This is a genomic window from Sphingomonas sp. GW821-FHT09B04, from assembly GCF_059418285.1.
Window position 1 is genome coordinate 113,297 of sequence record NZ_JBWKPO010000007.1, and the last position, 40,484, is coordinate 153,780.

Consider the following 40,484-nt stretch of genomic DNA (forward strand, 5'->3'; position numbering starts at 1 on the left):
CCTGACGTTCAGGCTGCTTTCCGTATAGGCATAGTTCACGATCACGCCCAAGCCGTCGAACGGCGCCGGAAGCGATCGGAAGCTGCGGCTGAACTGAACCTCGACGCCGCGCATATTGCCGCCCTTGCCGTTGATCGGCGCGAACAGCGGACCGGTATCGAGCACGGTCGATCCCGGCGGCGCGTTCGACGGCAAAGGCGGGAAGATCAGGCCGGCGGCGCGATAGTCGAACTCGTCGACGGTGCCGCCAAGGATGAAGCTCTCGAGGTCCTTGTAGAACACGCCCACGGAGAAGATGCCGCTCGTGCCGAAATAATGTTCGTACCCGAAGTCGAACTGCTTCGCGAGGAACGGCTTGAGCCGTGGGTTTCCGCCGCTTCCGCTCGGCTTGTACACGCCGTTGCCGATCGGGTTGACGTTGACGGAGATGGAATTGCGAAGTTCGAAGAAGCGCGGGCGCGACATCTGTCTCGAGAAGCTGAGGCGAAGCCTGTCGCTCTCGCTGAGGTCGAGGATGAAGTTCGCCGAAGGCAGGAACTCGGTAAATTCGCCGCCGATCGTGGATTCATAGCGGGCGCCGGTCGGGCTCGTCGGGTTGGTCAGCGACGATGTCGATTTCTGATTGGTGTGGACGACCCGCAGGCCGATATTGCCCTTGAAATTGAGTCCGCCGGCAACCGTATTGAAGTTGACCTGCCCGAAGCCCGCCCAAACCTCTTCACGGATCTGGAAGCTCTGGTCGTAGGTGAAGCTGAGGAACGGGTAATCTTGGCGCGCCTCGCGGTTGGGTCCGACATATTTGTCGAGGATCGCGTCGATATCCACGGCCAGGAAATTGGGGAATCCGGCGGCGGCATAGTCACCCTTGAAGCCGCCGACCTTGTACATGTCGGGTGTAAGCGCCACCGGGCTCGCAATGCCGAAGGAGTTGAACGTCGTGACCGTGCGTTGCGCCGTGCGCGTCGAGTAGCGGGCGCCGATCTGAATGGATTCAAGGAATGAGCCGTTGATCTTGTAGGTCAGGTCGCCTGCATAGGCGGTGAGTTCGTCATTGTCCTCCTGCGGAACGATATAGAATCCCTGGAAGCGGTTCGTGTTCGGGTTGGTGAAGTCGTGGTTGAACTTCACCGTGGGAAGATTGAGCCCGTTGAGCCGATAATCGAGCTGAAGCGCGCCCGGAACCGCATTCGCCCGGGTGAATGCCGCGCCGGTCTGAACATAACTGTTCACGTTGATGCCCGAGTTCACGAAATAGCTGTTCGCGCTGGAATAGCTGGCATCGAGATTGAGCGTCAGGCGGTCGCCGAAGTCCTGCTGGAAGTTGCCGGCGATCGTATACAGCTTGTCGCGGTCGCTTTCGTCCTGGTTGATCGATTCGAAATCGATGCCGTTGCCGCTGGTGAAGTGCCCGCCGATGATTGCGTCGCCGTCGCTGATCGGGTTGGTCAGCGTGCCCCTGGCCGTATTGCCGTTCTGCTCGCCGCCGAACCGCACGCCCCGGCGGCGGACATCCGACTTGAAGCGCGAGTAATAGCCGTCGATCTGGAACCGGGTGGTCGGTGACGGTTCGAACTGGATGACTGCCAGCGCGCCGTCGCGGGTCTCGGTGCCGCCGAACTGGGTGGCTTCGAAGCCGTAGCCGATGGTATCGCGAATACCGTTGTTGTTGAGATCGAGCGCATTGCCCCCGCCGTTGGTGCCGGTGCGGGTATAGTCGAAGCCGACGAAACGCGTCGCGACATTGGGCTGGACCAGCCGCGCATAGCCGAGCGCGATGCCCAGCGTGTCGTTCAGCAGCTTGGCCTGGATTCCCGCCGACACGCGATAGCCGAACTTGTCGGCATCGGGATTCTGGTTCGCGCGGTCGTTATAGCTGCCGCGCAGGTTCAGCGAGGCCGAGAAGCTCTTCTTGTTGTCGAGCGGGCGCGCGGTTCTCAGCTCGACCTTGCCCGCGACACCGCCTTCGATCTGCGAAGCCATCGGCGACTTGAAGACCGCGGCCTGGGACAGCAGCTCGGAAGGATATTGGTCGAATTCGATTGTACGCAGGCCGCTGGTCGACACCTGCTCGCGGCCGTTCAGGGTCGCGGAGACGAGGTCCTGGCTGAGGCCGCGGATGTTGATCGCGCTCGCCTGGCCGCCGGTGCGTTGCGCGGCGACGCCGGGCAAGCGCGCAATAGCCTCGGCGATCGAGACGTCGGGCAGGCCGGCAATATCCTCGGCGGAAACGACGTCGACAATGATCGGGGCGTCACGTTTGGCGAGGATCGAGTTCTGCACGCTGGCCCTGAAGCCGGTGACAAGCACCTCCGATGCTTCGCTCGACTCGGTTTGTGCCACTTCCGCGGTCTGCGCCGCCGCTCCTGTCGAGAGGGAGAGCATCAAAGCTGCACTGGCGGAGCTCAGCATGAACCCGCTGCGACGCTGACGTGCAAATTCCTTCATCTCGATCCTCCCCTGGGCACTGGGAGAGTGTTCCCCGCGCGCCGCACGGCAATCGTGTCGTTGCCGCATGTCGTGAAAATGCAAGAAAATGACGTGAATGCAAGTCGAATTGCGTTTTTTGCCGATGGCTTGGAATCTGCCCCTGTCAGTTTGTAGATAAATATCATTATAAAACAATATATTATGTGGACTATTGTTGGGAGGCTGTGCCTCTGCACAGCTGGCTCGATGAATGTAAATACTTGCAAGATTGCGATTTGCGGATACGACTCGCCGGCGTTCGGAGAGGTTAGGAGCGAGAATGAATATCCTGGGTCGACTTCCCACGGGCGCGGATGCGTGCGCCGGCGCAGAATGGTGGCGCGGTGCGGTGATCTACCAAATCTATCCGCGCAGCTTCGCCGATTCGAACGGCGACGGGGTCGGCGATCTGGCGGGTATCATCGCGAATCTCGACCACGTCGCCAGCCTCGGCGTCGACGGGATCTGGCTGTCGCCGTTCTTCCAGTCGCCGATGAAGGATTTCGGATACGACGTGTCCGATTACCGTGCCGTTGACCCGATCTTCGGCTCTCTCGATGATTTCGATGCACTCGTCGCCCGCGCTCACGCGCTCGGGCTGAAGGTGGTGATCGACCAGGTCTATTCGCATACGTCGGACGAGCACGCCTGGTTCACCGACAGCCGTTCCGCACGCGATGCTGAAAAGAGCGACTGGTATATATGGGCCGAGGCTCGCCCGGACGGCACGCCGCCCAACAACTGGCAGTCGGTGTTCGGTGGCCCCGCCTGGACATGGGACGCGCGACGTTGCCAATATTATCTGCACAATTTCCTGCCGGGCCAGCCACAGCTGAACGGTCACAATCCGGCGGTGCAGGCGGCGTTGCTGGATGTCGCGCGCTTCTGGCTGGATCGCGGTGTCGATGGGTTCCGCCTCGATGCGATCAACTTCGCGATGCACGATCCGGCGCTGACCGACAATCCGGTCGCGCCGGTCACCGGCCAGCCGCATACCCGGCCGTTCGATTTCCAGCAGCACATCCACAACCAGTCGCATCCGGATATCCTGAGCTTCCTTGGGCGCCTGCGCGCACTGCTTGATTCCTATGGAATGCGGTTCACGGTCGCCGAAATCGGCGCGGGTGATGCCGAACGCGAGATGAAGGCGTTCACCGCCGGCGACGCGCTGCTCAATTCCGCCTACGGCTTTACGTTCCTGAATGCGCTCACGCTCGACCCTGCGTTGCTGCGCGAGGCGCTTGGTGCATGGCAGGGCGGCGAGGGAGAGGGCTGGCCGAGTTGGGCCTTCTCCAATCATGATGCGCCGCGGCATATCAGTCGCTGGTATCAGGGCGCGGAGCGCGACGCGTTCGCGCGCATGACGCTGCTGCTGCTGATGTGTCTGCGCGGCAATGTCTTTCTGTATCAGGGCGAAGAGCTGGGGCTTCCCCAGGCGCATGTGCCGTTCGATCGGCTGCAGGATCCCGATGCGATTGCCAACTGGCCGCAGACGCTGGGCCGCGATGGCGCGCGCACCCCGATGCCGTGGGTGGGCGGTGCGCCCCATGCGGGCTTCTCGACGGCCGAACCCTGGCTTCCGGTCGATCCGGTGCACGATGTGCTCGCCGTCGATGTGCAGCACGCCGACGCGGAATCGACGCTGGCATTTGCGCGTCATGCGGTGGCGCTGCGCGCTGCCTGTCCGGCTCTGCGCAGCGGGGAGCTCAGCTTTGTCGATTCACCTGAGCCGGTCGTCGCGTTCGAGCGCGCGGCCGGGGGCGAGCGGTTGCTATGCGTCTTCAACCTCGGCGCAGGCGAAACGGCGTGGCAGCCGGCCGAGCCGAACTGGCGGATCGTGGCGATGAGTGATGCGGGCATGTCGTCAGGCGGCGCGCCGCCCGCGATCCTGCCGACGATGACCGGCTATGTCGCCGTCATGCCGGCGTGAGCTCAGCCGCCACAGGTCTCGCGAACGATCAGGTCGGTCGGCACACGCTCCGACCTGATCGGCTCGTCGCCGCCCGAACTGAGCAGCTTGGAGACCAGCAGCCGTCCCGCCTTCGCGGTGTCCTGGGAAATCGTCGTCAGCGCCGGGTTGCTGAATCGCGCCATCTTCACGTCGTCGTAGCCGACGACCGAGACGTCCTCGGGCACGCGGCGGCCGGCATGGAGCAAGGCGCGGATGGCCCCGAGTGCGATCATGTCCGAGGCCGCCACCAGCCCGTCGAACCGGACGCCTCGCGCGATCATCGCGTCGACGGCGGCTTCGGCTGATTCGATCTCGAAATGCGCAGGAACGACCAGATCGGGATCGAAGGGGAGGCCAGCCTCCTCGAGCGCTTCGATATAGCCCTGGTGGCGTTGCACGACTTCGGGGGCTTCGAGATCGCCGAGAAAGGAAATCCGCTTTCTGCCGAGCCGCGCGAGATGGGCGGTCGCCCGGCGGCCGCCGCGAACATTGTCGCTGCCGATCGAGCAATAGCGCTGATCCGGGAATTGCGCGCCCCACACGACGAAGCGGGTTTCCTGCTCCGCCAGGCGGTTGAAGTCGGCGAACAGCGAACTCTGTCCGAGGAAGATCACGCCGTCCGCGCGATTGGTGGTCATCAGGGCCGAGAGGTCCTCATGATTCGACGGCGCGACATGGCTAACCAGGAAGTCGCAGCCGCGCTCGAGTGCGGCATTGCCGACGCCGGCGATCAGTTCGAGAATGAAGGGATCGGAGAGCCGCTCGATGCGCCCCTGGGGGCGCGGGATCACGATCGCGATCGTCGCTTCGGCGCCGATCGGTCCGGCGGGCATGTGCCGCCGGAAAGGGTAGTTATGTTCGCGCGCCAGCTTCCAGATATGCCGCTTGGTATGCGTGTTGACCACCGCGCTGTCGTTGAGCGCCCGGCTCGCAGTCGCAAGCGATACGCCGGCGATCCGCGCGAGATCTTCCAGCCGCGTGACACGCCGGCTCATCGCGCAGGGGCCATTGCAAAAATTTTCATATGCGGTCGTTTAGCCGGTTTTCGAGCGGAGTCACTGATATGCTGAAGGCAATTCTCGCTTTCATCTTGCTGCTCGCGTCCGTCGCGGTCCCGGCCGCGGCACAAGTTGGCAAGCACGGACGCCTCGAGCAGTTCCGCGACTTTCCTTCGCGCTATGTCGACCCGCGCAACATCAGCGTCTGGCTTCCGGCAGACTATGACCCGAACGGGAAGCCCTATGCGGTGATCTACATGCAGGACGGACAAAACCTGTTCGATCCGGGGAAATCCTATGGCGGAACGCCGTGGGGCGTCGATGAAGTGCTGACGCAACTGATCGGGGCGGGGCGTGTCCGCCGCACGATCGTCGTCGGCATCTGGAACACGCCCAAGCGTCTGCGGGAATATATGCCTGCCAGCGTCTTCGAGCGCCTGCCCGCTGATTACCGCACGCGCGTTGCCGCGCTCTATTCGGGGCCGCCCGTCTCCGACGCCTATCTCAACTTCATGGTGCGCGAATTGAAGCCGTTCATCGACCGGCGCTACCGGACCTCACACAAGCCGCGCGACACGCTGGCGATGGGATCGAGCATGGGCGGGCTGATCTCGCTCTATGCGATGACCCAATATCCGCAGGTGTTCGGCGGCGCAGCCTGTCTGTCGTCGCATTGGCCGCTTTTCCTGCCAAGCGGCGATGCGCCGATGCCGAGCGCCGACATCGACGCGATCGCGGGCGCTTTCGAAGGGTATCTTCGCGCGCGGCTGCCGCGGCGCGGAACGCATCGCCTGTGGTTCGATCATGGCGACCGTACGCTCGACCGGTTCTACGCCCCGTTCCAGCAGCGGGTTGACCGGGTCGTCGAGGGACGGGGTTGGGTGCGCGGGCGCGATTTTGAGAGCCGGTTCTTTCCGGGTGCGGCGCACGACGAACGGTCGTGGCACGATCGGCTCGATCAGCCGCTGCTCTTCATGCTTGCCCGATCGAGTGACGATCGCGCCGGCTCGACGCGCGCGCGCAGGCAGCCGAAAGCAAACCGGGGCAGTTTCGCACCGGACGCGAAGGACATGGGGCGGGGCGAATGAACATGAAGAAGCCAACGCTGAGTTTCTGGCAACTCTGGAACATCTCCTTCGGCTTTTTCGGTATTCAAGTCGGGTTCGCCCTTCAGGGAGCCAATGTCAGCCGGATCTTCCAGACGCTCGGCGCTTCGATCGACGATCTTCCGATCCTGTGGATCGCAGGGCCGGTCACCGGGCTGCTCGTCCAGCCGATCATCGGCTATTTCAGCGACCGGACATGGGGGCGTCTGGGGCGCCGCCGTCCCTATTTCCTGATCGGCGCGATATCGTGCACCCTCGCGCTGATCGCGATGCCCAACGCGCCCATATTGTGGATGGCCGCGGGGCTGTTGTGGATATTGGATGCCTCGATCAACGTCTCGATGGAGCCGTTTCGTGCATTCGTCGGCGACATGCTCGATGAGCGGCAACGGACGCGCGGCTACGCCTTCCAGACCGTCTTCATCGGTGCCGGCGCGGTCGTAGCGTCGTTTGCGCCTGCGATCCTCACCAACGTCTTCGGCCTGTCGAACACGGCCGGGCCAGGCGAAATTCCCGCGACCGTGCGCTACGCGTTCTACGGTGGCGCCGCCGTGCTGCTCTTCACGGTGATGTGGACGGTGGTCACGAGCCGCGAATATTCTCCCGCCGAGCTTCAGGCATTCGGAGAGCAGACCATCCCGGATGCGCCCCATGCCGAAGATGCGCCGACCATGCGCCAGGGTGCCGGCTGGATCGCAGCAGGGGCGGCGATCATCGCGCTGGTAGCGAGCGCGGGGCTGGACAAGCCACTCTATATCCTCGGTTTCGGTCTTGCCGCCTTCGGGCTTGCGCAGGTCTTCAACCGGATGCGCCTGCGTGCCAGTGTCGACCGGCCGCTCAACCATATCCTCAGCGACCTGAAGACGATGCCGCGAACGATGCGGCGGCTTGCGCTGATTCAGTTCCTGTCGTGGTTCGCGCTGTTCATCATGTGGATCTACGCGACGCCGATCGTGACCCAATATCAGTTCGGCGCGACCGATGTGACGTCGCGCGCGTACAACGACGGTGCGGATTGGGTGGGCGTGCTGTTCGGTGTCTATAATGGCGTCGCCGCGCTCTATGCCTTCGTCATCCCTGCCATCGCGCAGAGAATCGGCGCGCCGCGTCTTCATGCCGTCAATCTGGTTGCAGGCGGTCTGGCGCTTGCCTCGTTCGCGGTGATTACGGAGCCGAACTGGCTGCTGGTATCGATGGTCGGCGTCGGCATGGCCTGGGCCTCCATCCTGACCATCCCCTATTCGGTGCTCTGCGGCAGCCTGCCCCAGAGCAAGCTCGGCGTTTACATGGGGCTGTTCAATATCTTCATCGTCCTGCCCCAACTCGTCGTTTCGACGTTGATGGGTTCGCTCGCCCGTCATCTCTATCCGCAGGCGCAAGTCACCTCGTTCGTGATCGCAGGGATCTTTCTGCTCGCTGCCGCGCTCGCGTCCCTGCGATTGCAGGAGAAAAGATAGGATGGTGACGATGGACAAAATGCTGGACAACGGACCGTTCTTTCACGGCACCATCGCGGATTTGCGGGTGGGTGATTACCTCACAGCAGGATACCGGTCGAACTATCGCCCCGAAGTGGTGATGAACCATGTCTACTTCACTGCGATTGTCGACGGGGCCGGGCTTGCCGCTGAAATCGCGTCGGAGCTTACCAAAGGCGAGGGCGTCCCGCGTGTGTATGTCGTAGAGCCGACCGGGAAATTCGAGAACGACCCGAACGTGACCGACAAGAAATTTCCCGGCAACCCCACTCGATCCTATCGCAGCAGTGCGCCGCTAAAGGTCGTCGGCGAAATCACGCATTGGGCCAGATTGACGCCTGAAGCCCTGCAGCTGTGGAGAGAACGGCTCACCCTGTTGCTCTCGGACGAACGCGGCGAAATCATAAACTGATGCGGAGTGCCACCCATCTGGACTCATCTGGCTTTGGGCGTGTTATGCAATTGAGGGTCGGCATCCGGCCGGCATTTCATGGCCGAGGACTGCATTCTGACTATCTCAGTCGATCATTCGTTTACACGGCTGACGAGCGGCGGCGACGCGTCAGGCGTCGAACGGGCATTGGCAGCCGAGGTGCCGGTAGCACTCGAGTTCAACGGGATCGGTTACGCGGTGCTGATGGCAACGCCCGCCGACCTGATCGACCTGGTCTATGGTTTCGCGCTGGGCGAGCGCCTGATCGATGAAGGCTCCGACATCCTGGATTCGGATGTACAGGCGATACCGGCGGGATGGATCGTCCGCGTGACGCTGGCGCCGCGCGTCGCGGATCGCATCTACAACCGCGTGCGGCATCGAACCTCCGATAGTGCCTGTGGCCTGTGCGGCGTCGAGAATCTGGAGCAGGCCCTGCGGCCACTGCCGCGCGTGCCCCCCTGGACCGGCGAACCGGCAGTGATCTTCGCCGCGGCAGCTTCATTGGCCAGTCGACAGCCGCTTGGCCGTGCCACGCGCGCGGTCCACGGCGCGGCCCGGTGTGCGCCCGACGGTACGATCCTGGAGGTTCGAGAGGACGTTGGCCGTCACAACGCCTTCGACAAGCTGATCGGTGCGATGTTGCGGGCCGGAGAGCGCTGGCAGGGCGGCTTTGCGCTGCTGACGTCGCGTTGCTCGTATGAACTGGTGGAAAAGGCCGCGCTGTCCGGTTGCCCGATGCTGGCGACGATTTCTGCGCCGACCGACCTTGCCGTGCAGCGCGCCCGGGAAGCCGGGGTAATGCTTCACGTGGTCGTGCGCGCCGATGCGCTGCTATCGGCGCAATGACCGGCAAACTACTTGGCGCGGTGATAGCCGGAGGTCGGTCGAGCCGGTTCGGTTCCGACAAGGCGATCGCGCCGATCGACGGGCGGGCGATGATCGAACATGTTATGGCGGCGCTGCGGCCATGGGTCGATGAACTGGCGATCTGCGGACGGAAATATGGCGAAAATCGATTCTTGCCGGACTGTCCGAAGGAAGGCCTGGGGCCGCTCGCCGGGTTCAATGCGGCGCTGCGCTACGCCGCAGCCAACGGATTTGGGGCGGTTATCACAATGCCTTGCGACACACCGCGGGTAGACCCGGAAGTCTTTGCCGCGCTTCGCCGCCAGACCGGGCCTGCCTGCCTGTCCGGCTGTCCCGTTATCGGCGTCTGGCCCGTCACCCTCGCAGCAGGCTTGAACAGCTTCGTCGTGACTGACCCGCGCCGCTCGGTGCGCGGTTGGGCACGTCTGGTCGGCGCTGTCGAACTGCCGATCCCCGCGCCGGTCAACATCAATTATGTAACCGACCGCGCATTGCTGGATGACTGATCTGGTTAAGCCAAGTGCGACCGAGGCCATCAGCAGGATTAGCGCCGTCATGCCGCTGCTGGGCAGCGAAACCGTGCCGATCGAGAAAGCAGGCGGGCGTATCCTGTTCGAGGATGTGCGGGCAGCGCACAACGTTCCACCGTTCCGCGCATCCGCGATGGATGGCTTCGCCTGCCGACAATCAGACATCGCCAGTGGGCGCGCCCTCGAGGTTGCAGGGGGCGGCGGGGCCGGGTCATGGCCGCTGCCGCTGCGGGCGGGAGAAGCACGCGCGATCAGCACGGGCGCGCCGGTGCCCGAGGGTGCCGATCGGATCGTCGCACGTGAACGGGCGAGCATCGCCGCGGGTCGTCTGACGCTGCGCGATACATTGGGCGGAGACAATATTCGGCTGGCCGGTGAGGATATGATGATCGGCTCGGTCGTGGCGCGGGCCGGCACCTGGCTCGGCCCCGATGTTGTTGCCGCGTTGGCGGCAAGCGGTAGCAATGCCGCTACCGTCAGACGCTGGCCCGCCGTGGCGGTACTGACGACGGGAACTGAGCTCACCGCAGGCGGGGACGCCGGCGTGCCGGACAGCAACGGGCCAATGATCGCCGCCCAGCTCTCCAACCTCGGATTGCCGGATTGCCGGCTCGCCACCGTCAAGGACCAGGACGACGCTCTGGACCATGCGCTCGGCGCTTTGGGCGACGCCGACCTGATCATTTCGACAGGGGGCGTGTCGGCTGGCGACTTCGACCTTGTGCGCGGCGCGCTCGAACGCGTTGGCGCACGGATCGTATTTCACGGCATAGCGATGCGGCCGGGTAAACCGCTTCTGTTCGCGATCCTGCCGGACGGGCGCCCGTTCTTCGGGCTGCCCGGAAACCCGGTCGCGGCGCTGGTGGGATTTCGCTTCTTTGTCTTTGCTGCCATGCGAGTCATGCTGGGCATGTCCGAAGAAGCAGGCATGGCGATGGCCCCGGTTGCGCCTGCCCGGCCCGGCACGACGCTCTATTTGCGGGCGCGCCGCCGATTTGACGACGCCGGCAGGCTTGCCGTCGATACCGAGATCGACCAGCGCTCTCATATCCTGTCGTCCGTTGTCGCGGCCGATTGCTGGATCCGGATTACCGACGAAATGACCACATTGTTCGAGAAAGACCCCAGTTTCAGAATCCGTTGAACATTCGGGCGTGTGACCATATCCCCGCCGGCGCCGGAGTTGTCGAACGTCTCCGTCGATGCGACAATCGCCTGATCGCCACGAGGTAGCACATGTCGTCCAAGGCACCTGAGTATCGCGCCTATACGCATCCCGCCGGCGGCTGGGGCGCGGCGGGGGCGACCGCGAAGGTTCTGATGGAGCAGAGCGTCGTGACCAAAGGGTCGCGGGCGCTGCTATCGATGAACCAGCCCGGCGGCTTCAAATGCCCCAGCTGTGCATTCCCCGATGCCGATTGTCGCAAGACGCTGGAATTCTGTGAGAACGGCGCCAAAGCGCTGGCGCATGAGGCGACCAAGTTTCGCGTGAGCCGCGACTTTTTCGCGCAGCACACCGTCACATGGCTGGGCGAACAGTCGGATTACTGGCTGGAGATGCAGGGCCGGTTGACCGAGCCGATGCGCTACGATGCGGGAAGCGACAGATATGTGCCGGTCAGTTGGGACGACGCCTTCGCGCTGATCGGGCGCCACCTGCGCGCGCTCGACAGCCCGCACCAGGCCGAATTCTACACGTCGGGCCGGACACCGAACGAGGCGGCGTTCCTCTATTCGATCTTTGTGCGCGAGTTTGGGACGAACAATTTCCCCGACTGTTCGAACATGTGCCACGAGGCGACCAGCCGTGGGCTGCCGCCGTCGATCGGTGTCGGCAAGGGCACGGTGGTGATGGCCGATTTCGAGCATACCGAAGCCTTGTTCATCATCGGCCAGAACACCGGCACCAATTCGCCGCGGATGATGACCAACCTGGTCGAAGCGCGGAAGCGAGGCGTGCCGATCGTCGTCGTCAATCCGATGCCGGAACGCGCGCTCATCAAGTTTACCGAGCCGCAGGACGTGGTGCAGATGGCGACGTTCGGATCGACACCGATTGCGAGCGAGTTCGTCCACATCAGGATCGGCGGCGACATCGCGCTGTTCAAGGGCATGATGAAGGTGATCTTCGAACGCGAAGCCGCGGGCGAAGCGATTATCGACCGCGCGTTCGTCGATGCGCATACCGCCGGCATCGAGGCGGTGCGTGAGGACATCCTCCAGACGGAATGGAGTGAGCTCGAGCGGGTGTCGGGCATATCCGAGGCACAGATCCGACGCTGCGCCGAGATCTACATCCGATCGAACGCGACGATGATCTGCTTTGGCATGGGACTGACCCAGCATCAGCAGGGGTCGAAGCTGCTTCAGCAACTGTGCAACCTCCTGCTTCTGAAAGGCAATTTCGGCAAACCTGGAGCCGGCATCGCGCCGATCCGCGGCCATTCGAACGTCCAGGGTGACCGCACGGTCGGGATCGATGAAAAGCCGAAGGCGGACTATCTCGATCGCGTCCGCGAGGTGTTCGGTTTCGATCCGCCGCGCGAGCATGGGCATCACACCGTCGAATCGGTTGCGGCGATGATGGACGGCTCCGCGAAGGTGTTCATCGGCATGGGCGGCAATTTCGTGCGCGCGGTGCCCGACACCGAGCGTTCCTATGAGGCGATGCGCAAGCTCAGCCTGACCGTCGGCATCGCGACCAAGCTCAACCGCGGCCATATCGTCCATGGTAAGGACGCGCTGATTCTGCCCGTCGTCGCCCGCTCGGAACGGGTGGAGACCGCGCTCGGCGAGCAGTTCGTGACGATCGAGGATGCGATGTCCAACGTCACCGCATCGCGCGGCGTGCTGACGCCGGCCAGCCCGGATTGCCGCCCCGAAGTTGAAATCGTCTGCCGTATGGCGATGGCGACGCTGCCCGACAGCAAGGTCGACTGGGCACGCTATATCGACGACTATGATGCGATCCGCGACAAGATCGCTGCAGTCTATCCCGATATCTACGAGGGCTTCTCGGAGCGCATCAGGGATCCGCGCGGCTTCCACCTCGATATCGCGCCGCGGCGGCTGGTCTGGAAGACGCCGAACGGCAAGGCCAATTTCATCGTTTTCGAGGGGCTGGACATCAATGCGCCGGTGGCGGACCCGGCGATGCTGCGGCTGGCGACGGTGCGTTCCCACGACCAGTTCAATACGACGATCTACAGTTATTCCGATCGCTATCGCGGGGTCTATAACGACCGCATGGTCGTCTTCATGAATGCCGAGGATCGGGTCGCTCGCGGGATCGCAGCGGGCGCAAAGGTCACGCTGGAGACGATCAGCGACGATGGCGTGGAGCGCCGCGTGGAAGGTTTGACCGTGCTCGACTATGCGATGTCGCGCGGCGCGGTGGCGGGCTATTATCCCGAGCTCAATTCGCTGCTGCCGCTCGACTATTACGACCGAATTAGCGGGACGCCGGCGGCCAAATCGATCCCGGTCAGGATGACCGCCGTATGATACGTCCTCGCAACTGAGACATAGGGCGCGCCCGTTCGAACAGAGTTCGAACTATCTTTTAGACTCAAGGGGGCCAATTGCTTTGAAACTGGCGCGCCCGACAGGAATATAACATCTGGATCGCCAGGTACCAGCTCAAACCAGTCCCTGTCGCCTAGTTCGCCGGCGTTGCCGGGGCGGAGGCACCCCGATAGCGATCGAACCAGGCAAGGATTGCGCTGGCCTTGGCCGCCGACTGTGACGGACGACTGGTGAAGCCGCCGTGACTCGCACCGGGCACCTTGACCAATGCTGTTGGCACGCCGGCGATCTGGAGCGCGGCATAATATTGCTCACTCTCGCTCACCGGTGTGCGATAGTCCTCGCTGCCGACCACCACCAAAGTGGGGGTCTTGACGTTGCCGACGAGGCTCAGTGGCGATCGGTTCCAATAGCTCATGGGATCTTCCCATGGCAGCTTCGTGAACCAATAGCGCGACGTGAACAGCGTGTTGTCCATGGTCAGCGCCTCGCTGATCCAGTTGATCACCGGCTTCTGCGTCGCCGCGGCCTTGAAACGGTTCGTCTTGCCGACAATCCATGCTGTCAGCACGCCGCCACCCGACCCGCCCGTGACGAACAGGTTGCCCGGATCGGCGACGCCCTCCGCAATCGTCGCGTCGACTGCGGCCATCAGGTCGTCATAGTCCTGGCTGGGATAATTCTTGTCGATCAGGTTGGCGAATTCGGCACCATAGGAGGTCGAGCCGCGCGGGTTGGTCCACAGCACGGCATAACCGCCAGCGGCGTATAGCTGCACGTCGGTAGCGAAAGTCGGGCCATAGGCCGAGTGCGGGCCGCCATGGATTTCGAGGATCAGCGGTATGCGCGTGCCCGGCTGCCAGCCTGGTGGCGTGGCGAGCCACGCGTCGACCGGCCGGCCATCGGGTGCGGTAACGGCGACCTTGCGGACAGGCGCGAGCGCCTTGGACGCCGTGAGCACCTGATTGAGCTCGGTCAAGCGGCGCGGCTTGCCGCCGCTCGTCACCCACACGTCCGCAGGCGCGGAGGCGTCGCCCCCGGTGTAAGCAATCGTGCCGGTGCGTGAGACCGAGAAGTCGCCGCCGGTATACGGCCGGTCGAGCCCGCCGCCGGCGAGATTATCAGCCACCAACGTGGAGCGCCCGTCCATGCCGATGCGGACCAGCTTGCGCCGTCCCTTGTCATCATAGGTCGCATAGAGCGTGCGACCGTCCGCCGCCCATTGCGCGTCCTCGATCGACCGGTCGAGGGAGGCGGTGAGCGACCGCGGATTGCTGGCACTGGCATCGCCGACATACAGCTCGGCATTGGTATAAGCGCGGCGCTTGTCGTCGAAGCCAATCCACGCGATGCGATCCCCGTCGCTGGAGAAGCGCGGCGCACCATCGGGGCCGTCGCGGCTTGTCAACGTGCGCATTGTGCCCGACGCCACGTCAACGGCGATCACGTCGGAGTTCATCACCTGCCGCTCGGCATCGGGGCCGCGGATCGCGGAGAACAGGATCGTGCGGCCGTCCGCGCTCCACGAGAGCGGGCCGCCATCATCAAACTTGCCAAAGGTCAGTTGTTGCGCTGCGCCACCGTTCGCCGCGACGACGAACAGATGGTCGTAGCCTGGTTTGCGATAGCCAGGGCCGTCGTTGCGATATGTGACGCGCTCGATCACTTCCAGCGGCTCGGCCCATTTTGCGCCTTCGGGCTTGGCGGGCGCCTTGCCGAGCTTGCTCGGTTCACCAGCAACCGTCGCGATATACGCGAGGCGGGTGCCGTCGGGCGACCAGGCGAGGCTGTTGGGATCGCCGGGCAGGCTCGTCACCCGCGCGCTGACGCCGCTGTCAAGCCAGCGGACGAACAGCTGCGAGCGCTCGCCATCGCCCGCGACATAGGCGATGCGCGCGCCATCGGGCGACCAGCGCGGGCTCGAGCCGCTGGTGGCGAACGGCGATTGCCTGCCACTCGCTACGTCGATCAACCACAGCGAGGACTGCATCCGATCGGTCATGATGTCGCCGCTGCGACGCACATAGACGATCGTGCGGCCGTCAGGGCTGATCTGCGGGTCGGCGGCGATCGACAGCCCGAACAAATCGGCGCCGGCGAACGTGCGCGTCGGGCCATCGGCAGAGGTGGCGCTGGTCTGCTGCTGGGCGACGGCAGGTGCATCGAAGGCGGGCAGGGCGATGACGGTGCAGGCGAGGAGGAAAGCGATACGGCGCATGGGAGACTCCAGCGTGATGCGGCTATGAAGCGCGATCGGGCGTTAAGCGCAAGCTACGAGTGATGACGAAGTAGCCGCGCGGCAGCGGCGCGGGTTGCAGCCGTTCACTGTGGCGGGCGTTGTAGCGGCCGCTGCTGGGCCGATAGCTGACTCCAGCCATCGGCTGAACGAACGGCAGGTTTTGGGATCGTCTGCCGGACGGCGACTATGAGCGCGCAAAGTGGACTATGGCGGGTGATTGACCGGCAGTCGCGAAGGCCATCATCGTTTTACCTAGCCAAGGACCGTGCGAGCAAGGCTCTCTCCACGATCCTGAGTGCTTGCCTGCGGTGCTTGGACTGGCCTCTTCCTCGACGTCAGCTTTGCGCCCCAAAGTCGGTCATTGGAGGCCGCATTTCGAGCGCCCGAAAGCGGACGTCAGATTGCTGAGCCCGGAGAGCCGACAATGGCCGACAATCCGGATCCACGCCATGTTCGCGTTTCGTTGGAAGTGTGGCAGGCTCACCTCTCTACACATAGCACCATAGTTTCTCGAACCATCCCTTTTGGGAGCGCGTCTGGGGCTGCATTGGATTGGGCAAGGCTCGGCGGAGGGCGTGGGCCGCGATATTGTTCCTGTAATTTAAATGACTTGATCGACATATGTGAAAAAGTCGGTGATTCGGTGTCCCCTTGGAGGGGCGGGCGCGTCTTACGTCTGGGAAGGCCCCGAAAGTGGGCCGAGGGAGGGGCGGTCTATTTTGCTTCCAAGAGGGAGGCGGGGCCGGGCTTTTCTTGACAATCGTCTTCCCGCGCCCTGCGCCGGGGCACTTTCCAAAACTGGCTACGGCTGGGGCAAGGGAGGGCTGCGCGGCTCGATGGCGTTCCAAAGGGGGGGGAGGCGTCAATGCTGCTTTCGAAATTTGCACTACGTGGTTCTATTGCTACGGCCGCGCTCGTGGTCGCCGCACTCAGTGTGCCGGGGCACGCGCAGGCGACGGAGAGCCGCGTGACGCTGCAAATCCCGGCGCAGGATTTGCCGGGCGCGCTGCGGGCGCTGGCGCGGGCGACCGGGCAGCAGATCAGCTTCGACAGCAGTAAGATCAGTGCGAAGAAGGCACCGGCGCTGTACGGAAGTTATACGGTTCGTGAGGCGGTGGGCAAGCTGCTGGCGGGGCAGGGGCTGGAAGCGATCTGGGGCCAGAGCGGCGTGCTTGTGATCCGCGTCGCTGAGCAAAAGACGAGCTCGGGGACCAACGCTCCCGCTGTTCAGGACGTGCAGGACGATCCCGGAGATCTCAACGAGGAAATCGTCGTCACGGCGCAGCGTCGCGAAGAAAAGATGATCGACGTGCCGATCGCGATGACCGCGTTGTCGAACGCAGCACTGGATGATCGCAAGATTGAGGGCGGGGCCGAGTTGCTGCGCGCGGTTCCCAATGTGTCGTTCACGAAAACCAATTTCTCGATGTATAATTTCTCGATCCGCGGGATTGGGACGCAGTCGATTTCGGCGACGAGCGATCCGGCGGTGGCGGTCAGCTTCAACTCTACGCCGCTGGTCCGTAACCGCCTGTTCGAATCGGAATTTTTCGACATGAACCGGGTCGAGGTGCTGCGCGGGCCGCAAGGCACACTCTATGGCCGCAATGCGACCGCGGGCGTGGTCAATATGATCCCGGCGCTGCCTGGCGCGGAGCTTGGCGCTGACGCCAAGGTTGAGGTTGGCAATTTCAAATCGCGGCGCGCGAGCGGGATGATCAACCTGCCCCTTACTGACACGCTGGGAATCCGCGTTGCGGGGATGATGACCAAGCGCGACGGTTATGATTATAACAACTTCCTCGACACACGGATCAACGGGCGCGATCTTTGGTCGACGCGGGTCAGCATGGCGTGGGAGCCGAGCGATCGCTTCAAGGTCAGCGCGGTCTGGCAACATTTCAAGGAAGACGACAACCGCTCGCGCTCGGCCAAACAGCTTTGTACCCCTGATCCAGGCGCTCGGCAGATCGGGAGGATCGCGATCACCGAACCCCTGCTTCAGGGACGGATCAGCCAAGGGTGTTTGCCGGGATCGCTGTATGACGATGCGGCCTATGGCACGCCGAATAGCGCTGCGCTTGTCTATCTCTATTTTCCAGCAACATCGATTGCTCTTGGCAGCAGAACAAGGGGCGGGTCGTCGATATCTCCGGTCATCAGAGATCCGCTGGGTGGCGTCACCCAGACCCGAAACCTGCGCGAGATTGAATCGAATTATGACCCGATTTTCCGCGCCAGCAACGATGTATTTCAGTTCAACCTGGAGTTTTCGCCTTTCGAAAACCTAAGTTTCATCTCTCAAACCGCCTATTCACGTGACAAATTCTGGTCTTCACAGGACTATAACCGGTTCGTTACCAAGCCACTATTCAACGATTCATCAATGCCCCCTCTGTGGCAGCCCAACAACACGCTAATGGACCAGGTAGCTTACCCGGGGCCCACGCCGGGTGGGCAATATTGTGATCCGCAACTTGGCTGCTCCGACCGGCTGAAATCGGCAGATCTCAGTCGCTCTAGCAACCGTCAATGGTCACAGGAGTTCCGCCTTCAATCCGAATTCAACGGACCGGTAAATTTCCTTGTTGGAGCTAACTACCTCGATTTCAAATCGAAGGATGATTACTTCGTTTTCAACAACATGTTCTCACTCATCGCGCAGTGGGCCTACAGCAAAGCGCCGCCGCTTGGCCCGGGAAGCGCCCCCGGAAATGCACTACGGCCATGCAACTTGGGGGATGAAACTCGTGAGTGCCCCTATGTCGATCCCAACCCAATCGACAGCCTGAATGAGCAGGGGCACAATTATTTCCTGAGCCAGAATGGCGTGCGCATCAAATCCTATGCAGCTTTTGGTGAACTTTATTGGAAGCTGCAGGATGATCTGAAACTCACCCTCGGCGCGCGTTACACCAGAGATCGGAAGCGTGCGGACCAGATTCCGACCCAATTGCTATTGGGGGGAGGACGCAATTCGTCATCGGTCATATTTTACGGCGGACCCGACACAGATATGGGAAAGCTGCTGGTCGGTGATATCACCGGTGGACGTTACAATAGCGGCTATCCGGCGCAGCCCGATATTTATTTGTCATGGGGCGAGTTGACCGGGCGCGCAGTGTTGGACTGGAAACCGACCCTTAGCTTCACCGATGAAAGCATGTTCTATGCCTCCGCATCGCGCGGCTACAAGGGAGGCGGGATGAACCCACCCCGGATCGATTTCAATCCGAATGTGGTTCAGTTCCAACATCTGCCGCAAACCTTCCGCCCCGAATATGTCACTGCTTTCGAAGTGGGGATGAAGCATAGTTTTAACGGCGGGCGCTTTACCCTTAACGCCACCGGATTCTTCTATGACTATAAGGATTTTCAGGTTTCGCAGGTGGTGGACCGCATTGCGTATAATGAGAATTTCGATGCGACCAGCATGGGGCTGGAATTTGAAGCGGCTTGGCGCCCGTCACGATCCTTCCGGATCGATGGAAATCTGGGGCTGCTGAAGACCCGACTGGGTAAGGGCGCGCAATCGATCGACGTGATGAACCGTACCCAAGGCGATCCCGATTGGGTGGTGCTGCGTCCCTGGCTTCAGGTGCCTTCCAACTGTATCGCCCCGCGCGCATTGGTTGAACAGATTTTGAAGGTCGATGCTGGCCGGGGAACGGCGCAGGAATTTAGTGTTCTTCAGCTCAGCAGCCTGTGCCCCGGCGCCGATCGCCTTGGTAGTTGGAACCCGGATCGCGCAGTGCGTGTGACCAGCCTGAATTATTGGAACCCGAACCGCGGTTTTGGATCCTTCCCTTATGGGGTCACCTACAATCCATTGGCTCCCTACAATCCGGACACGGTCGGCGCGCTCGTTCCCTATGATCCAGCGAACCCGAACGCATGGCGCGGCAAGTCTAGCGGCGCGCCAAATGGCGGGCGCGGCTTCTACGCCGATCTTGAGGGCAATGAGCTTCCCAATTCGCCCCGGCTGACGTTCAACGTCGGTGCGCAATATACCGCGTTCCTGAACGGCGGCGAATGGGAGGCGACATTCCGGGGCGATTATTACGCGCAGTCCGGCAGCTTTGGTCGCGTCTACAATACCGAGTTCGACAAGCTTCAGGCCTGGGACAATGTGAATATCGCGGTGACGCTGGAGCGACCGAAATCGGACCTGCGCTTTCAATTCTATGTCAAAAACCTGTTCAAAAAAATGCCAATCACCGGCTTCTTCGTGAACAGCGATGACAATGGCCTGACCACCAATGTGTTCACGCCCGATCCACGCATCATCGCGTTCAGTGTAGCCAAGAAGTTCTAACCGTTTCCGCGCCCTCCGGTGTGGTCGGGCCGGTGTCTGCTCTCTCCCGAGCGAACATCGGTCCGACTTTTTTGTGGGATGGGTTGGTGCTGTAGCACCACAAGAGAGCGGCGAAGGCGGCGGTCCAGGTTGCCCCCTCGCGAAACTCCGCAGCAAATGCAAAAAAGCTTGTCCCCTCGCCCGCATTGCTGCGTCTATAGAATCATGGGGGCCGCTTTTTTCCATCTAGCGCTTGACCTTGGTCAGTTGGCGGACACGCCATGATCTCGGCGGAGAACCGGAGCGACGGGCTGCGCAGTAGCGAGCTGAGCCGGCACTGGCGCCCGGTGCTGCTTGCGTATTTTTTGCGGCGCGTGCGCGATCACGCGGAAGCGGAAGATCTGACGCAGGAATTATTGGTGCGGTTGCTAGGGATCAATGCCGGGGAGCTCGAACACCCGGAAGCCTATATCTTCCGCATGGCATCCAACCTCCTGGCCGACCGAGGACGACGCCATCGCGCGCAAACGCACTATCAGGAAATCGTGGGCCGGGTCGAGGACGCGGAAGTCGACCCGATCGACGCATTCCGCATCGTTGTGGGCCGAACCGAACTTGAACGCCTGGAGGCCGCCATTGCGGGGCTTCCCAAGCTGACACGAGCATTGTTCCTCGTGTTTCGATTGGAAAATATGTCGCAGGATCAAATCGCTGCCATTTACGGAATTTCGACGCGCTCGGTAAAACGACATGTGGCGCGCGCTTTGGCCCATCTCATGAAAGAAATGGAGACGAAGCTGTGAGCCGGGGACGCGACCAGCTGCCAGGGGGGCTGACGGCGGAGGATATGCCGGGCGAAGTGGCGGCGCTGTGGTGTATCCGGCTATCCGAAGGCGACATGGAGGCGGCCGAATGGGAGGAATTCGACGCTTGGCTCGCGCAGCCCGGCAACGCTGATCTGCTCCAGAAGGCGGCGAGCATCTGGGAAGCGACCGGTGAGGTGGGCAATTGGCCCAATATGCTCGCGATGCGGGCGCAGGCGCTGGAAGATGTTGCGAGAGCAACCCGGCAGCGGTGGTGGCGCACGGTCGCGCCGCGGTGGATCGGCCGAATTCCTGCGCGTGCCGCCTGGGCGATGGCCGCGAGCGTGATGCTGGTTGTGACGCTCGGCCTGACGTTGATGGCAATGCAGCCCAGAACCTATGCGACCCAAGTGGGCGAGCGGCAGCTTGCTGTATTAGAGGATAGCTCGCGGGTGTCGCTCGATGCCGCGACCAAGGTGCAGGCGCGGATGAAAGAGACAGGGCGCCAGATCGAGCTTCTGGAAGGCCGCGCCAAATTCGACGTAGCGAAGGACTCGCTACGCCCCTTCACGGTGGCGGTCGGTGACAAGCTGGTGGTGGCGGTGGGTACCAGCTTCAGCGTCGAACTGATCGACGGCCAGGTTCGCGTGATCCTCTATGAAGGGCAGGTGGAAGTGCGCGACCGGAGCGACATCGTTAGTGCGGGGCAGACCACATCGCGCCGCTATCTGTTGAGTGCGGGGAGCGAACTGATCGACACGGTTGGCACTGCCGCCCCGGCGAAGATCAGCCAGCCCGATCTCACCCAAACGCTGATCTGGGAACAGGGACTTCTTAGTTTCGACCGCGAACCGTTGGCGAGCGCGGTTGAGCGCATGAACCGATATTCGCCGCGGCCGATCCGCGTGGCTGACCCCAAGCTTGGGTCCATTACGATCGACGGCATATATAAGGCTGGGGATGTGGGCGCCTTTGTAGAAGGCGTGTCGGCCCTCTATCCGGTGCGACGCAAGGAGGGCGCGGGCGGGGCCGTGCTGCTGGAGGCGAAATAGAAGTAGGCGCGCTGCTTGTTCGCTTGGGAAGGGCGCCTTCCCGATATCTCCGGGAAGTCGGTTCGCCATATGAACGACTCGCAGATATCAACGAGCAACTCAGTCCCGGCGAACAACTGCTATGTTGACGCATGCGGACCGAGACGGTGGTGCGATTGAAACGGCAGATTTGCCTATTTTCGCACCAGCAACCAGAAAGGTGAGACACGGCCCACTTCCGGCCGTTCAGCCTATCGCGTTCTCAATGTCCGCTTTTGCTACTCGGCGCGCGGAAGCGGACAGGTCGCAATCGGCCCAGATCTGGCGGTCGTGTCGCCGGTCGAGGCGATCAAGGAGTAGCAATCGGACCTGTAGCGACCGCCCCCGCTACCGTCCGGATCGCGGCGGACAGCAAGATCAGCGACGCTCGCATCCAGATCCGGTCCCGGAAGATCAGAACCTAAGGCTGATCGTGGCACGGGCGCCGTGTTCGCGCGCTGCAGACCCCCGCACGCCGGTATAACCGAAGCGCAAGCTCAGCGAGTCGCTGATATCGGCGGTCAGGTCGAGGTTCGTGACGACCGAGAGGCTGTCCATCTCGGACGAACGCACTGCAAAGGCCTGGCCCGGCGCCGCTGCCAGCGCCAGGACCGGCTCGGCGGCGCGGTCGCCCATGGCGTGGCGCAGGCCAACATTGCCGCCGAGGCGCACGCCGCGGCCCAGCGCGCCTTCGCCGCGCAGACCGAACTCGGCAATGCCGAACACACTCTTCTGATCCCGTGCCACTAGCGCCGCAGGGCCTCCGACTTCCTTGAAAACATCGAACTCGACCCGGGTGATGCTGCCGGCGAGATAGGGCGCGATAAAGCCCTGGCCGCCGGCATCGATCCGATAGGCGATCTCGCCAAAAGCCTGGATCATCTTGCCCTTGGTCTTGCCGCGCAGGCTGTCGGCGATGCCTGCGACATTCACCTGGCGCTTTGCATCGAGATCGAGCCACGAATAGCTTGCGCCTGCATTGATGCGCCACCCCTTCAGATCGAGGCCGAAATAGACGCCGGCCCCGCTGCGATCGATCTCGGCCCGGCTGGCGCGGGCATCCACCGACACGGTGATGCGGGCATGATGCCCCATCAGGCCAGCACGCCACGAGCCTTCCTCGGTCGCGGCGCCAGTATCGACGCCCATCATGAAGCCGGTGCGGTCCACATCATAGCCCGCGGCATTGCCGTCGCCATTGGCGCTGCCCCAGCTGCCGAGCATCTGGCCCCAGCCGCCCGTGCCCGAAAGCCCGACATCGGCGGCTGCACCCAGCCTGCCGAGTGCGGCTTCACGCACTGACCGCTCATCCTCCAGCACCGCGCGGGTGGCGGAGGCATAGACTTCGCCTGAAAGCTGATCGAGCGCTGCGGGGATCTCGGCGGGCGCCAGATTGTAGAGCCCTGCGATCGGTGTGGGATCATATCCGGCGACGACCGCCGCATCGATCCGGCTGATCGTGCTGGTCTGATTGTAGCTGAGCGGCAGGTTGCCCAGCACGTCCGTCAGCCGGTTGGGCGCGAGCATCAGCTGCACTTCGCTCGCGGTGTAGATGATCTTCGGCCGGAAGATGATGCCGAAGCTGTTGAGGCCGGTAACATTGAAGGTGCCGGTCACTCCGGAATCGGCGCGGAGCAGCACATAGACGCTGTTGAAGGCGTAGGTCCCGCCCAGGTTGAGCAGTGCCAGCGTGCCGCCCAGCTGTGCCGTGCCGGTGGCGAGGATCTTGTCGCTGCCGCTTGGCTGAACTTCGGCGGCGAACAGCGAACCCGCCTGGAACAGGACGTTGCCGCTAACATTGAGCGTGCCGACGCTGTTGCCCGGCGCCACTGTAGCGCTGCTCTGCGCGATGATGCCGCCGACCGTGCCGGTGCCGCCCAGCGTTGCGCCATTGCCGATGGTAACGATCGAACGCGAGAGCAGGCCGTTGACCGCCAGCGTACCGCTCAGGACCCGGGTGGCGCCGGTAAGACCCGAACTGTCACCCGTCAGCGACAGGACGCCGATCCCACTCTTCTCGAACAGGCCTGCGCCGATCAGGCGGCCAGTATAGCTGCCATTGGCGGCCTGCGCGAATTCAAGCGCCGCGTCGGTCCGGATATCGCCCTTGAGCGAAGCCGCGTCGCCGCGCAGCCGCCCGGCCGACACCAGCGTGCCGCCGGTATAGCTGTTGGCGCCAGTGAGCGTGGTCGTGCCGGTGCCCGCCTGGACGAAGCCACCGGTGCCGGAGATGGCATTCGCCAGCGTCACCACGTCGCCGCGGTTGAGCACGAGCAGGCCATTGTTGACGATCGCCCCCTCGATCGAGCCGCTGGTGCCGCCATTGCCGATCTGTAGCGTGCCGGCCGAAATGGTGGTGCCGTCGGTCTGGCGCGCTGCGCCGGTGAGCACTAGCGCGCCCGTGCCGGTCTTGGTCAGGCCGCCGCTGCCGGAGATTGTGCCGGCGAACGACGAATTGCCGTTGCCCGCACCGATCGTGAGGGTGCCCCTACCGAGGGTGATCGTGCCCGACCCGTTCAGCGTGCCGACCGACGTGTCGAAGCCTGTGAGATTGAAGCTGCCGGTTGCCCCCTGTTGCAGCGCTGCAGCCGTCGTCGCGCCGTTCAGCATGATTCTGCCGTTGTTGACGATACCGGTGCCGATCGTGCCGGCGAGCCTGGCGTTGCCGTTGTTGAGCAGGCCGCCGCTGATTGTGCCCGAGCTGTCCAGTGTGCCGTCATTCCGCACCATGCCGGTTACGGTACCCGCATTGATGAAGCTCGACTGGTTGAGCACATTGCCGGCCAGGCTGCCGCTCGTATCCAGCGCCAGAATGCCGGCGCTTACCGTGGTGAGACCGGTATAGGTGTTGGCCCCCGTCAGCGTGAACGTGCCGAAGCCGGCCTTGATCAGCGCGCCGCTGCCCGAGATCACCCCTCCGAAGCTGGTCGAGCCGCTGTTTTCGCCCACGGCCAGCGTCCCGCCGCCGTTGCTGATCGTGCCCGTGCCGGCGAGGCTGCCGAACCGGGTATCGAACCCGTTCAGCGCGATGCTGCCACCCGCCGCCTGAGTCACTGCGTCGATACCGGCGATGGCGCCGGCGAGGGTGATCGTGCCGCTGTTCGAGACTGCGCCGGTCAGCACACCGGAAAGCGTGGCCGCGCCGCCATTGGCCAGCCCACCCGAGAGCGTGCCGGTGCTGTTGAGCGTGGCGTTGTTGGTCACCAACCGGACAACCGTGCCGGCATTGTTGAAGGTCGTGTTGTTCAGCACCGCGCCGGCGATTTTCCCGCTGCTGCTCAGCTGGAGCGTGCCTGCGCTCACAGTGGTGGTGCCGGTATAGTTATTGGTGCCGGTAAGGGTGAAGGTGCCCGTGCCCGTCTTGGTCAGTCCACCGCTGCCCGAAACGATGCCGCTGAAGCTGGTGCTGCTGTTGTCGCCGCCGAGCGTCAGCGTGGCGCTGCCCAGGTTCACCGCACCGGTGCCCGTCAGGCTGCCGAAGCTGGTGCTGAAGCCATCCAATGCGATGCGGCCGCCCGCCACCTGCGTCACCGCGCCGATACCGGTGGTGGTGCCGGTCAGCTCGATCGTTCCACTGTTCGCGATCGCGCCGGTCACCGTGCCAGCGAGCGACGCCGCGCCGCTGTTATTCAGACCGCCTGCCAATGTGCCGGTGCTCGTCAGCGTGCCGGTGTTAGTCACCAGACCCGCGACGGTGCCGGCATTAGTGAACGTCGCATCGTTCTGCACCGCGCCCGCGAGCGAACCGCTCGCGGCCAGTGCCAGCGTGCCGCCGGAAACCGTGGTGACGCCGGCATAGCTGTTCGCGCCGCCAAGAGTCAGCGTGCCGCTGCCGGTCTTGGTCAGCCCGCCGGTGCCGGAGATGATCGCGTCGATCCGGCTATCCACGCGGTTGCTGACGTCGATCACCGAGAAGCCCCCGGTGGTCGCCAGCCCGTCCGCCGCCGTCGCGCCCGCAATCACATAGCCGCCGGTTCGGAAGCGCAACTCCTGGAAGGACTGGACGCCCTGCACGGTCACATTGCCGCCAGCCGCACCGCCGAACACCGCGACCTGACCGCGCCAGCTGTCGTTGACCGCATAGCCGGTCGGCGCGGTCCAGTTGGTGCCGGTGCTGCTCCAGGTGCCTGCGCCGCCGTTGATGCCCGCAGTACTGCCGGTGAGGTCGGTGCCATCCCAATATTGGATCGCCTGAGGGCTGCTGGCGAACAGGATGTTCACCTGACCGCCGATATTGGTGAGCAGGTTGGTCGTGTAGCCGGCCGGCATCGCGCCGAAGAGCAGGCCGTTATCGGTCAGCGTGCCGCCATAGTTGAACAGCCGGTAATAGCCCTCGCCAAAGCCGGGCAGGGCGGTGACGTTGAGCGTGCCGTCGAGCGTGAGGTTGCCGCCGACATTGACCAGATCGTTGTTCGTGCCGCCGGGTGTACCGGCCTTGCCCAGCTCGAAATTCAGAATGGTCCCGGCGCCGAGGTTCAGGTTGCCGCCGATGTTGAGCGTACCCGGGCTGTTACCGGGCGAAAGCGTACCGCTCGTCACGGTGACGTCGCCATGGAACGTGCCGCCGCCGCCCAGCGAACCGCCGTTCAGCGTCAGGCTGGCGGTGTTGCCCACCACGTCGCCAAAGGCGCCGTTGAGCGTCAATTGGCCGCTGTCTACCGTCACGGTACCGGTGAAGTTCTGCATGGCGTCGTTCGAAGCGGTCAGGGTGATGCCCGCGCCGGCCGCGGTGTTCACGCCGATCTGGCCATTGCCGGAAATCACCCCGCCATAGCTGTAGTTGCCGGCAGTGGCGAAGGTAAGCGATGCGCTTGCATCGGTCAGCGCGACATTGCCTGTGCCCAGCGTGCCGCCCGCCACGTTGACCGCCGCACCGGCACCGATCTGCGTGTCGCGATAGCTGTTGGCGCCATCCAGCGTGAAGCTGGCCGTGCCCACGCCCGACACCGCGAAGCGGACATCGCCGCCGCTGATCGATCCGGTCAGCGCGGTGCTCGATCCGTTCACGCCTTCCAGCATCGCAGTGCCGGTACTCACATGGACGCCATTCGCCAGCGTCACCGCGCCTGCCTGCACGTTGCGCAGTCCGGTGCCGTCGATCAGCTCGACATTGCCGCTGCCCAGCGCCTGGCCATTGTTGAAGCCGACCACGCCGCCAAACACCTGGGTGCCACCATTATAGCCGTTGGCGCCGGTGAGGACGAGCAGGCCGGTACCGTTCTTGGTCAGGTTCCCGCTGCCGCTGATCGTGTTGCCGAAGCTCCGGTCGATCGATCCGTTGAAGTCGAGCGTGCCGTTGTTCGCGATCAGCCCGCCGCCGATCGCGCCGCCGTCTCCCAAGGACAGCGTACCCTGGTTGATGGAGGTCGTGCCACCATAGTTGCTGACGCCGGTCAGCGTCATCGTGCCGTCGCCGGTCTTGGTGATACCGCCCGAGCCGGTGATCGTGCCGGCGAAGCTCGTGTTCGTGTCGTCGCTGCCGATGGTAAGCCGGCCGCTGCGCAGATCGACAGTGCCTTCACCGCTAAGCGAGCCGAAGCTGGCATTCCTGAGCGCGAGATCGAACAGCGCGCCGCTCGACTGGTTGAACTGCCCGGTGCCGGTCACGTCGCTGGACAGCGAAATGGTGCCGGACTGGTTCCGGACCAGCCCGTTCACCACATTCCCCAGCACCGCGATGCCGTTGTTGGTCAGTCCGCCGTTCAGCGTCCCTATCGAAACCAATGCGGCGTTGTTGATCACTTCCCCGGCGATCGTGCCGGTGCTGGCCAGTTGCAGCGTGCCGCCGTTGATCAGCGTCGCGCCGCTATGGCTGTTGGTACCGGTCAGCGTGAACACCCCGGCGCCGGTCTTGGTCAGCCCGCCATTGCCGGCGATCGCGCCGTCGAAACTGGTGTTGGCGCCGCTCGCGCCCACGGTCAGCGTGTAGAAGTCGAGATTGACGCCGCCCGCGCCGCTCAGCGAACCCAGCGCGAGATCGGCGATGAGGTTGAGCTGGCCACCTGCGGCTTGGCTGAAGCCAGTGATCCCGGTGACGCCGCTGGCATTGAACGTGCCGCTGTTCTGGACCGCGCCATTGGCCTGGCCGCCAAGCGTGGCGGTACCGCCGCTCAAATTGACCAGCGCCAGCGCGCCGTTGAAAACGCCTGAGCCGGTCAGCGTCCCGCCGTTGGTGGTGAGGCCGGTGAGGGTGCCGCTATTGATGAAGCTGGCGCCGTTCGCGACCGTCACGTCGCTGGTCAGCGCGCCGCCGAAGTCGAGGTTGAGGGTACCTCCGTTGACCGCGGTGGCACCGGTATAGTCGTTCAGCCCGCCCAGGATCTGTTCGCCCGTGCCGGTCTTGATCAGGCCGCCGCTGCCGGAGATCGTGCCGCTGAAGGAGGAGAAGGGGCGGCTGCTGTCCACCGTCAGCGTCGCCGCGCCGAGCTGGATCGCGCCGCCGCCGTTGAGCGCGCCGACCGTCGTGTCGAAACCAGCGAGGTCGAGCAGGGCACCTTGCACGCCCTGGTAGTTGGTGATGCCGGTCACCGTGCCGGTGAGCGTCACGGTCGCGCCGACCTGGAAGTTGCCGATCTCGCCATTGACCTGGTTCTTGATCAGCGCCGTGGCGAAGTTGCTGATCGAGCCGTTGATGATGCCCGTGCTGATGAAGCTGGCGAAGGTCTGGACGTTGCCGTTGATGACGCCCGTGCTGTAGTTGGTCGCGACGCCGCCGAGCGACTGTAGCCCGCCCGTCGTCCCGTAATTGTCGAAGGTGCTGAAATTCTGGGTGTTGCCCTTGATCACGCCGGTGACGTTGTTGGTCACCGTGCCGAAGGTCTGGAAATTGGAGAAGGCCTCGATCGTGCCGCTGTTCTCGATCGTCGAGAAATTCTGGATCAAATCGGCGCTGAAGCTGCCGGTGCTCGCGAGCTGGAGCGTGCCCGCATTGATCTGGCCGAAGGAGTTCAGAACGCCGCCGCCATTGCCCAATGCGACGGTGCCGTCCAGGGTCAGCGTGCCGCCACCATTCTTGGTGAAGACAGATGCACCGCCATCGGCGCCCGTCACTGTGCCGCTGAAGATCGTCGAGGTGTTGTTGTAGCCCGTGTCGAGCCGGCCGTTGTTGAGGGTAACCGTGCCCGCGCCCGCGAGCGATCCGACATGCGTCTGGAAGCCGTTAAGGTCGAAAGTGGCGCCCGCCTGGACAGTGAGCGCGGTCGGGTCGGTGAGCGCGTTGTTGATTCCTAGCCGCAGCGTGCCGGCGGCGACGTCGGTCGCGCCGCTATAGCTGTTGACCGCTGAGAGGATCAGCGTGCCGGCGCCGGTCTTGTCGAGGCCTGCGCCGCCCTGGATGATCACGCCGATGTCGGCGGTGACGCCGCTCGAGACATCGATGATCGAGAAGCCGCCAGTGGTGTTCAGCCGCGCGCTTCCGTCCGCCGGGCGCAGCACATAGCCATTGGTCTCGAAGCGCAGCTCCTCGAAACTCTGGTTGCCGTCGACGGTGACGGTGCCGCCGGCCGCGCCGGCGAACACACCGACCTGGCTCTGCCAGGCGTCGTTGATCGCGAAGCCGGTCGGGCCGGTCCAGTTGGTGTTCGTGCCGTTCCAGGTGCCTGCGCCGCCGGCGACGCCGGCGGTCGTGCCCATGTCGGCGCCGTCCCAATACAGAATAGCCTGGGAGCCGCCGAGGCGCAGGTTCACCTGACCGCCGATATTGGTGAGGATCTGAGTGCCGAGCCCGCCAGCAACTGTTCCGATGGTGAGGCCATTGTCGGTCAGCGTGCCGCCATAGTTGAACAGGCGGTAATAGCCCGGGCCATAGCCGGCGCCCCAGGCGATGGTGTTGAGTGTGCCGTCGAGCGTCAGGTTGCCGCCGACATTGACCAGATCGTTGCTGGCCCCGCCCACCACGCCGGGCGCGCCCAGCTCGAAATTCAGGATGGTGCCGGCGCCGAGGGTCAGATTACCGGCGATGTTGAGCGTGCCCGGGCTGTTGCCCGGAGACAGCGTGGTGTTGTCGAGCGCGACGCTGCCGTGGAACGTGCCGCTGCCGCCCAGCGCGCCGCCGCTCAGTGTCATGCGGGCGGTGTTGCCCACCACGTCGCCGAAGCTGCCGTTGATCACCAGCCGGCCGCTGATCACGTCTACCGATCCGGTGAAATTGTCGGTCGCGGTGTTCGAGCCGGTCAGGGTCACCGAAGTGCCGGGATCGGATTCGACGCTGACGATCCCGTTGCCGATGATCCTGCCGGCAAAGCTGTAATCGGTGGCGTTCTGGAAGACGAGCGCGGCGGGCGTCGTCGGGTCCGATGCAGCTGCGTCGAAGGTGACGTCGCCGGTGCCCAGTTTGCCGTCATAGACGATCAGCGCGACATTGGGGCCGATCCGGGTCGCGCCATAGCTGTTCGCGCCATTGAGCCGGAAGATGCTCCCCGCGAACGGAGCGGAGAGGCTGGTGGTGAAATGGATGTCGCCGCCGCTGATCGCGCCGTTCAGGTCGGTGTTGTTGCCGCCGCCGTCGAAGGTCGCCGCGCCGCCGATCGCGACCTGGATGTCGTTGTCGATGTCGAGGCGGGCGCAGCCGCAGGCGGCGTTGAGCAGGGTGGTGCCGCTGGCCAGCTTGATCAGCCCGGTGCCCGCCGCGAAATCGCTGCCTAGACCGAGTGTGCCCGCGGTGACGTTGATCCCGCCGGCGCCCTGGCCTTCCTCGTTGACGTCTCCGAGCAGCAGTGTGCCCGTGCCGGTCTTGGTCAATTCGCCCTGAAGGTCGAGCGCGCCGATCATCTCGAAGGTGTAGCTGTCGGTATCGATCGTGCCGCCACCCGACAGGATCGCGACGTCCCCGGCATAGCTGTCTTCGAACGCCTTCAGCGTCGCGCCATTGTCGATCTCAACCAGCTGGCTCGCGCCGAGGCCGAATTCGCCGATCGCCAGCGTTCCGGCCTGGATCGAGAAGGCTCCGACATACGGACCGGAGGCGCCGTTGAGATTGTCGCCGGTCAGCGTCAGCGTACCCGCACCGAGCTTGGTGATCCTGCCGTCGCCCGCGATACTGCCGGCGAAGTTGATGTCGTTCGAACGGTTGAAGACCAGCGTGCCGCCGGCCATGAAGACCGGGCCGTTGCCCAGCGAACCGGTGGTGCCGCCATCGCCCACCTGAAGCGTGCCGGTCGGATCGAGGAGGACCGTGCCGCCGGTATAGCTGTTGTCGGCGGTGAGGATCAGCGTTCCGGTGCCGAACTGGCCGAGGAAGCCGTCGCCGGCCACCGCGCTGGACAGCGTCACAACGTCCGAGCGGTTGAAGGCGAGCATGGCGAGGGCGTCGACGGTGATCGCGCCCGTGCCGAGGCTGCCGGTGGTGCCGCCGTCGCCGACCATCAGCGTCGCGCCGGTGCCGACCCGCGTGTCGCCATAGCTGTTGGCGCCAGTGAGGTAGGTGGTGCCGCCGCCAAAGGTGTCGGCGAAGACCAGATTGCCGCCGGTGATGTTGCCCGCGAGCACGGTTTCATAGCCGTCGCTATCGATCGTCGCGGTGCCGCCGAGCGCGATCTGGATCGCGTTGGTGAGCGTCAGCGCGGCACAGCCGCACGAGACATTGAGCAGCGTGGTGTTGTTGGCGAGATTGAGGGCGCCGGTGCCGGCGGCGCTGTCGTTGCCCAGCCCCAGCGTGCCCGCGGAAACCGTCGTGGCGCCCGTATAGCTGTTGTCGGTCGCGGTCAGGATCAGCGTGCCCGTGCCGGTCTTCTCGAATCCGCGGCTCTGCAGAGCCTGGCTGATCGTGCCGCTCTGGGTAGCGATATCGGTACCCAGCACTTCGAGCTGGGTCGTATCCGACCCGAGCAGGATCGCGGTGCCATTGTCGACACCATTGGCATAGCTGATCACCGATCCGATCGTGAAGATCGTATTGTCCACGCCGCCCGCTGCGCCGCTTTCGCCGATCACCAGCCGGCCGGCGAGCGTGATCCCACCGGTCAGCCCGTTGTTGCCGAGCAGCGTCAGCGCGCCGGTCGGGGCGATGGTCAGCATGACGTCGGAGTCGATCGAATTGCCGGTGCTGCCGAACGTCACTGCCTCGCCTGCGCCGACGCTCAGGCTGCCGGTGCCGGAAGCGGCGATCGTGCCGTTGCCGCCGCCAAGACTGGCGAGGCGGAAGGCGACGTTGCCCACGTCCAGCGTGCCGCCGTCGAGTACGATATTACCATTGTCATGCGCGGTAGCGCTGCCGAGCCGCAGCGTGCCGTCGCTGATCGTGGTATTGCCGAGATAGCCGTTGTTGCCGCTCAGCGTCAGCACGCCGCCGCCCAGCTTGGTCAGGCTGCCGATGCCGGTGATGGCGTTGGCGACGGCGAGGTCGTCCGATCGGTTGAAGACCAGCACGCTGTCATTGACGACGCCGCCGCTGCCCAGCGTACCGGTGGTGCCGCCATTGCCCACCTGGAGCGTGCCCGCAGAGATCGTGGTCAGGCCGGAATAGCCGTTGCTGCCGGTGAGCGTCAGCATGCCCGCGCCCTGCTTGGTCAGCGTGCCGCCGCCACTGATCGTGTTGGCGACGGTGATATCGTCGCCCCGGTTGAAGATCAGGGTGCCATGATTGGTGACGTCGCCGGTGCCGAGCGTGCCGGTGGTGCCGCCATCGCCCACCTGGATGGTACTGCCGGTGTTGATGGTGGTGATACCGGTATAGTCATTGTCGCCGGTCAGGATCACCACCCCGCCGTTTCGCTTCCTCACGTCTCCGGTGCCGCTGATCACGTTCGACACGGTCACCGTGTCCGTCCGCCCGAAGGTCAGCAGGCCATAGTTGGTGACATTGCCGGTTCCGAGTGTCCCCCTCGTCTGGTAGCCGGCCAGCAGCTCCGAATTGCTGTTGACCGTCGTGGTGCCGTAGCCGCTGGTGCCGGTCAACGCGACGAGGCCGGTGAAGATGAGGTCGCCGCCGCCGGTGATCGCGCCGTTCAGGGCAGCGCCGCCAACGGTGTTGCCGTTGATCGTCGCGGTTTCGCCGGCGTCGATCCGGATCGCATTGTCGAAGAAGACGGTGGAGCCCGTCGTCGTGTTGCGGAGGGTGGTGCCGTCGCGGAGCCAGATCCTCCCGGTGCCGGCGGCCGTGACGTGGCCGAGCCCCAGCGTTCCCGCCTCGACGATCGTCCCGCCCGTGTAGCTGTTAGCGCCGTTCAGCGTCAGCTGGCCCCCGCCGAGCTTGCGCAGCTGGCCGTCGCCGATGATCTGGCTGGCGGCGACGATCGTGTCCGAGCGGTTGAACACCAGCTCGGTGCCGGCGGCGAGGCTGGTCTGGCCGCTGCCCAGCGTACCGCTGGTGCCGCCATTGCCGATCTGCAGGCTGCCGGCGGTGAGCGTGGTCGTGCCGGTATAGCTGCTGGCACCGGTGAGGATCAGCCTGCCGGTGCCGATCTTCTCAAACCCACGTCCCGGTTGATCTTCGCCGATCGCGCCGCTCTGGGTCGCGACATTGGCGGCCAGCACCTCGAGCTGCGTGGTGTTGGAGGCAATCTGGATCGCCGCGCCATTGTCGACACCATTGGCATAGCTGATCACCGATCCGGTGGTGGTGATGGTGTTGTTGGTACCTGCGGCGCCGCTCGCGCCGATCCGAAGCGTGCCGGACACGGTGATGCCGCCGGTAAGGTCATTGTTGCCGAGCAGCGTCAGCGTGGCGCCGGCACCGACCACGATGCCGGCGCTGCTGGTGATCGTACCCGTATCGCTCCCGAAAATGCTCGACCCGCTGGTTTGGGTCAGCTTGCCGCCGGCGCTGCTGGTGATGCTGCCGGTGCCCGAGATACGGCTCAGCGCCAGATCATAGGCGAACAGGTTCAGCGTGCCGCCATTGAGGGCGATGTTGCCGCTGCCGAGCGCGTTCGCGCTGCCCTGGATGAGCGTGCCGCCGCGGATCTCAGTGCCGCCCGAATAGCTGTTGGCGCCGGTCAGCGTCAGCGTGCCGATGCTGCTCTTGATCAGCTTGCCGGTGCCGAGAATCTCGTTGGCCAGGCTCTGGTTGTTGCCCTGGACGAACTCCAGGCTGCCCCCGGCGAGCTCGATGCCGCCGACCACGCCCCAGCCGCTGGCGAGTGCGATCTGGTTGGCGCCGCCCAGCCGCATCGCCAGCGCGCGTGTGACGCCATTGCCGGATACGCCTCCGCGGATCGTGGCGTGGAGGACGATGTTGACGTCGCTGGCGACCAGGCCGATGCCGCCGGCGCCATTGTCGCCATTGCCGAAGCCGGGGCCAACGAAAGCGCCTGCGTTGCCGCCATTGCCGCCGTTGACCGCGCCGCTGATCGAGACGGTGGTGCCGGCGCCGGTGAGCAGCAGGCCGATGCCGCCATCGCCGCCGCTGCCACCGTAGAAATAGCCGCCGCCGCCGTTGCCGCCATTGCCGCCGGTGATGGCGTAGTTGAAGAAGATCGTCCCGGTGCCGGTCGTCACTGCGCCATAGCCACCCGCGCCGCCGCCGCCGCCATCGCCGTCGGCCGAACTGCCGCCATTGCCGCCATGGCCGCCGGTCACCGCAACGCCCGGCGCGCCGGAGAGAACGGCGCCATGGGCGCCGCCGCCGCCGCCACTTGCCCGGCTGCCAATGCCACCGCCCGTGCCGTTGTCGCCCGAAGCGCCCGCCGTCGCGCCGCCGGCGCCGCCCGGGGTTCCGTTCCATGCGGCGCCTCCGGCCCCGCCGGTCGCGCCTGCGCCGCCGCCGCCCGCACCCTCATAGTTTTCGCCGGCCGTGTTGCCGGTGCCGCCCGCGCCGGTGCCGTTGCTGGTGCCGCCTGCCGGGGATCCCGGAGCGTTGCCTTGTCCACCCCGGCCGCCATATGTCGTCTGCGCGGCTGCGGGCAGGGCGAGCAGGATTGTCGCGGCCAGGCCGCCGGCCAGCGCGGTTCGGGTCCGATAGGGGCCGCTACGCTTCACTTTGCGCTGAGCAGCGCTCGGGATTGCGAGCGAATCGGTATTTCGGACCATGTCAATTTCCCCCTGCGGGGACCGACAACACACAACGAAACTGAGTCAATATCCCATATGGGGGTGGAGCCCTGTCCCAAATGGCAGAAATCCGTTGCCTTCAATCGATGTCATTGAATACGTTGGAATATGTTTCGTAATCGAAACAAGCGCCGGTTTACCTGTTCGCGAAATAAATTGGCGATCGTCGAGGTTGCCGCTCATCCGGCGGCCAATTCAGGCTGTGGAGAGGGCGCTGTTCGGTCTGCCGATCGAAAGCAAGCTACGCGGCCGTGACCTGGTCAAGATCAGGATCGCGGATCGGGTATCCGGCGCCGAGATTAGAATGAGTATGATCGTGATCTGGCGGAAGGCCGGGCGACCTCTGCAATGCGCCCTCAAATCGGTCATTCGTTTGACCTGAACCATTTCCCGAAATCAGCCATTCGACATCAGCGCGGGCAATATTTGTCGAGGTTCAGCGAAGCACCCTGATCAGATCCTCAAACGATCAGCGGTGGCCGATCGCGACGGCTGAATGATCCTCAGCGGATGCACGAACCCCCGCAGCCTTGCGTTCGGAATATCGATCGACCAGCTGCGCGGCATGCGGGCGGGTCAGAACCGTGATCCGCACCAGCTCCTCCATCACGTCGACGATCCGGTCATAATAGCTGGACGGTTTCATGCGGCCGTGCTCGTCGAACTCCTTATAGGCCGTCGCCACGGACGACTGGTTGGGGATCGTGAGCATCCGCATCCAGCGGCCGAGCAGACGCAGCGTGTTGACCGCGTTGAAGGACTGCGAGCCGCCGGACACCTGCATCACGGCGAGCGTGCGACCCTGCGTCGGTCGCATGCCCTTCATCTCAAGCGGCAAATGATCGATCTGGGCCTTCATAATCCCGGTGATCGCGCCGTGGCGCTCGGGGCTGCACCAAACCTGTCCCTCCGACCACAACGACAGCGTGCGGAGTTCATGGACCGCGGGATGGTCGTCGCCGGGATGCTGGTCGGGCAGCGGCAGGTCGAAAGGGTCAAAGATCCGCGTGTCGGCGCCGAAGAACCGCAGCAGGCGTGCGGCCTCCTCCACGGCGAGACGAGAGAAGGACCGCTCGCGCAATGAGCCATAGAGCAGCAGGATGCGCGGTGGGGGCTGATCATCCCCCAGGTCGACTGCAGGCCGACGGTGCGCGAACGCAGGATCGAGGTTGGGCAGATGATCGGGATCGGGCAACATCCGGATACGGCTCATGCCGGCGCCTTTCTTTCATACCATCCCCGCGTGCGCTTCACGATCGACACCACCGACAGCATCACCGGTACCTCGACCAGGACACCCACGACCGTGGCGAGCGCGGCACCCGAGTTGAGGCCGAACAGGGAGATTGCCGCAGCGACGGCCAGTTCGAAGAAGTTGGAGGCGCCGATCAGCGCGGATGGCGCCGCGACACGCCAGTCAACGCCCAGCCGCCGCGACAGCCAATAGGCAATGCCCGCATTCAGATAGACCTGGATGAGGATCGGCACGGCGATCAGGGCGATGACAAGCGGCTGCGCGACGATCCGCTCGCCCTGAAAGCCGAAGAGCAGAACCAACGTCGCCAGCAGCGCAGCGAGCGAGAGTGGCCCCAGCCGGGACAGGAGTCGGTCCAGCGCCACTGGCCCGCCTGATACCAGCACGGAGCGCCGGATGGCCGCAGCCACGATCACCGGTACGACGATGTAGAGTCCGACCGACAGGAGCAACGTGCCCCACGGTACCGTTACAGACGCCACGCCGAGCAGCAGCGCGACCAGCGGCGCGAACAGGAAGACCATGAGCAGGTCATTCAGCGCCACCTGGCTCAGGGTATAGGTTGGCTCGCCGTCGCACAGGTTCGACCAGACGAACACCATCGCCGTGCAGGGCGCGGCGGCAAGCAGGATCAGGCCGGCAATGTAGGACGGGATTTCCCCCGCCGGCAGCAGCGGCGCGAAAAGCCAGCCGAGGAAAAGGGTTCCAAGCGCAGCCATCGAGAACGGCTTCACCGCCCAGTTCACGAACAAGGTGACGCCCACGCCTCGCCAATGCTGGCGGACGGAGCCGAGCGCGCCGAAGTCGATCTTCAGCAGCATCGGTACGATCATCAGCCAGATGAGCGCCGCCACCACCAGGTTGACGCGGGCGAGCTCGGCCGATGCGATCGCGACGAAGGCGCCGGGGATAGCTTGGCCCAGCGCAATCCCGGCGACGATGCACAGCGCGACCCATAGCGAGAGATAGCGCTCAAACGCGCCCATCAGCCGACTCGCCGGCCGGAAGCGTCGATCACCTGCTCGCCATCCTCCTTGGTGAAGGCTGCTTGTTGGGGCTGGGACAGGATATCGAGCACCGCCTCGGACGGTCGGCACAGCCGCACGCCAAGGGGAGAGACAACGAGCGGGCGATTGATCAGAACCGGGTGCTGGAGCATCGCGTCGATGAGCGCGTCATCGCTCAGACCGGTATCGCCGAGGCCGAGCTCCGCATAGGGCGTTCCCCTCTCGCGCAGCAGCTCGCGCGGGGAAAGGCCCGCCCGCTCGATCAGCTGGACCAGCATCGCGCGCGACGGTGGCGTCTTCAAATACTCGATGACGTGCGGCTCAATGCCGGCGTTGCGGATCATCGCCAGCGTGTTGCGCGACGTGCCGCATGCGGGATTATGATAGATGACGATGTCGGTCACGGCGCGCGCCCTCAACAACAAATGAGTTCGGCAAGCAGCGGTTCGCACAATTCGGCGCGGCCCTGGCAGCAATCCTTGGCCAGGAAGACCATCAAGGCGCGGAGGGCATCGATGTTCGCGCGCTGAATCTGGTTCCGCCCCTGCTTCTCGGCGGTGACCAGACCCGCCCTGGCAAGGACCGCGAGGTGTGTGGAGAAGGTGCTTTGCGTCAGTCCGCTCGCCTCGACGAGCGCACCGGTTGGAAGACCGTCAGGCTCGTGGCGGATCAGTCGTCGAAAGGCATCGAGCCGTGTCGGATGCGCAAGTGCGGCCATCGCCGCCAAAGCCGATTCGGTATCCATTGATCGAAAAATACCGATGCTTTCACGCAGGTCAATACATATCGGATATTTCCGATGGGATTGCGGTGGGCGCATCAAACCACACCCCGCTCCGCCATACTGACATCAGTCATGTCGACATCAGCGGGAGTTGTAAGCACGGGTTGACCCTGTAGTGGCTTCAGCCTCTATCGCACTTCCTGATCGGTCGGGTCCCGGCCGCACGCCTTAGGGAGCTGCGACTTGTCTTTCCGTTTTGCCTGTCTCACGAGCACCGCGCTGGCCAGCCTGCTGTCCACCGGCGCATCGGCGCAGGAACATCATGGCGAGGAAGCCGAAGAGGGGGAGGAAATCGTCGTTCAGGCGACCCGCACCGGGCGCCGCGTGCAGGACGAGCCGATCCGGGTCGATGTGATCAATCGCGAGGAGATCGAGGAAAAGCTCCTCATGACCCCCGGCAACATCGCGATGCTGGTGAGCGAGACGCCGGGTGTACGGGTGCAGGTGACCTCGCCCGCGCTGGGCGCATCGAACGTGCGGATGCAGGGGCTGAAGGGGCGCTACACCCAGATCCTGGCCGATGGCCTACCACTCTACGGCGGGCAGACGCCGTCGATCGGGCTGCTGCAAATTCCGCCGACCGATTTGGGTCAGGTCGAGGTGATCAAGGGCGCGGCATCGGCGCTCTATGGTCCGTCGGCGCTGGGTGGCGTGATCAACCTCGTCTCGCGGCGGCCGGACACGGAGCCGCAGGGCGAATTGCTGCTCAACGCCACCACCCGCGACGGGCAGGACGTCACCGCCTATGGCGCGACGCCGCTCGGCGGTGGGCTGAGCGCGTCGCTGACCGCCGGGTTCAACCGCCAAACGCAACAGGACCTGAACGATGACGGCTGGGCCGATATGCCCGGTTACGAGCGCTGGACCGCACGCCCGCGGCTGTTCTGGGAAGGTGCCGCAGGCGCGAAGGCGCTGCTGACCTTCGGCGCGATGACCGAGCAGCGCGACGGCGGCACCCTGCCCGGTCGCACCGCGCCCGATGGCACGGCGTTCGTGCAGGCGCAGCACAGTGAGCGCTTCGACCTGGGGCTGACCGCGCAGACTCCGCTTGAGGGCGTCGGCACGCTCTATCTGCGCGCGTCGGGCGTCACCCAGTCGCATCGGCATCAGTTCGGCACGACGAGCGAACGCGACCGGCACCGGACGGGGTTTGCCGAAGCATCACTTGGGGGCGAAGCGGGACGTTCGAACTGGCTGGTCGGCGCGGCGTTCCAGGCCGATGGCTATCGATCGCGCGCCTATCCCACGTTCGATTACAGCTACACCGCGCCCGCCCTGTTCGTGCAGGGCGAGAGCGAAGTGACGGAAGCACTGACGTTGGCGGCGAGCGCGCGATGGGATGCGCATAGCGAATATGGTTCGCGGGTCAGCCCGCGGCTATCGGCGCTCTACCGGCCCGGCCCGTGGACGGTCCGGGCCTCGGTCGGCCGCGGCTTCTATGCGCCGACACCGTTCGTCGAGGAGATCGAGGCGAACGGCCTGTCGCGCGTCGTGCCCTATGCCAAGCTCAAGGCCGAAACCGCCGACACCGCCTCAATCGACTTCGGCTATGCCAAGGGACCGGTTGAGGCGAATGTCAGCCTGTTCGCCTCCAACATCGACAACAGCGTGCAGCTGCGCGAACTGACCGCGACCCGCGTCACGCTGGCCAATGCCGACGGGCTGACCAAGACACGTGGCGTCGAGGTGCTGCTGCGCTATCGCTGGGAGGCGTTCACGCTGACCGGCAGCTATGTCCATATCGACGCCACCGAGCCCGATCCCGATGCCGCGGGGCGTCGTCGCGTGCCACTGACCCCGCGCAACACCGCCGGGCTGGTGGCGATGTGGGAGAAGCACGGCAAGGGACGGGTGGGCCTCGAAGCCTATTACACCGGCATCCAGTCGATCGACGACAACCCCTATCGCTCGCGCAGCCGACCCTATGTCGAACTGGGGCTGATGGGCGAGCTGGTGCTTGGCAAGGTCAGCCTGTTCGTCAACGCCGAGAATTTGCTGGACGTGCGCCAGACGCGCTGGGACCCGCTGCTGTTGCCGCAGCGTGCACCGGTCGGGTCCTGGACCGTCGATGCCTGGGCGCCGAGCGACGGGCGTGTCATCAATGGCGGGATACGGTTCCGCTTCGGCAGGGAGTGAGGTTCGGGCGATGGCATTGACGATCGGCGATCTCGGCAAGGCGACCGGCACCAAGGTCGAGACGATCCGCTACTATGAGAAGATCGGACTGTTGCCCAAGCCCCCGCGCACCAGCGGAAATTATCGCAGCTATGGCGAGGCGGAGCTTGGACGGCTGTCGTTCATCCGCCGCGCGCGCGATCTGGGTTTTTCGCTCGATCAGGTGCGGGCGCTGCTGAGGCTCTCGGATGACCGGAGTCATGACTGCGCGGGGATCGACCGGATTGCGCGCACGCACCTGCTGGAGGTCGATCGCAAGCTTGCCGATCTCATGGCGTTGCGGCGCGAACTCAAGGCCGTGATCGATTCCTGCCAGGGCGGCATCATCGCGGATTGCCGTGTCATCGAGGCGTTGGGGCCGACGGCGGCTTAGCGCCCTCTTAGCTGTCATTGGTCAGCGCTAGAACGAGTCCCAAGAGCGGACTCGGGTACCAACCCCACGCGGTTGGCGACGAGGTCGTCGACGACGGAGGGGTCGGCGAGGGTGGAGGTATCGCCGAGGGATGAGACGTC

The 40,484-nt window shown here is 64.3% G+C and carries 21 protein-coding genes (1 of these 21 cut by a window edge); 13 read left to right on the forward strand and 8 right to left on the reverse strand.

The window, feature by feature from the left end; genetic code table 11:
- Nucleotides 1-2,445, reverse strand: partial view of a TonB-dependent receptor gene (locus tag AC07NK_RS19855; protein ID WP_495172361.1) — the 5' portion only. Its footprint begins 369 nt before the window's first position; the window shows 2,445 of its 2,814 coding nt (coding positions 1-2,445); it begins with the start codon at nt 2,443-2,445; the stop codon falls past the left edge of the window.
- A gap of 301 nt (nt 2,446-2,746) precedes the next feature.
- On the opposite strand from AC07NK_RS19855, the gene AC07NK_RS19860 reads away from it, so the two are divergent.
- A complete protein-coding gene (locus tag AC07NK_RS19860; protein WP_495172362.1) occupies nt 2,747-4,396 on the forward strand; it encodes an alpha-glucosidase in 1,650 nt (549 codons plus the stop codon).
- 2 nt (nt 4,397-4,398) lie between these two features.
- Here AC07NK_RS19860 and AC07NK_RS19865 read toward each other — a convergent pair whose 3' ends face one another.
- The gene (locus tag AC07NK_RS19865) at nt 4,399-5,412 is read right to left on the reverse strand and encodes a LacI family DNA-binding transcriptional regulator (RefSeq protein WP_495172363.1); all 1,014 of its coding nucleotides are present in this window, start codon (nt 5,410-5,412) and stop codon (nt 4,399-4,401) included.
- A 68-nt stretch (nt 5,413-5,480) separates the two neighbouring features.
- On the opposite strand from AC07NK_RS19865, the gene AC07NK_RS19870 reads away from it, so the two are divergent.
- From AC07NK_RS19870 to AC07NK_RS19900, 7 genes are all read left to right on the forward strand, one after another.
- Nucleotides 5,481-6,503 (forward strand): alpha/beta hydrolase, encoded by a 1,023-nt coding sequence (locus AC07NK_RS19870; protein WP_495172364.1) that lies wholly within the window; start codon nt 5,481-5,483, stop codon nt 6,501-6,503.
- A gap of 2 nt (nt 6,504-6,505) precedes the next feature.
- Nucleotides 6,506-7,978 (forward strand): MFS transporter, encoded by a 1,473-nt coding sequence (locus AC07NK_RS19875; RefSeq protein ID WP_495172365.1) that lies wholly within the window; start codon nt 6,506-6,508, stop codon nt 7,976-7,978.
- Between the two features lie 10 nt (nt 7,979-7,988).
- Nucleotides 7,989-8,411 carry an NAD(+)--rifampin ADP-ribosyltransferase gene (gene arr, locus AC07NK_RS19880; protein WP_495172382.1) on the forward strand — a complete coding sequence of 141 codons (423 nt, stop codon included), beginning with the start codon at nt 7,989-7,991 and terminating at the stop codon, nt 8,409-8,411.
- Nucleotides 8,412-8,489: 78 nt separating this feature from the next.
- Nucleotides 8,490-9,281, forward strand: coding sequence for a formate dehydrogenase accessory sulfurtransferase FdhD (fdhD, locus tag AC07NK_RS19885; protein WP_495172366.1), 792 nt, complete (start codon nt 8,490-8,492; stop codon nt 9,279-9,281).
- Nucleotides 9,278-9,808, forward strand: a complete 531-nt coding sequence (gene mobA, locus AC07NK_RS19890; protein ID WP_495172367.1) for a molybdenum cofactor guanylyltransferase — start codon at nt 9,278-9,280, stop codon at nt 9,806-9,808. The genes fdhD and mobA overlap by 4 nt, the downstream gene beginning before the upstream one ends.
- Nucleotides 9,801-10,976 (forward strand): molybdopterin molybdotransferase MoeA, encoded by a 1,176-nt coding sequence (locus tag AC07NK_RS19895; protein WP_495172368.1) that lies wholly within the window; start codon nt 9,801-9,803, stop codon nt 10,974-10,976. Before mobA ends, AC07NK_RS19895 begins: the two co-directional genes overlap by 8 nt.
- 92 nt (nt 10,977-11,068) lie before the next feature.
- Nucleotides 11,069-13,336, forward strand: coding sequence for an FdhF/YdeP family oxidoreductase (locus AC07NK_RS19900; protein WP_495172369.1), 2,268 nt, complete (start codon nt 11,069-11,071; stop codon nt 13,334-13,336).
- Between the two features lie 154 nt (nt 13,337-13,490).
- Here AC07NK_RS19900 and AC07NK_RS19905 read toward each other — a convergent pair whose 3' ends face one another.
- Nucleotides 13,491-15,575, reverse strand: a complete 2,085-nt coding sequence (locus AC07NK_RS19905; RefSeq protein ID WP_495172370.1) for a S9 family peptidase — start codon at nt 15,573-15,575, stop codon at nt 13,491-13,493.
- An 886-nt stretch (nt 15,576-16,461) separates the two neighbouring features.
- On the opposite strand from AC07NK_RS19905, the gene AC07NK_RS19910 reads away from it, so the two are divergent.
- The 3 genes from AC07NK_RS19910 (at nt 16,462) to AC07NK_RS19920 (ending at nt 21,745) form a co-directional block, all read left to right on the forward strand.
- A complete protein-coding gene (locus tag AC07NK_RS19910) occupies nt 16,462-19,911 on the forward strand; it encodes a TonB-dependent receptor (protein ID WP_495172371.1) in 3,450 nt (1,149 codons plus the stop codon).
- Between the two features lie 260 nt (nt 19,912-20,171).
- Nucleotides 20,172-20,693 carry an RNA polymerase sigma factor gene (locus tag AC07NK_RS19915; protein WP_495172372.1) on the forward strand — a complete coding sequence of 174 codons (522 nt, stop codon included), beginning with the start codon at nt 20,172-20,174 and terminating at the stop codon, nt 20,691-20,693.
- Nucleotides 20,690-21,745 (forward strand): FecR family protein, encoded by a 1,056-nt coding sequence (locus AC07NK_RS19920; protein ID WP_495172373.1) that lies wholly within the window; start codon nt 20,690-20,692, stop codon nt 21,743-21,745. The genes AC07NK_RS19915 and AC07NK_RS19920 overlap by 4 nt, the downstream gene beginning before the upstream one ends.
- Before the next feature lie 432 nt (nt 21,746-22,177).
- On the opposite strand, the gene AC07NK_RS19925 is transcribed toward AC07NK_RS19920, so the two are convergent.
- From AC07NK_RS19925 to AC07NK_RS19945, 5 genes are all read right to left on the reverse strand, one after another.
- Nucleotides 22,178-34,729 carry an autotransporter-associated beta strand repeat-containing protein gene (locus tag AC07NK_RS19925; protein WP_495172374.1) on the reverse strand — a complete coding sequence of 4,184 codons (12,552 nt, stop codon included), beginning with the start codon at nt 34,727-34,729 and terminating at the stop codon, nt 22,178-22,180.
- Nucleotides 34,730-35,219: 490 nt separating this feature from the next.
- Nucleotides 35,220-35,963, reverse strand: a complete 744-nt coding sequence (gene arsH, locus AC07NK_RS19930; protein ID WP_495172375.1) for an arsenical resistance protein ArsH — start codon at nt 35,961-35,963, stop codon at nt 35,220-35,222.
- The gene (gene arsB / locus AC07NK_RS19935) at nt 35,960-36,991 is read right to left on the reverse strand and encodes an ACR3 family arsenite efflux transporter (RefSeq protein WP_495172376.1); all 1,032 of its coding nucleotides are present in this window, start codon (nt 36,989-36,991) and stop codon (nt 35,960-35,962) included. Before arsB ends, arsH begins: the two co-directional genes overlap by 4 nt.
- Complete coding sequence (arsC, locus tag AC07NK_RS19940; RefSeq protein ID WP_495172377.1) at nt 36,991-37,416, reverse strand: arsenate reductase (glutaredoxin); 426 nt, start codon at nt 37,414-37,416, stop codon at nt 36,991-36,993. The genes arsB and arsC overlap by 1 nt, the downstream gene beginning before the upstream one ends.
- Nucleotides 37,417-37,427: 11 nt before the next feature.
- On the reverse strand, nt 37,428-37,757 hold the full coding sequence (locus AC07NK_RS19945; protein ID WP_495172378.1) for an ArsR/SmtB family transcription factor: 330 nt from the start codon (nt 37,755-37,757) through the stop codon (nt 37,428-37,430).
- A 222-nt stretch (nt 37,758-37,979) separates the two neighbouring features.
- Between AC07NK_RS19945 and AC07NK_RS19950 the strand changes: the two genes are divergently transcribed.
- On the forward strand, nt 37,980-39,932 hold the full coding sequence (locus AC07NK_RS19950; RefSeq protein WP_495172379.1) for a TonB-dependent receptor plug domain-containing protein: 1,953 nt from the start codon (nt 37,980-37,982) through the stop codon (nt 39,930-39,932).
- A 10-nt stretch (nt 39,933-39,942) separates the two neighbouring features.
- Complete coding sequence (locus AC07NK_RS19955; protein WP_495172380.1) at nt 39,943-40,344, forward strand: MerR family transcriptional regulator; 402 nt, start codon at nt 39,943-39,945, stop codon at nt 40,342-40,344.
- Nucleotides 40,345-40,484: the final 140 nt, after the last annotated feature.

Coding starts and splice junctions, on each gene's coding strand:
- arsB (WP_495172376.1), bottom strand. CDS start 36,991: ATGGGCGCGTTTGAGCGCTATCTCTCGCTATGGGTCGCGCTGTGCATC.
- arsH (WP_495172375.1), bottom strand. CDS start 35,963: ATGAGCCGTATCCGGATGTTGCCCGATCCCGATCATCTGCCCAACCTC.
- fdhD (WP_495172366.1), top strand. CDS start 8,490: ATGGCCGAGGACTGCATTCTGACTATCTCAGTCGATCATTCGTTTACA.
- AC07NK_RS19900 (WP_495172369.1), top strand. CDS start 11,069: ATGTCGTCCAAGGCACCTGAGTATCGCGCCTATACGCATCCCGCCGGC.
- AC07NK_RS19875 (WP_495172365.1), top strand. CDS start 6,506: ATGAAGAAGCCAACGCTGAGTTTCTGGCAACTCTGGAACATCTCCTTC.
- AC07NK_RS19865 (WP_495172363.1), bottom strand. CDS start 5,412: ATGAGCCGGCGTGTCACGCGGCTGGAAGATCTCGCGCGGATCGCCGGC.
- AC07NK_RS19945 (WP_495172378.1), bottom strand. CDS start 37,757: ATGGATACCGAATCGGCTTTGGCGGCGATGGCCGCACTTGCGCATCCG.
- AC07NK_RS19905 (WP_495172370.1), bottom strand. CDS start 15,575: ATGCGCCGTATCGCTTTCCTCCTCGCCTGCACCGTCATCGCCCTGCCC.
- AC07NK_RS19860 (WP_495172362.1), top strand. CDS start 2,747: ATGAATATCCTGGGTCGACTTCCCACGGGCGCGGATGCGTGCGCCGGC.
- AC07NK_RS19925 (WP_495172374.1), bottom strand. CDS start 34,729: ATGGTCCGAAATACCGATTCGCTCGCAATCCCGAGCGCTGCTCAGCGC.
- AC07NK_RS19895 (WP_495172368.1), top strand. CDS start 9,801: ATGACTGATCTGGTTAAGCCAAGTGCGACCGAGGCCATCAGCAGGATT.
- arr (WP_495172382.1), top strand. CDS start 7,989: ATGGACAAAATGCTGGACAACGGACCGTTCTTTCACGGCACCATCGCG.
- AC07NK_RS19910 (WP_495172371.1), top strand. CDS start 16,462: ATGCTGCTTTCGAAATTTGCACTACGTGGTTCTATTGCTACGGCCGCG.
- AC07NK_RS19915 (WP_495172372.1), top strand. CDS start 20,172: ATGATCTCGGCGGAGAACCGGAGCGACGGGCTGCGCAGTAGCGAGCTG.
- AC07NK_RS19955 (WP_495172380.1), top strand. CDS start 39,943: ATGGCATTGACGATCGGCGATCTCGGCAAGGCGACCGGCACCAAGGTC.
- AC07NK_RS19870 (WP_495172364.1), top strand. CDS start 5,481: ATGCTGAAGGCAATTCTCGCTTTCATCTTGCTGCTCGCGTCCGTCGCG.
- mobA (WP_495172367.1), top strand. CDS start 9,278: ATGACCGGCAAACTACTTGGCGCGGTGATAGCCGGAGGTCGGTCGAGC.